The organism is Ectopseudomonas khazarica, assembly GCF_017915135.1.
GTDB classification, from domain to species: Bacteria; Pseudomonadota; Gammaproteobacteria; order Pseudomonadales; family Pseudomonadaceae; genus Aquipseudomonas; species Aquipseudomonas khazarica.
This window is the reverse complement of record NZ_CP068551.1, coordinates 5,127,991-5,183,151: the sequence shown is the minus strand read 5'-3', so window position 1 is coordinate 5,183,151 and position 55,161 is coordinate 5,127,991. Positions and strand designations below refer to the sequence as shown.

Annotated in this window: 54 protein-coding genes, 2 tRNA genes and 3 rRNA genes (2 of these 59 cut by a window edge); 35 read left to right on the top strand and 24 right to left on the bottom strand. The window is 64.1% G+C overall.

The window, feature by feature from the left end:
- The 4 genes from JLK41_RS24360 to JLK41_RS24345 all read right to left on the bottom strand — a co-directional run.
- Window positions 1-48, bottom strand: partial view of an NAD(P)(+) transhydrogenase (Re/Si-specific) subunit beta gene (locus tag JLK41_RS24360; protein WP_037054625.1) — the beginning only. Its footprint begins 1,389 nt before the window's first position; only the first 48 of its 1,437 coding nucleotides appear in the window; its start codon is at window positions 46-48; the stop codon falls past the left edge of the window.
- 2 nt (window positions 49-50) lie between these two features.
- Window positions 51-365: an NAD(P) transhydrogenase subunit alpha part 2 gene (locus JLK41_RS24355; RefSeq protein ID WP_037054628.1), complete on the bottom strand. Its 315-nt coding sequence runs from the start codon at window positions 363-365 to the stop codon at window positions 51-53.
- A gap of 11 nt (window positions 366-376) precedes the next feature.
- Window positions 377-1,498, bottom strand: coding sequence for a Re/Si-specific NAD(P)(+) transhydrogenase subunit alpha (locus tag JLK41_RS24350; protein WP_037054631.1), 1,122 nt, complete (start codon window positions 1,496-1,498; stop codon window positions 377-379).
- A 462-nt stretch (window positions 1,499-1,960) separates the two neighbouring features.
- Entirely contained in the window at window positions 1,961-2,857 is an 897-nt protein-coding gene (locus JLK41_RS24345; protein WP_134678264.1) for a LysR substrate-binding domain-containing protein, read from the bottom strand.
- A 180-nt stretch (window positions 2,858-3,037) separates the two neighbouring features.
- Here JLK41_RS24345 and JLK41_RS24340 point away from each other — a divergent pair, with 180 nt between their 5' ends.
- From JLK41_RS24340 to JLK41_RS24305, 8 genes are all read left to right on the top strand, one after another.
- Window positions 3,038-4,216 carry an acyl-CoA dehydrogenase gene (locus JLK41_RS24340; RefSeq protein ID WP_037054635.1) on the top strand — a complete coding sequence of 393 codons (1,179 nt, stop codon included), beginning with the start codon at window positions 3,038-3,040 and terminating at the stop codon, window positions 4,214-4,216.
- A gap of 57 nt (window positions 4,217-4,273) precedes the next feature.
- Window positions 4,274-5,497, top strand: coding sequence for a CaiB/BaiF CoA transferase family protein (locus JLK41_RS24335; RefSeq protein ID WP_047585174.1), 1,224 nt, complete (start codon window positions 4,274-4,276; stop codon window positions 5,495-5,497).
- Between the two features lie 606 nt (window positions 5,498-6,103).
- Window positions 6,104-7,640 (top strand): 16S ribosomal RNA (locus JLK41_RS24330).
- An 88-nt stretch (window positions 7,641-7,728) separates the two neighbouring features.
- Window positions 7,729-7,805, top strand: a tRNA-Ile gene (locus JLK41_RS24325).
- Between the two features lie 20 nt (window positions 7,806-7,825).
- Window positions 7,826-7,901: transfer RNA gene (locus JLK41_RS24320), tRNA-Ala, on the top strand.
- Between the two features lie 244 nt (window positions 7,902-8,145).
- Window positions 8,146-11,038, top strand: a 23S ribosomal RNA gene (locus JLK41_RS24315).
- A 138-nt stretch (window positions 11,039-11,176) separates the two neighbouring features.
- Window positions 11,177-11,292: ribosomal RNA gene (gene rrf, locus JLK41_RS24310) — 5S ribosomal RNA — on the top strand.
- The 16S, 23S and 5S rRNA genes sit together here with 2 tRNA genes alongside, the layout of an rRNA operon.
- 362 nt (window positions 11,293-11,654) lie before the next feature.
- A complete protein-coding gene (locus JLK41_RS24305; RefSeq protein ID WP_210390022.1) occupies window positions 11,655-11,996 on the top strand; it encodes a PilZ domain-containing protein in 342 nt (113 codons plus the stop codon).
- 68 nt (window positions 11,997-12,064) lie between these two features.
- Here the strand turns inward: JLK41_RS24305 and flhA are convergent, their stop codons facing one another.
- The 7 genes from flhA to JLK41_RS24270 are packed head-to-tail and all read right to left on the bottom strand — an operon-like array spanning window position 12,065 to window position 18,341.
- Window positions 12,065-14,161 (bottom strand): flagellar biosynthesis protein FlhA, encoded by a 2,097-nt coding sequence (gene flhA / locus JLK41_RS24300; RefSeq protein ID WP_047587263.1) that lies wholly within the window; start codon window positions 14,159-14,161, stop codon window positions 12,065-12,067.
- Between the two features lie 3 nt (window positions 14,162-14,164).
- On the bottom strand, window positions 14,165-15,298 hold the full coding sequence (flhB, locus tag JLK41_RS24295; RefSeq protein ID WP_047587261.1) for a flagellar biosynthesis protein FlhB: 1,134 nt from the start codon (window positions 15,296-15,298) through the stop codon (window positions 14,165-14,167).
- Window positions 15,291-16,085, bottom strand: coding sequence for a flagellar biosynthetic protein FliR (gene fliR / locus JLK41_RS24290; protein WP_047587258.1), 795 nt, complete (start codon window positions 16,083-16,085; stop codon window positions 15,291-15,293). The genes flhB and fliR overlap by 8 nt, the downstream gene beginning before the upstream one ends.
- A gap of 10 nt (window positions 16,086-16,095) precedes the next feature.
- On the bottom strand, window positions 16,096-16,368 hold the full coding sequence (locus tag JLK41_RS24285; protein ID WP_037051071.1) for a flagellar biosynthetic protein FliQ: 273 nt from the start codon (window positions 16,366-16,368) through the stop codon (window positions 16,096-16,098).
- Window positions 16,369-16,381: 13 nt separating this feature from the next.
- Entirely contained in the window at window positions 16,382-17,134 is a 753-nt protein-coding gene (gene fliP, locus JLK41_RS24280) for a flagellar type III secretion system pore protein FliP (protein WP_037051400.1), read from the bottom strand.
- A complete protein-coding gene (fliN, locus tag JLK41_RS24275; RefSeq protein ID WP_047587253.1) occupies window positions 17,134-17,505 on the bottom strand; it encodes a flagellar motor switch protein FliN in 372 nt (123 codons plus the stop codon). The genes fliP and fliN overlap by 1 nt, the downstream gene beginning before the upstream one ends.
- The gene (locus tag JLK41_RS24270; protein ID WP_210390021.1) at window positions 17,502-18,341 is read right to left on the bottom strand and encodes a FliM/FliN family flagellar motor switch protein; all 840 of its coding nucleotides are present in this window, start codon (window positions 18,339-18,341) and stop codon (window positions 17,502-17,504) included. The genes fliN and JLK41_RS24270 overlap by 4 nt, the downstream gene beginning before the upstream one ends.
- A gap of 477 nt (window positions 18,342-18,818) precedes the next feature.
- Here JLK41_RS24270 and JLK41_RS24265 point away from each other — a divergent pair, with 477 nt between their 5' ends.
- The 14 genes from JLK41_RS24265 to JLK41_RS24200 all read left to right on the top strand — a co-directional run bounded on the left by JLK41_RS24265 (window position 18,819) and on the right by JLK41_RS24200 (window position 32,083).
- A complete protein-coding gene (locus JLK41_RS24265) occupies window positions 18,819-20,228 on the top strand; it encodes a sigma-54 interaction domain-containing protein (RefSeq protein ID WP_134677617.1) in 1,410 nt (469 codons plus the stop codon).
- A 12-nt stretch (window positions 20,229-20,240) separates the two neighbouring features.
- On the top strand, window positions 20,241-20,576 hold the full coding sequence (fliE, locus tag JLK41_RS24260; protein ID WP_037051080.1) for a flagellar hook-basal body complex protein FliE: 336 nt from the start codon (window positions 20,241-20,243) through the stop codon (window positions 20,574-20,576).
- 20 nt (window positions 20,577-20,596) lie between these two features.
- Entirely contained in the window at window positions 20,597-22,276 is a 1,680-nt protein-coding gene (gene fliF / locus JLK41_RS24255) for a flagellar basal-body MS-ring/collar protein FliF (RefSeq protein WP_210390020.1), read from the top strand.
- Window positions 22,251-23,315 carry a FliG C-terminal domain-containing protein gene (locus JLK41_RS24250; protein WP_037051085.1) on the top strand — a complete coding sequence of 355 codons (1,065 nt, stop codon included), beginning with the start codon at window positions 22,251-22,253 and terminating at the stop codon, window positions 23,313-23,315. The genes fliF and JLK41_RS24250 overlap by 26 nt, the downstream gene beginning before the upstream one ends.
- Window position 23,316: 1 nt before the next feature.
- Window positions 23,317-24,009 (top strand): flagellar assembly protein FliH, encoded by a 693-nt coding sequence (fliH, locus tag JLK41_RS24245; RefSeq protein ID WP_037051086.1) that lies wholly within the window; start codon window positions 23,317-23,319, stop codon window positions 24,007-24,009.
- Between the two features lie 18 nt (window positions 24,010-24,027).
- On the top strand, window positions 24,028-25,344 hold the full coding sequence (gene fliI / locus JLK41_RS24240; RefSeq protein ID WP_037051087.1) for a flagellar protein export ATPase FliI: 1,317 nt from the start codon (window positions 24,028-24,030) through the stop codon (window positions 25,342-25,344).
- Window positions 25,341-25,766 carry a flagellar FliJ family protein gene (locus JLK41_RS24235; protein WP_037051089.1) on the top strand — a complete coding sequence of 142 codons (426 nt, stop codon included), beginning with the start codon at window positions 25,341-25,343 and terminating at the stop codon, window positions 25,764-25,766. Before fliI ends, JLK41_RS24235 begins: the two co-directional genes overlap by 4 nt.
- A 97-nt stretch (window positions 25,767-25,863) precedes the next feature.
- Window positions 25,864-26,142, top strand: coding sequence for a flagellar biosynthesis anti-sigma factor FlgM (gene flgM / locus JLK41_RS24230; RefSeq protein ID WP_210390019.1), 279 nt, complete (start codon window positions 25,864-25,866; stop codon window positions 26,140-26,142).
- Window positions 26,139-26,585: a flagellar export chaperone FlgN gene (gene flgN / locus JLK41_RS24225; protein ID WP_037051093.1), complete on the top strand. Its 447-nt coding sequence runs from the start codon at window positions 26,139-26,141 to the stop codon at window positions 26,583-26,585. The genes flgM and flgN overlap by 4 nt, the downstream gene beginning before the upstream one ends.
- A gap of 59 nt (window positions 26,586-26,644) precedes the next feature.
- Window positions 26,645-27,196, top strand: coding sequence for a chorismate--pyruvate lyase family protein (locus JLK41_RS24220; protein ID WP_037051402.1), 552 nt, complete (start codon window positions 26,645-26,647; stop codon window positions 27,194-27,196).
- A 162-nt stretch (window positions 27,197-27,358) separates the two neighbouring features.
- The gene (gene ubiA / locus JLK41_RS24215) at window positions 27,359-28,249 is read left to right on the top strand and encodes a 4-hydroxybenzoate octaprenyltransferase (RefSeq protein ID WP_210390018.1); all 891 of its coding nucleotides are present in this window, start codon (window positions 27,359-27,361) and stop codon (window positions 28,247-28,249) included.
- A 179-nt stretch (window positions 28,250-28,428) separates the two neighbouring features.
- Window positions 28,429-29,118: a phosphate regulon transcriptional regulator PhoB gene (phoB, locus tag JLK41_RS24210; protein WP_003242584.1), complete on the top strand. Its 690-nt coding sequence runs from the start codon at window positions 28,429-28,431 to the stop codon at window positions 29,116-29,118.
- A gap of 242 nt (window positions 29,119-29,360) precedes the next feature.
- Window positions 29,361-30,680 (top strand): phosphate regulon sensor histidine kinase PhoR, encoded by a 1,320-nt coding sequence (gene phoR, locus JLK41_RS24205; RefSeq protein ID WP_037051097.1) that lies wholly within the window; start codon window positions 29,361-29,363, stop codon window positions 30,678-30,680.
- Between the two features lie 62 nt (window positions 30,681-30,742).
- The gene (locus JLK41_RS24200; protein WP_037051098.1) at window positions 30,743-32,083 is read left to right on the top strand and encodes a hemolysin family protein; all 1,341 of its coding nucleotides are present in this window, start codon (window positions 30,743-30,745) and stop codon (window positions 32,081-32,083) included.
- On the opposite strand, the gene JLK41_RS25425 is transcribed toward JLK41_RS24200, so the two are convergent.
- Together JLK41_RS25425 and JLK41_RS25420 are read right to left on the bottom strand one after the other, a co-directional pair.
- Window positions 32,070-32,708 (bottom strand): BCCT family transporter, encoded by a 639-nt coding sequence (locus JLK41_RS25425; RefSeq protein ID WP_244976457.1) that lies wholly within the window; start codon window positions 32,706-32,708, stop codon window positions 32,070-32,072. The genes JLK41_RS24200 and JLK41_RS25425 overlap by 14 nt on opposite strands.
- Before the next feature lie 15 nt (window positions 32,709-32,723).
- Window positions 32,724-33,224 (bottom strand): BCCT family transporter, encoded by a 501-nt coding sequence (locus JLK41_RS25420; RefSeq protein WP_244976456.1) that lies wholly within the window; start codon window positions 33,222-33,224, stop codon window positions 32,724-32,726.
- A gap of 279 nt (window positions 33,225-33,503) precedes the next feature.
- Between JLK41_RS25420 and JLK41_RS24190 the strand changes: the two genes are divergently transcribed.
- The 6 genes from JLK41_RS24190 to JLK41_RS24165 all read left to right on the top strand — a co-directional run bounded on the left by JLK41_RS24190 (window position 33,504) and on the right by JLK41_RS24165 (window position 38,419).
- On the top strand, window positions 33,504-34,997 hold the full coding sequence (locus JLK41_RS24190; RefSeq protein ID WP_047587232.1) for a succinyl-CoA:acetate CoA-transferase ScpC: 1,494 nt from the start codon (window positions 33,504-33,506) through the stop codon (window positions 34,995-34,997).
- Window positions 34,998-35,117: 120 nt separating this feature from the next.
- Window positions 35,118-35,285 carry a rubredoxin gene (locus JLK41_RS24185; protein ID WP_037051106.1) on the top strand — a complete coding sequence of 56 codons (168 nt, stop codon included), beginning with the start codon at window positions 35,118-35,120 and terminating at the stop codon, window positions 35,283-35,285.
- Between the two features lie 140 nt (window positions 35,286-35,425).
- The gene (locus JLK41_RS24180) at window positions 35,426-36,574 is read left to right on the top strand and encodes an NAD(P)/FAD-dependent oxidoreductase (protein WP_210390017.1); all 1,149 of its coding nucleotides are present in this window, start codon (window positions 35,426-35,428) and stop codon (window positions 36,572-36,574) included.
- A gap of 188 nt (window positions 36,575-36,762) precedes the next feature.
- Window positions 36,763-37,035 carry an HU family DNA-binding protein gene (locus JLK41_RS24175; RefSeq protein WP_003242571.1) on the top strand — a complete coding sequence of 91 codons (273 nt, stop codon included), beginning with the start codon at window positions 36,763-36,765 and terminating at the stop codon, window positions 37,033-37,035.
- A 149-nt stretch (window positions 37,036-37,184) separates the two neighbouring features.
- Window positions 37,185-37,580, top strand: coding sequence for a helicase (locus tag JLK41_RS24170; protein WP_134677625.1), 396 nt, complete (start codon window positions 37,185-37,187; stop codon window positions 37,578-37,580).
- Between the two features lie 83 nt (window positions 37,581-37,663).
- On the top strand, window positions 37,664-38,419 hold the full coding sequence (locus JLK41_RS24165; RefSeq protein WP_175253732.1) for a hypothetical protein: 756 nt from the start codon (window positions 37,664-37,666) through the stop codon (window positions 38,417-38,419).
- Between the two features lie 10 nt (window positions 38,420-38,429).
- Here the strand turns inward: JLK41_RS24165 and JLK41_RS24160 are convergent, their stop codons facing one another.
- From JLK41_RS24160 to JLK41_RS24150, 3 genes are all read right to left on the bottom strand, one after another.
- A complete protein-coding gene (locus JLK41_RS24160; RefSeq protein ID WP_037051115.1) occupies window positions 38,430-39,836 on the bottom strand; it encodes an aminoacyl-tRNA deacylase and HDOD domain-containing protein in 1,407 nt (468 codons plus the stop codon).
- 91 nt (window positions 39,837-39,927) lie between these two features.
- Window positions 39,928-42,003, bottom strand: a complete 2,076-nt coding sequence (gene recG / locus JLK41_RS24155; protein WP_037051124.1) for an ATP-dependent DNA helicase RecG — start codon at window positions 42,001-42,003, stop codon at window positions 39,928-39,930.
- A gap of 8 nt (window positions 42,004-42,011) precedes the next feature.
- On the bottom strand, window positions 42,012-42,941 hold the full coding sequence (locus JLK41_RS24150; protein ID WP_210390016.1) for a hydrogen peroxide-inducible genes activator: 930 nt from the start codon (window positions 42,939-42,941) through the stop codon (window positions 42,012-42,014).
- A 242-nt stretch (window positions 42,942-43,183) separates the two neighbouring features.
- On the opposite strand from JLK41_RS24150, the gene JLK41_RS24145 reads away from it, so the two are divergent.
- From JLK41_RS24145 to JLK41_RS24135, 3 genes are all read left to right on the top strand, one after another.
- Window positions 43,184-44,041: an NAD-dependent epimerase/dehydratase family protein gene (locus tag JLK41_RS24145; RefSeq protein WP_210390015.1), complete on the top strand. Its 858-nt coding sequence runs from the start codon at window positions 43,184-43,186 to the stop codon at window positions 44,039-44,041.
- A gap of 2 nt (window positions 44,042-44,043) precedes the next feature.
- Entirely contained in the window at window positions 44,044-44,844 is an 801-nt protein-coding gene (locus JLK41_RS24140; RefSeq protein ID WP_134677627.1) for a helix-turn-helix transcriptional regulator, read from the top strand.
- A gap of 68 nt (window positions 44,845-44,912) precedes the next feature.
- Window positions 44,913-45,536, top strand: a complete 624-nt coding sequence (locus tag JLK41_RS24135) for a LysE family translocator (protein ID WP_210390014.1) — start codon at window positions 44,913-44,915, stop codon at window positions 45,534-45,536.
- A gap of 13 nt (window positions 45,537-45,549) precedes the next feature.
- Here the strand turns inward: JLK41_RS24135 and JLK41_RS24130 are convergent, their stop codons facing one another.
- From JLK41_RS24130 to JLK41_RS24105, 6 genes are all read right to left on the bottom strand, one after another.
- Window positions 45,550-46,287: a hypothetical protein gene (locus JLK41_RS24130; RefSeq protein WP_179555199.1), complete on the bottom strand. Its 738-nt coding sequence runs from the start codon at window positions 46,285-46,287 to the stop codon at window positions 45,550-45,552.
- Window positions 46,288-46,341: 54 nt separating this feature from the next.
- Window positions 46,342-46,722, bottom strand: a complete 381-nt coding sequence (locus JLK41_RS24125; protein ID WP_037051135.1) for a RidA family protein — start codon at window positions 46,720-46,722, stop codon at window positions 46,342-46,344.
- Between the two features lie 68 nt (window positions 46,723-46,790).
- Entirely contained in the window at window positions 46,791-48,902 is a 2,112-nt protein-coding gene (gene spoT / locus JLK41_RS24120; protein ID WP_037051137.1) for a bifunctional GTP diphosphokinase/guanosine-3',5'-bis pyrophosphate 3'-pyrophosphohydrolase, read from the bottom strand.
- Between the two features lie 60 nt (window positions 48,903-48,962).
- On the bottom strand, window positions 48,963-49,226 hold the full coding sequence (gene rpoZ / locus JLK41_RS24115; RefSeq protein ID WP_037051139.1) for a DNA-directed RNA polymerase subunit omega: 264 nt from the start codon (window positions 49,224-49,226) through the stop codon (window positions 48,963-48,965).
- 150 nt (window positions 49,227-49,376) lie between these two features.
- Entirely contained in the window at window positions 49,377-49,994 is a 618-nt protein-coding gene (gmk, locus tag JLK41_RS24110; RefSeq protein WP_037051141.1) for a guanylate kinase, read from the bottom strand.
- Window positions 49,995-50,048: 54 nt separating this feature from the next.
- Window positions 50,049-50,912 carry a YicC/YloC family endoribonuclease gene (locus JLK41_RS24105; RefSeq protein WP_134677630.1) on the bottom strand — a complete coding sequence of 288 codons (864 nt, stop codon included), beginning with the start codon at window positions 50,910-50,912 and terminating at the stop codon, window positions 50,049-50,051.
- A gap of 185 nt (window positions 50,913-51,097) precedes the next feature.
- Here JLK41_RS24105 and rph point away from each other — a divergent pair, with 185 nt between their 5' ends.
- A complete protein-coding gene (gene rph, locus JLK41_RS24100) occupies window positions 51,098-51,817 on the top strand; it encodes a ribonuclease PH (protein ID WP_037051147.1) in 720 nt (239 codons plus the stop codon).
- A 24-nt stretch (window positions 51,818-51,841) separates the two neighbouring features.
- Entirely contained in the window at window positions 51,842-52,213 is a 372-nt protein-coding gene (locus JLK41_RS24095; protein ID WP_037051149.1) for a DUF4870 domain-containing protein, read from the top strand.
- Between the two features lie 52 nt (window positions 52,214-52,265).
- On the opposite strand, the gene JLK41_RS24090 is transcribed toward JLK41_RS24095, so the two are convergent.
- Window positions 52,266-53,045 carry an exodeoxyribonuclease III gene (locus JLK41_RS24090; RefSeq protein ID WP_037051151.1) on the bottom strand — a complete coding sequence of 260 codons (780 nt, stop codon included), beginning with the start codon at window positions 53,043-53,045 and terminating at the stop codon, window positions 52,266-52,268.
- 80 nt (window positions 53,046-53,125) lie between these two features.
- On the opposite strand from JLK41_RS24090, the gene pyrE reads away from it, so the two are divergent.
- Window positions 53,126-53,767 (top strand): orotate phosphoribosyltransferase, encoded by a 642-nt coding sequence (gene pyrE / locus JLK41_RS24085; protein WP_037051153.1) that lies wholly within the window; start codon window positions 53,126-53,128, stop codon window positions 53,765-53,767.
- Between the two features lie 20 nt (window positions 53,768-53,787).
- Window positions 53,788-54,390: a DUF4124 domain-containing protein gene (locus JLK41_RS24080; protein WP_210390013.1), complete on the top strand. Its 603-nt coding sequence runs from the start codon at window positions 53,788-53,790 to the stop codon at window positions 54,388-54,390.
- A gap of 162 nt (window positions 54,391-54,552) precedes the next feature.
- On the opposite strand, the gene argB is transcribed toward JLK41_RS24080, so the two are convergent.
- Window positions 54,553-55,161, bottom strand: partial view of an acetylglutamate kinase gene (gene argB, locus JLK41_RS24075; protein ID WP_037051158.1) — the 3' portion only. The gene runs 297 nt beyond the window's last position; the window shows 609 of its 906 coding nt (coding positions 298-906); the start codon falls outside the window, past its right edge; the stop codon is at window positions 54,553-54,555.

Here is a 55,161-nt window from a genome sequence, read left to right as displayed (position 1 = left end):
GCACACCGAGGCGACGAGGTAGAGAACAGTGATCAGGTTCATGCTCATGGTCAGTGTTTCTCCACAGGTGCTTTCGGCGCTTTCTTCTTGAACATTTCCAGCATGCGTCGGGTGACCAGGAAGCCGCCGAAGACGTTGACGGCGGCCAGGGCCACGGCCAGGGTGCCCATGGCCTTGCCCAGCGGCGTGACGGTCAGTGCGGCCGCCAGCATGGCGCCGACGATGACGATCGCCGAGATGGCATTGGTGACCGCCATCAGCGGGGTGTGCAGGGCCGGGGTGACGTTCCAGACCACGTGGTAGCCGACATAGATAGCCAGCACGAAGATGATCAGGTTGTAGATGCCGTCGGAAATCAGATCCATGTCCCTACTCCTTAGCCGTTCTTGCGCACGACTTCACCGTCCTTGCACATCAGGCAGGCGGCGACGATGTCGTCTTCGAGGTTGAGCTGGAACTGGCCTTCCTGGTCGATCACGAGCTTGAGGAAGTCCAGCAGGTTGCGTGCATACAGCGCCGAGGCATCCGCCGGCACCAGCGCGGCCAGGTTGGTGTGGCCGACGAAGGTGACGCCGTGCTTGACCACGACCTGGTCGGCCTCGGTCAGCGGGCAGTTGCCGCCTTGAGCGGCCGCCAGGTCGATGACCACGGAGCCCGGCTTCATCTCGGCCACCGTGCTTTCGTGCAGAAGCGTCGGCGCCTTGCGGCCCGGAATCAGCGCGGTGGTGATGACGATGTCGGCCTGCTTGGCGCGCTCGTGCACGGCCTTGGCCTGACGTTCCATCCAGGATTGCGGCATCGGCCGGGCATAGCCGCCCACGCCTTGCGCGCACTCGCGCTCCTCGTCGGTCTCGAAGGGGACGTCGACGAACTTGGCGCCGAGCGACTCGATCTGCTCTTTCACTGCCGGACGCACATCCGATGCCTCGATCACGGCACCCAGGCGCTTGGCGGTGGCGATGGCCTGCAGGCCGGCGACACCTGCACCGAGGATCAGCACGCGGGCCGCCTTAACGGTACCGGCGGCGGTCATCAGCATGGGCATGAAGCGCGGGTAGTGGTTGGCCGCCAGCATCACCGCCTTGTAGCCGGCGATGTTGGCCTGGGACGACAGCACGTCCAGGCTCTGTGCGCGGGAGGTACGCGGCGCGGCCTCCAGGGCGAAGGCGGTAATGCCGCGGGCATTCATGCGCGCAATGGTCTCATTGCAGAACGGGTTGAGCATGCCAACCAGCACGGCGCCGGACTTCATGTGAGTCAGTTCGGCGTCGGTGGGTGCGACCACCTTGAGCACCAGGTCGGCGCCGAAGGCGGCCGAATCGTTGCCAATGGTTGCGCCAGCGGCCTCATACGCGCTGTCCGGAATGCTGGCGCTGACGCCGGCACCGGCTTGCACGGTCACCTGATGACCTTGGCCGACCAGCTTCTTGATGGTCTCGGGGGTCGCGGCAACCCGCGTCTCCCCTGCATGGGTTTCGAGAGGAACACCAATGTGCACTTCTAATCTCCTGCGTGATCTTTTTTGTGAACCGGTGCACTGCGCTGGCGCGCCGGCGATTGGGGATCAGCACATAACCCGATAGTGAATGGCGGGCGCGGCGATTGTGCAGTCGAACGCAAACCCTTACAAGAAGTTATGGAGTAAAAAAAATGCATTACTACAAGTAATGGGTCTATGAGGGATTTTTATACTGCGCGCAGCCCGCGTGGCGCCCGGTCGGCAGCAGGTTTCATGCAGGTTTGGCGGCCATGCCGGTATTCATGAGCGGAATGACCGTTGGTCGAATCGGCTGGGGTGTGAAAAGTAATGAGCGAGGCGTTCAAAATCAAGCAACACCCCGGAGGCAGGGGCTTTTGTGAATGAATCGGGCAGAATGCCGTGTAGTGTGACCGATAGCGCCCTACGTGTTCAATCCGGCTTCTGTTTCGTTGCGCGTGGTCGAAAAAAGTCGATGCAGGGCTACTCGGCTCGGTAGGCGCGTGCCTCGCCTTGCAGCCAGTCGCGGAAGGCCTTGAGCGCCGCCGACTCGGCCTTGCGCTCCGGTACCATCAGGTAGTACGCGCGGTCGTTGTCCGGCACGGCCGCGTCCATGGCGATCACCAGACTGCCTTCTTCGAGTTCCCGCTGGATCAGGAAGGGGGGAATCAGGGCGACGCCCATTTCATGGCGGGCCGCCTGGGCCAGCATGGAAAACAACTCCAGGCGAGGTCCGGTCATGTCGCGGGCGACGCTCATGCCCTGCGCCGCGAACCACTGGCGCCAGGCATAGGGGCGGGTGGTCTGCTGCAGCAGTGGCAGGGTGGCGATACGCTGCGCATCGATCTCGCCCTGTTCCAGCAGCGCCGGGCTGCACACCGGCAGCAGGTGCTCGGGCATCAGGAAGTGTGCCTCGGTGCCTGACCATTCGGCATCGCCATAGTAAATGGCGGCATCGAAGTGGGTGTCGGCGAACAGGAAGGGGCGAGTGCGGTTGGTCAGGTGCACCGTGACCTCGGGGTGCAGCCGCTGGAAGGCGCGCAGGCGTGGCAACAGCCACTGGGTGCCGAATGTCGGCACCACCGCCAGCTCGATGCTGGTGGTGCCCTGGTTGCCCATCAGCGCCAGGGTGTCACGTTCCACGGCATCGAGCTGGGCGGCCACCTTGCGGCTGTAGGCGATGCCGGCCTCGGTCAGCACCACGCCTCGGCGCGAGCGGCGGAACAGTTCGACGTTGAGGAAGCTTTCCAGCCCGCCGATCTGCCGGCAGATGGCGCTCTGCGTCAGGTTCAACTCATCGGCCGCCTTGGTGAAACTCTGGTGACGTGCTGCGGACTCGAAGGCGACCAGGGCGGCGGTACTGGGGATCTTGCGGCGCATTTATGCGAAAGCCTCACACGGAAGTGGCGTTAGTTGCTGGTTAAGCTATCTCGAAGTGAGGAAAAAGCACAGATCTGTGCGAATTCTGCGTTTGTCCTGCCTGCCAGGTCGTCCTAGGATCATCCTTATACGGGGTCGGTTGCGCCGGCCGCTCACTTCATCGTTTCGAGGTTTCTCGCAATGGCCAAGGCAAGCTTCAACTGGATCGACCCGCTGCTGCTCGATCAGCAACTGACCGAAGAAGAGCGCATGGTGCGCGACAGCGCCCAACAATTCGCCGATGACAAGCTGGCTCCTCGTGTGCTGGAGGCCTTCCGTCATGAGCAGACCGACCCGAAGATCTTCCGCGAGATGGGTGAGACCGGGCTGCTCGGCGCGACCATTCCCGAGGCCTACGGTGGCAGTGGCCTGAACTATGTCTGCTACGGGTTGATCGCCCGGGAAGTGGAGCGCATCGACTCGGGCTATCGCTCGATGATGAGCGTGCAATCCTCCCTGGTGATGGTGCCGATCAACGAGTTCGGCAATGAAGCGACCAAGCAGAAGTACCTGCCCAAGCTGGCCAGCGGCGAATACATCGGTTGCTTCGGCCTGACCGAGCCGAACCACGGTTCCGATCCGGGTTCGATGGTCACGCGTGCGAAGAAGGTCGAGGGCGGTTACCGCCTGAGCGGCAGCAAGATGTGGATCACCAACAGCCCGATTGCCGACGTCTTCGTGGTCTGGGCCAAGGACGATGCCGGCGAGATTCGTGGCTTCGTGCTGGAGAAGGGTTGGGAGGGGCTTTCCGCTCCGGCGATTCACGGCAAGGTCGGGCTGCGCGCCTCGATCACCGGCGAGATCGTGATGGACAACGTGTTCTGTCCCGAAGAGAACGCCTTCCCGGACGTGCGTGGCCTGCGTGGCCCGTTCACCTGCCTGAACTCTGCGCGTTACGGCATCAGCTGGGGTGCTCTGGGCGCCGCCGAGTTCTGCTGGCACACCGCGCGGCAGTACGTGCTGGATCGCAACCAGTTTGGCCGTCCACTGGCGGCCAACCAGCTGATCCAGAAGAAGCTGGCGGACATGCAGACCGAAATCACCCTGGCCCTGCAAGGCTGCCTGCGCTTGGGAAGGATGAAGGACGAAGGCACCGCCGCGGTGGAAATCACCTCGATCATGAAGCGCAACAGCTGCGGGAAGGCGCTCGACATCGCGCGCCTGGCCCGTGACATGCTGGGCGGCAACGGCATCAGCGACGAGTTCGGCATCGCCCGTCATCTGGTCAACCTCGAGGTGGTCAACACCTATGAAGGCACGCATGACGTGCACGCGCTGATTCTCGGTCGTGCGCAAACCGGCATCCAGGCGTTCTTCTAAAGGCTCGCGCCTCTCACTGATCCATGGCGCGCTTGGCGCGCCATGCGGAGGATCTCCATGTCCGGTGCTCTTTCCCATATTCGCGTGCTCGACCTGTCCCGGGTACTTGCCGGGCCCTGGTGCGGGCAGATCCTGGGTGACCTCGGGGCCGAGGTGATCAAGGTCGAAAAACCGGGGGCGGGGGACGACACCCGGCATTGGGGGCCTCCCTATATAAAGGATGCCGAGGGTAACGACTCGCGCGAGGCCGCCTATTTCCAGAGCGCGAATCGCAACAAGCAGTCCCTGACCCTGGATTTCACCCAGCCGGAGGGCCAGCGCCTGGTTCGCGAGCTGGTGGCGCAGTGCGATGTCCTGCTGGAGAACTTCAAGGTGGGCGGCCTGGCGGCCTATGGCCTGGATTACGCGTCGCTCAAGGCGATCAATCCGAAGCTGATCTACTGCTCCATCACCGGTTTCGGTCAGACCGGGCCTTACGCCAAGCGTGCAGGCTACGACTTCATGATCCAGGGGCTTGGCGGGCTGATGAGCCTGACGGGGCGCCCTGAGGGTGAGGAAGGGGCGGGGCCGATGAAGGTCGGCGTGGCGCTCACCGATATCCTCACCGGGCTGTATGCGACGGTGGGCGTATTGGCGGCGCTCAATCAGCGCGAGCAGTCCGGTATCGGTCAGCACATCGACGTGGCGCTGCTCGACGTGCAGGTGGCCTGTCTGGCGAACCAGGCCATGAACTACCTGACGACGGGCGTATCCCCCAAGCGCCTGGGTAATGCCCATCCCAATATCGTCCCTTACCAGGACTTCCCCAGCGCCGATGGCAACTTCATCCTGGCCGTGGGCAACGACGGGCAGTTCCGCAAGTTCTGCGAGGTAGCGGGTATCGCCGGTCTTGCCGATGATCCGCGCTATGCCACCAACAAGGCACGGGTGGCCAACCGGGCCGAGCTGATCCCGCAGCTGCGCCAGGCCACCGTGTTCAAGACCACGGCGCAATGGATTGCTCTGCTGGAAGCGGCGGGTGTGCCCTGTGGGCCGATCAACGATCTGCAGCAGGTGTTCGCCGATCCGCAGGTCCAGTCGCGTGGGTTGAGCTTCGACCTGCCCAATGCGCTTGGCGGTCGTACGCCTCAGGTCGCCAGTCCCCTGCGCCTGTCGGACACGCCAGTGGCCTACCATTCGGCGCCGCCACTGCTCGGGCAGCACACCGATGCGCTGTTGCAGAGGGTGCTGGGCATGAGCGAAGGGCAGATCGCTGCACTGCGTGAGGCGGGGGTGATCTGAGTTTCGCGCTCTCTATATAGAAGAGGCGCAGGCCGTTGGAACAGTCTGCGCAACTTTTTGCATATCAGGGCTTTACAGCGCGTTCTGGTGCTGTAGAATGCGCGCCACTTCAGCGATGAAGCTCTTCGAAAACTTCTTGTTAATCAATAAGTTAAGTTTAAAAGAGGGGTTGCAAAGCTGGATCGGGCGTGTAGAATGCGCGCCGGTCGACGGGGTGGTGGTTGAGCCCTGTTGGTGATTCGGTCAAGTGGGTCGAAAGCGGTAGAAAAGAGGTGGTTGACAGCGGTTTTGAACGCTGTAGAATGCGCCTCCCGCTGGAGAGAAGAAGCTCTGATCGAAAGCGCAAGTGGTTGAGTAGAAAGAAAAAATTCTTCGAAAAACAGCTTGACAGAAACAAAGGCTGCTGTATAATGCGCGGCCTCGGTTGAGGCGAAAGACTTAACCAACTGTTCTTTAACAACTGAATCAAGCAATTCGTGTGGGTGCTTGTGAGGTAAGACTGGTAGTCAACTGATTATCAGCATCACAAGTAACACTCGTGAATTCGAGAGTTTATTTGCGATTGCTGAGCCAAGTTTAGGGTTTTATCAAAACCCAAGCAGTATTGAACTGAAGAGTTTGATCATGGCTCAGATTGAACGCTGGCGGCAGGCCTAACACATGCAAGTCGAGCGGATGAAGGGAGCTTGCTCCTGGATTCAGCGGCGGACGGGTGAGTAATGCCTAGGAATCTGCCTGGTAGTGGGGGATAACGTTCCGAAAGGAACGCTAATACCGCGTACGTCCTACGGGAGAAAGCAGGGGACCTTCGGGCCTTGCGCTATCAGATGAGCCTAGGTCGGATTAGCTAGTTGGTGAGGTAATGGCTCACCAAGGCGACGATCCGTAACTGGTCTGAGAGGATGATCAGTCACACTGGAACTGAGACACGGTCCAGACTCCTACGGGAGGCAGCAGTGGGGAATATTGGACAATGGGCGAAAGCCTGATCCAGCCATGCCGCGTGTGTGAAGAAGGTCTTCGGATTGTAAAGCACTTTAAGTTGGGAGGAAGGGCTGTAGGCTAATATCCTGCGGTTTTGACGTTACCAACAGAATAAGCACCGGCTAACTTCGTGCCAGCAGCCGCGGTAATACGAAGGGTGCAAGCGTTAATCGGAATTACTGGGCGTAAAGCGCGCGTAGGTGGTTCGTTAAGTTGGATGTGAAAGCCCCGGGCTCAACCTGGGAACTGCATCCAAAACTGGCGAGCTAGAGTACGGTAGAGGGTAGTGGAATTTCCTGTGTAGCGGTGAAATGCGTAGATATAGGAAGGAACACCAGTGGCGAAGGCGACTACCTGGACTGATACTGACACTGAGGTGCGAAAGCGTGGGGAGCAAACAGGATTAGATACCCTGGTAGTCCACGCCGTAAACGATGTCAACTAGCCGTTGGAATCCTTGAGATTTTAGTGGCGCAGCTAACGCATTAAGTTGACCGCCTGGGGAGTACGGCCGCAAGGTTAAAACTCAAATGAATTGACGGGGGCCCGCACAAGCGGTGGAGCATGTGGTTTAATTCGAAGCAACGCGAAGAACCTTACCTGGCCTTGACATGCTGAGAACTTTCCAGAGATGGATTGGTGCCTTCGGGAACTCAGACACAGGTGCTGCATGGCTGTCGTCAGCTCGTGTCGTGAGATGTTGGGTTAAGTCCCGTAACGAGCGCAACCCTTGTCCTTAGTTACCAGCACGTTATGGTGGGCACTCTAAGGAGACTGCCGGTGACAAACCGGAGGAAGGTGGGGATGACGTCAAGTCATCATGGCCCTTACGGCCAGGGCTACACACGTGCTACAATGGTCGGTACAAAGGGTTGCCAAGCCGCGAGGTGGAGCTAATCCCATAAAACCGATCGTAGTCCGGATCGCAGTCTGCAACTCGACTGCGTGAAGTCGGAATCGCTAGTAATCGTGAATCAGAATGTCACGGTGAATACGTTCCCGGGCCTTGTACACACCGCCCGTCACACCATGGGAGTGGGTTGCTCCAGAAGTAGCTAGTCTAACCTTCGGGGGGACGGTTACCACGGAGTGATTCATGACTGGGGTGAAGTCGTAACAAGGTAGCCGTAGGGGAACCTGCGGCTGGATCACCTCCTTAATCGAAGACTTCAGCTTTCTCATAAGCTCCCACACGAATTGCTTGATTCACTGTAGAAGACGATGCTGTAACGCGGCGACCCTGTGATAGGTCTGTAGCTCAGTTGGTTAGAGCGCACCCCTGATAAGGGTGAGGTCGGCAGTTCAAATCTGCCCAGACCTACCAATTCAGGTGCAGATGCTTACGGGGCCATAGCTCAGCTGGGAGAGCGCCTGCTTTGCACGCAGGAGGTCAGCGGTTCGATCCCGCTTGGCTCCACCATTACAGCATGATCGTAGAGAGTTCAGAAATGAGCGCTTCAGGTGATGACCTGTTGAGTGCTGATTTCTGGTCTTTTGACCGGTACAAATCGTTCTTTAAAAATTTGGATATGTGATAGAAGTGACTAACGATGTGTTTCACTGCACATTGTTAATCAAGGCAAAATTTGTAGTTCTCAAGACGCAAATTTTCGGCGATGTCGTCTTCACGATTGAGACAGTAACCAGATTGCTTGGGGTTATATGGTCAAGTGAAGAAGCGCATACGGTGGATGCCTTGGCAGTCAGAGGCGATGAAAGACGTGGTAGCCTGCGAAAAGCTTTGGGGAGTCGGCAAACAGACTGTGATCCAGAGATCTCTGAATGGGGGAACCCACCCGGCATAAGCCGGGTATCTTGTACTGAATCCATAGGTGCAAGAGGCGAACCAGGGGAACTGAAACATCTAAGTACCCTGAGGAAAAGAAATCAACCGAGATTCCCTAAGTAGTGGCGAGCGAACGGGGACTAGCCCTTAAGTTGATTTGAGTGTAGTGGAAGGCTCTGGAAAGTGCCGCCGTAGTGGGTGATAGCCCCGTACACGAAACGCTCTTATCAATGAAATCGAGTAGGACGGGGCACGAGAAACCTTGTCTGAACATGGGGGGACCATCCTCCAAGGCTAAATACTACTGACTGACCGATAGTGAACCAGTACCGTGAGGGAAAGGCGAAAAGAACCCCGGAGAGGGGAGTGAAATAGAACCTGAAACCGTATGCGTACAAGCAGTGGGAGCCTACTTTGTTGGGTGACTGCGTACCTTTTGTATAATGGGTCAGCGACTTATATTCAGTGGCGAGCTTAACCGAATAGGGGAGGCGTAGCGAAAGCGAGTCTTAATAGGGCGCTTTAGTCGCTGGGTATAGACCCGAAACCGGGCGATCTATCCATGGGCAGGTTGAAGGTTAGGTAACACTGACTGGAGGACCGAACCGACTACCGTTGAAAAGTTAGCGGATGACCTGTGGATCGGAGTGAAAGGCTAATCAAGCTCGGAGATAGCTGGTTCTCCTCGAAAGCTATTTAGGTAGCGCCTCGTGTATCACTGCTGGGGGTAGAGCACTGTTTCGGCTAGGGGGTCATCCCGACTTACCAAACCGATGCAAACTCCGAATACCAGCAAGTGTCAGCACGGGAGACACACGGCGGGTGCTAACGTCCGTCGTGAAAAGGGAAACAACCCAGACCGTCAGCTAAGGTCCCAAAGTTATGGTTAAGTGGGAAACGATGTGGGAAGGCTTAGACAGCTAGGAGGTTGGCTTAGAAGCAGCCATCCTTTAAAGAAAGCGTAATAGCTCACTAGTCGAGTCGGCCTGCGCGGAAGATGTAACGGGGCTCAAACCATACACCGAAGCTACGGGTTCATCCTTTGGATGAGCGGTAGAGGAGCGTTCTGTAAGCCTGTGAAGGTGAGTTGAGAAGCTTGCTGGAGGTATCAGAAGTGCGAATGCTGACATGAGTAACGACAATGCGAGTGAAAAACTCGCACGCCGAAAGACCAAGGTTTCCTGCGCAACGTTAATCGACGCAGGGTTAGTCGGCCCCTAAGGCGAGGCAGAAATGCGTAGTCGATGGGAAACGGGTTAATATTCCCGTACTTCTAGTTACTGCGATGGAGGGACGGAGAAGGCTAGGCCAGCACGGCGTTGGTTGTCCGTGTTTAAGGTTGTAGGCTGGTTTCTTAGGTAAATCCGGGAGATCAAGGCCGAGAACTGATGACGAGCGTTCTTTTAGAATGCGAAGTGGTTGATGCCATGCTTCCAGGAAAAGCTTCTAAGCTTCAGGTAACTAGGAACCGTACCCCAAACCGACACAGGTGGTTAGGTAGAGAATACCAAGGCGCTTGAGAGAACTCGGGTGAAGGAACTAGGCAAAATGGCACCGTAACTTCGGGAGAAGGTGCGCCGGTGAGGGTGAAGTATTTACTACGTAAGCCCATGCCGGTCGAAGATACCAGGCCGCTGCGACTGTTTATTAAAAACACAGCACTCTGCAAACACGAAAGTGGACGTATAGGGTGTGACGCCTGCCCGGTGCCGGAAGGTTAATTGATGGGGTTAGCGCAAGCGAAGCTCTTGATCGAAGCCCCGGTAAACGGCGGCCGTAACTATAACGGTCCTAAGGTAGCGAAATTCCTTGTCGGGTAAGTTCCGACCTGCACGAATGGCGTAACGATGGCGGCGCTGTCTCCACCCGAGACTCAGTGAAATTGAAATCGCTGTGAAGATGCAGTGTATCCGCGGCTAGACGGAAAGACCCCGTGAACCTTTACTATAGCTTTGCACTGGACTTTGAGCTTGCTTGTGTAGGATAGGTGGGAGGCTTTGAAGTGGGGACGCCAGTTCTCATGGAGCCATCCTTGAAATACCACCCTGGCAACCTTGAGGTTCTAACTCTGGTCCGTTATCCGGATCGAGGACAGTGTATGGTGGGTAGTTTGACTGGGGCGGTCTCCTCCCAAAGAGTAACGGAGGAGTACGAAGGTGCGCTCAGACCGGTCGGAAATCGGTCGTAGAGTATAAAGGCAAAAGCGCGCTTGACTGCGAGACAGACACGTCGAGCAGGTACGAAAGTAGGTCTTAGTGATCCGGTGGTTCTGTATGGAAGGGCCATCGCTCAACGGATAAAAGGTACTCCGGGGATAACAGGCTGATACCGCCCAAGAGTTCATATCGACGGCGGTGTTTGGCACCTCGATGTCGGCTCATCACATCCTGGGGCTGAAGCCGGTCCCAAGGGTATGGCTGTTCGCCATTTAAAGTGGTACGCGAGCTGGGTTTAGAACGTCGTGAGACAGTTCGGTCCCTATCTGCCGTGGACGTTTGAGATTTGAGAGGGGCTGACCTTAGTACGAGAGGACCGGGTTGGACGAACCTCTGGTGTTCCGGTTGTCACGCCAGTGGCATTGCCGGGTAGCTATGTTCGGAAAAGATAACCGCTGAAAGCATCTAAGCGGGAAACTTGCCTCAAGATGAGATCTCACTGGGAACTTGATTCCCCTAAAGGGCCGTCGAAGACTACGACGTTGATAGGCAGGGTGTGTAAGCGCTGTGAGGCGTTGAGCTAACCTGTACTAATTGCCCGTGAGGCTTGACCATATAACACCCAAACAATCTGCTCTGACAGCAGAGGGTGTCGATGGTGAAGTCGACAGAAAGCCGAAAATTTGCGAGAGCTACAAGCCTCTATCACGTATCCAAGGGATCGCGCCTTACCGCGAGATCCCAACCGAATTGCTTGACGACCATAGAGCGTTGGAACCACCTGATCCCATCCCGAACTCAGTAGTGAAACGACGCATCGCCGATGGTAGTGTGGTGCTTCACCATGTGAGAGTAGGTCATCGTCAAGCTCCTATACGAAACCCCAGATCTCTAACGAGGTCTGGGGTTTCTTCTTTGCGCGGCAGAAAGTCGGGCGCGGACAGCGCCGGGCATACGGGCGAAGGCTGATCGCCGACAAGCCGGCTCCTACGCGGCGGCGCCTAGGCCTGAGTGCCACGAACCCCTGTAGGAGCCCGCTTGCGGGCGATGCGGCGATCGCCGCATCTGGGGTAGTCACTCTGCAAGCGGGCTTAAGTAATCCCTCCTGCCGGTCGCCTTGCGTTGATGAATCACAGGTTATCAACGCGTACGTCCTCTTCGCATGACGTCGATCGATAGCACCTGATCCTCGCGATCCAGCCAGACGTGGCGAGCACTAAGGCAATCTCCTATGCGTCAATCGAGTCGAATCACCTTCCGTTCCACCTTTCGCATCAAGATCAGTGATCGAGAGCGCGACGCGCTGATCGGTTATGCCGGCGACGTTTCCGAGTGTGGGATGAAGCTGCTGAGCGATGCGCTCGTAGAGCCGGGCAGCACGCTCAAGCTGAGAGTGCGCATGCGCGATCGGGAGGGGAACCTGCGTCAGGTGGACGTGGACATGGTCTGCCAGTGGTCGCAGGAGAACAGCCGCACCGGCTTCTTCGAAGCGGGCATGGCCCTGCAGGGCGATTCGGCCGAGTACGTCCGTCTGATCGAGGGAATGCGCAAGCTGCGCAAGGAGAAGGCGTGAGCCTCGGATGGCAGGGCTGATGGGGCGGATGCCGAGTGCGGCATCCACCCTGTCGGGAGGCTTCTCGACTAGCCCAGGGTGCCGAGGATGTTGACGCCTACCCTGTCCGGGATCTCGTTCTGCGACAGCACATGCAGGCCGGGGCTGAAGACGCGGGCATAGCGCGCCAGCAGGGGGCGCAGCTGTGGCATGACGGTGAGGATCGGCGGATGGCCGTCCTTGCGCAGTTTCTCCTTCACCACCGGCATGGTGTTCTGCAGCTGGTTGAGCAGGCTGGGTTCGACCGGGATGTTGTCCAGGCTCACCGGGCCGGCCTGCTGGGCGATGGCCAGGGCGTTGAGCAGGGTGTTCTCCAGCGCATTTTCCAGGATGAATACCGACAGTTCCTGACGCTCCCCGGCGATCATGCCGACGATGCTGCGGCGCAGGGCATAGCGCACATCGGAGGCGAGCAGTACCGGGTCCTTGGTCGACTCGCTGGCCTCCAGCAGGGTGGTGGCGATGGTGACGATATCCTTGAGCGGCACCTGCTCCTGCAGCAGCTGGCGGTAGACGCGATGCTGCTGGGTGTAGCTCAGCTGGGTCTTCAGGCTGTCGGCCAGCTTCGGTGCCTGCACCTGCAGGCGCTGCATCAGATGGTCGACGTCATCGTGCTTGAACACATCCGGCAGGTGTTCACGGATCACCTTGTTCAGGTGGGTGGCGATCACGCTGGCACAGTCGATCACCTGGTAGCCGAGGTTGAGCGCGCGGGCCTTGTCTTCCGGCTGAATCCACACCACCTGCATGCGGTAGGCCGGGTCGACGCCGAGTATGCCGTCGATCTCGCCGTACAGCTCCGGTGAAGGGATGGCCATCATGCGGTCGGCATGCAGTTCGGCGCCGTCGATCTTCTCGCCGTTGATCTGGATGCTGTACTGCGAGGCCTTCAGACGCAGGCTGTCGCGGATATGCACTTCCGGCAGGAGGAAACCCAGGCTTTCCGAGAGCGTCTGGCGTACACCGCGTACACGTTGGGTCAGCGGTGCCCCGGCGGCCTCGTTGACCAGCCCTACCAGCTTGTAGCCCAGCGATACCGACAGGCGCTCGACCAGGGGGATGTCTTCCCAGGCCAGGTTCTGCGCGCGTTCCTGTTCCATCGCCTTGCCCAGGGCCTCCACCTGCTCCAGGCTGGCAGCCTCTCGGGGAGGGCCGTTGCGCGCCACCATCCAGCCGACGAAGGCCACCAGGGCGGCGAAGCTGATGAACGCCAGGTGCGGCATGCCCGGCACCAGGGCCAGAGTGAAGAGGATGCCGGCCACGGTGTAGAGCAGCGCCGGCTGCGCCAGCAACTGACGGTGCACCTGGTCGGTGATTTCCGAGGATTCGTTGATCCGCGTGACGATGATCGCCGCGGCGGTGGACAGCAGCAGCGCCGGAATCTGCGCGACCAGGCCGTCGCCGATGGTCAGCAGGGCGTACTGCTGGAATGCCTGCCCGGCGCTCAGGTCGTAGACGAACAGGCCGATGGCGAAGCCGCCGAACAGGTTGATCAGGAGAATCAGGATGCCGGCGATGGCGTCGCCCCGGACGAACTTCGAGGCGCCGTCCATGGCCCCGTAGAAGTCGGCTTCCTTGGCCACTTCCGAACGGCGACGCTTGGCCTCGTTCTGCTCGATCAGGCCGGCGTTGAGGTCGGCGTCGATAGCCATCTGCTTGCCGGGCAGCGCGTCCAGGGTGAAGCGCGCGGTGACTTCGGAGATGCGCTCGCCGCCCTTGGTGATGACGATGAAGTTGATGATCATGAGGATCACGAACACCACCAGGCCGACGATGAAGTTGCCGCCGATCACCACTTCGCCGAAGGATTCGATGACCTTGCCCGCCGCGCCGGTGCCGGTATGACCTTCGAGCAGCACCACGCGGGTGGAGGCGACGTTCAGGCACAGGCGCAGCAGGGTGGTGATGAGGATCACCGTGGGGAACAGGGAGAAGTCCAGCGGGCTTTTCGACGACACGCTGACCAGCAGCACCAGGATCGCCATGGCGATGTTGAAGGTGAACAGGGCATCGAGCAGCACGGGCGGCAGTGGCAGGATGACCATGGCCAGGATCGACAGGATCAGCACCGGGATGCCGATGCGGCCGCTGCGGAAGGTGGGCGCGAGTTGCTGCAGTAGGTTCATGGATCAGCCCCTGTTGGCCAAGCTGTCGGGAATCGGAAGGTTGCTCGCCAGTTGCGGCTTGCTTCTGCGGCCCTGGCGCCAGGCCTTGAGCTGCAGGATATAGGTCAGTACATGGGCGACCGCGGTGTAGAGCGGTGCGGGAATCTGCTGGTTGACCTGGGTGGTGAAGTAGATGGCGCGCGCCAGCGGCGGCACTTCGACGACCTCGAGTTCGTGCTTGGCGGCCATCTGGCGCATGTACAGCGCGGTTTCATCGACCCCCTTGGCCAGCACGAAGGGGGCCTGGGCCTTTTTCGTGTCGTACTTGAGGGCGACCGCGTAGTGCGTCGGGTTGGTGATGACCACGTCGGCGTTCTTGATCACCTTGCTGATCTGCCGTTGCAGCATCTGCCGCTGCAACTGCTTGATGCGCGCCTTGACCTCCGGGCGACCCTCCTGGTTCTTGTGCTCTTCCTTGCGCTCCTGCTTGGTCATGCGCATTTTCTTGAGGAAGAAGTAGCGCTGCAGCGGGATGTCGATGAAGGAGAACACCACGAAGATCAGCATCAGGCAGAGGGTCAGGTTGAACGTCAGGTCCAGCGCCGCCGAGATCGCTTCCAGCACACTGCTGCGCTGCAGGGCGATCAGCTGGGGCAAGGCGGCACGCACCAGCACGTAGCCGACGGCGAGCAGCACCAGCACCTTGAGGATCGACTTGAGCAGCTCGCTCCAGTTCTGCGCGGAGACGATCCGTCCCAGGCCGGTGATGGGATTGAGCTTGCTCAGCTTGGGCGCGAAGTTCTTCGCCGAGAACACCCAGCCTCCCGGCACCAATGACAACGCCACCACCAGCAGCGAGGTGAGCAGCAGCGGCGACAGCAGCTTGATGAACACCAGCAGGTTGTAGCCGAGCAGGGTGTCGAGGTCGTCCAGGCCGATCTCGCTGTGGCCGAACTGAATGTAGGAAAGGCGGAAGCTGTCGCTGAGCCCCTCCATGAACAGCCCCGCACTGAACTTGAGAATGAACAGGGTGGCGATCAGCGAGATGGTGGTCGACAGGTCCTTGGAGCGCGCGACCTGGCCGTCTTCCTTGCTCTTCTTGAGTTTGTGCGCGGAGGCTTCTTCGGTTTTCTCCTGGCCGCTGTTCTGCTCAGACATCGCCGCCCTCGCGCAGGATCACGCCGATGCCGTTGAGCAGCTCGCGGGTCAGGTGCAGGTAGCTGTCCGGCAGGTTCGGCAGGGTCAGGTAGATGCACAGCAGGCCCATCAGGATGCTGATGGGGAAGCCCAGGGAGAACAGGTTCATCGCCGGCGAAATGCGGTTGAGCAGGCCGAAGCAGAACTGCACCAGGGTCAGGCAGAACACGATCGGCAGCGTCACCAGCACGGCGGCCGCCAGTACCCAGGCGAAGGCCTGGATGAAGTGCTCGGCGCCCAGGTAATGCAGGCCGCTGCCCACCGGCCAGAACAGGAAGCTCTGGTACAGCACGCTGACGGTGACCAGGTGACCGTCGATGGCGAAGAACAGCAGCACCAGCAGGATGAAGTACAGCTGATAGACGATCGAGGACGACGACACGCCGTTCACCGGGTCGTTGTAGCGCGCCATGCTCATGCCCATCTGGGTCGATACCACCTCGCCGACCAGCATGAAGATGGTGAACACCAGCTGCAGGGTCAGGCCCAGCAGGATGCCGAAGGCGGCCTGTTCCAGGGCGGTCAGCACGCCGCGCAACGACAGCGGGTCGATCTGCGGCATGTCCGGCAGGGCCGCACCGAGCGCCACGGTCAGGGCCAGGGCGAGGAGGATGCGTACGCGCACCGATACCGTCTTGTGGTTGAACAGCGGCGCCATGCTGAGCAGCGCGGCGATGCGGCAGAAGGGCCACCAGTAGGCCTGCAGGCTGCTCAGGTAGGTGCTGGCATGCAGCAAGGGCTCGTGCATGGGCATGGCGTCAGCCGACCAGATGGCCGGCCTGCTTGAAGGTTTCGATGAACAGGTCGCCCAGCGTGCGCAGGATCCAGTGGCCGGCGAACACCAGCATGGCGAGGGTGATCAGCAGGCGCGGGAGGAAGCTGAGCATCTGCTCGTTGATCTGCGTGGCCGCCTGGAAGATGCTCACCAGCAGGCCGCCAAGCAGGCTCGGCACCACCAGCACGCAGACGATCAGGCCGGTGATGTAGACGGCGTGGGCCACCAGTTCGGCGGCGTGTTCGGGCGTGAGCATCGCGCGGGCCTCGCTAGTAGGGCTGAATGCTGGTGGTGAGGGTGCCGACCAGCAGGGTCCAGCCATCCACCAGCACGAACACCATGAGTTTGAACGGCAGCGAAATCATCATCGGCGAGAGCATCATCATGCCCATCGCCATGAGTACGCTGGCCACCACCAGGTCGATCACCAGGAACGGCACGAAGATCATGAAGCCGAGCTGGAAGGCGGTCTTCAGCTCGCTGAGGACGAACGCCGGCAGCAGCAGGGAAAAGTCCAGCTGGGCCAGGTCCTCGGGCATCTCCTCGCCGGCCAGGGCGACCAGGGTTTCCAGCGAGTTCTTGCTGGTCTGCGCCAGCATGAACCGACTGATGATGCGCTTGCCTTCACCGAGGCCCTGTTCGAGGCTGATCTGGTCGGCTTCGAATGGCACGTAGGCTTCGCTGTACATCTCCTGCCAGACCGGGCGCATCACCAGCAGCGTCAGGCACAGGGCGATGCCGACCAGCACCGGGTTGGGCGGGCTCTGCTGCAGGCCGATGGCCTGGCGCAGGATGGCCAGGACGATGATGAAGCGGGTGAAGCAGGTCATCATCATCAACATGGCCGGAAGGAAGCCCAGCAGCGTCATCATCAGCAGGATCTGCAGCTTGACGCTCAGGGTCTGGCCATCTTCGCTGTCGTTGAAGTTGAACAGGGTGATGTCGCCACCGGCGGCCTGGGCCAGCAACGGGCAGCACAGGGCTGTCAGCAGCAGACCGGATTGCAGCAGGCGGCGCCGCATCACACGCCCAGCCCGCTGAGGCCGCTACCGGACAGCTCGACGATGCGCAGGCCGTAGTTGCCGTTCATCACCACCACTTCGGCCTTGGCGAACAGGGCGCCGTTGACCTTCACATCCAGCGGCTCGCCGGCCAGCTTGTCGAGGGCGATCACGCTGCCGGCGTCGACGTCCATCAGCTCCTTGAGGGTGATCTCGGTGGAGGCCACCTCCAGGGTGACGTTGACCGGGATCTTGCCGAAGAAGCTCAGGTCCTGCTGTGGCAGGCTGGCCGGCGCTTCTGCGGGCGTCGATTCGCTGACCAGCTCGTCGGTGCCGAGGCCGGCATCGTTGATCAGGCTGTCGAAATCGTTGTCGGAAATGGGGCTGCTCATGGGGTCTTCACACTCTCGAGAGAAGTCAGGAACAAGGCGCCTTCGTCTTCGAAGATGGCGCCGCGAAACAGCTTCTGCTGGTTGATCTTTACATCGCAGTGCTCGAGCAGTCGCATCGGCAGGACGTCGCCGGGACGCAGGGCAAGCGCCTGCGCCAGCGGCATCTGCAGGCTGGCGACCACGCAATCCAGGCGCACCGGCAACTGGCGGATCTGGTTGAGCGAGCTGCCGCTCTGCGCGGGGGGCGCCGGCGGGGTCAGGCGGCTGGTCATCTCGTCGACCAGTTGCGTATCCAGGTAGATGAAGATCGACGACTGGCTGCCGGTGATATGGCTGCTGAACTGCAGCTCCGCCACGTACTCCCAGGCCGCTTCTTCGTAGGCGTTCTCGTAGGACTCGAGCTTGCCGAAGGTCTGGCCGGCGAGAATCGAGCGGGCGAACAGCTGGGCGACATCCAGACCCAGGCGTGTGCGCATGCGCTGTTCCGAGGTGCTGACCGGCGGCGCCTCGTGATTGGGCAGGCAGGTGCCGCCGTAGTAGCACTCCAGCGCTTCGGTCAGCAGCGCCCGATCCATCGCGAAACCGACCTTGCCCAGGGCCGAGCGATACCGGCACTCGGCTTCCCTGTTCACGTGCTCATGCACGTCGACCCGCAGCAGTTCGAGATTGATTCGATAGGCGCGCAGAAAGTAGTCGCTGATGATGCGCGGGTATTTGGCGGAGAGCTCGCGAATATAGTGAGGAATCTTGTGGTAATGCCGGCCAAGTTTCTGCGGTTTCAACCGGGGCAGACTGTCGGCGGGCACGCCATGAAGGACTTTTTTAATCCCGGTCATGTTGTGAGCTGTATTCCTGGTTGTAACTGCGCGAGCGCTGTTCGGCAGTCGAACAGGCAGTGCAGAGGACGTTTTGATTTACCGGCAGGCCATGGCGGGAAGCCGTGGTCGTGGCGTCGAATTCATCCAGGCACAGCGCTGCAAGCCAGTGATGACGAGGGCGAGTCTAGGGGGAGGGAGGGCGGGAAATTAAATCAATAGATATCAAATGCTGTTTTTGATAGCGGCTGGCCAGCATTGATAGGAAATAACAGCAAGTAATTCGGCGATTTTTTGTGCGCTTGTTAACGTTCGCGCCGTGAACCGTCGCACCCAGGGAAGGTGCATCGGCAAGTTCCGCCGAGTTGACCAACAAGAGCGACGGGAAGTTTCGAAAGATTAAGGGACCGCGTGAAAAAAAACTGTCATCGAGTTGGCAGTTTTGCACACGGGGTCGAAGGCAGCCGCCGAACGCACACAGACAACGGGTGATTTACCTTGCAGCACTCAACTCAAACGGTAAGTTACGCCTGCGACGAGCTGTTCGATGAACAGCTGGGGCAGCAACATATAGTCGTGGTCGGCCAGGCCGACGCGGCCAGCGAGCGTCTGTTGACGGGCGGTCTGCTGCGCCAGGGCTTCCGTGTCCGGCGTTTCGCCAACTGCCTTGAACTCGACCCGCATGCGCTGCAAGGCGCCAGCCTGGTGCTGGTGTTCGTCAGCAGCCTGGCCGGCAGCACCCTTTATGCACAGGTGGGCGCGATCCTGCGCCAGGTCGGTCGCGTCGGCGTGGTGCCGGTGGTGGAGTATGCCGATCAGGAGAAGGCCGCGACGCTGCTCGAACTGGGCTGCGTCGACTACCTCCTGGCACCCTTCAGCGAGGCTCAGCTCAGCGCACTGTTGCGTCGCCAGGAATCGGCCAGCGCCGGCGAGGAAGGTTTCGTCTCCTGCTCGCAGGCCGGGCGTCGTCTGCTGGCCATGGCGCAACGCGTGGCGATGACCCGTGCGCCGATTCTCATCACCGGGGAGACCGGCACCGGCAAGGAGCTGATGGCGCGCTACATTCATCGCTTCTCAGCCCAGGACGACGCGCCCTTCATCGCGGTCAACTGTGCGGCGATTCCCGAGCAGATGCTCGAGTCCATCCTCTTCGGCCACGAGAAAGGCGCCTTCACCGGCGCGGTGAACGCCCAGCCCGGCAAGTTCGAACTGGCCAACGGCGGCACGCTGCTGCTCGACGAGATCGGCGAGTTGCCGCTGGGCCTGCAGGCCAAGCTGCTGCGCGTGCTGCAGGAGCAGCGCGTCGAACGCCTCGGTGGACGTCGCGAGATCGCCCTGGATGTGCGCATCATCGCCGCCACCAACCGCGACCTGCAGCAGGAGGTGGCGCAAGGGCGTTTCCGTGCCGACCTGATGTTCCGCCTCGATGTGCTGCCACTGCACATCAGCCCGCTGCGCGAGCGCAAGGAGGATGTACTGGCGCTGGCGCGACGTTTCATCCGCCAGTACGCGCCGCAGGATGCGCGCCACGAACTGCTGACCGAGGACGCCTGCCGCGCCCTGCTGGCCCACGACTGGCCGGGCAACGTGCGCGAACTGGAGAACTGTCTGCAGCGCGCGCTGATCCTGCGCAACGGCCTGTACATCCAGGCGCAGGACCTGGGCCTGAGCCTGCCGCCCAGCAGCGCCCCGGAGCCGGCGCCACGCCTGCAGCCACAGGCGCTCGAAGGCGGCAAGGCGGCGCTGCGCGCAAGCGGCAAGTGGGCCGAGTACCAGCATGTGATCGACACCATCCGCCGTTTCGGCGGGCACAAGACCAAGGCCGCCGAAAGCCTTGGCATGACCCCACGCGCACTGCGCTATCGCCTCAATGCCATGCGTGAGCAGGGCGTGCAGATTCCCGTTTAGGAGAAGCAAAGGATGAACTCGATCAGTCAGGTGCAGCAGGATCTGCTGGGCCGTATGGAACAGCTCAGAAGCCTCAGCGAGGCGACCCCGGTCCAGCCGGCGCAAGCCTTCGCCGTGCAGCCCGGCGAGGCGGGTTTCGCCGCCGCCTTCGACGATGCGGTGCGCGCCGTGGACGCTCAGCAGCATCGCTCCGGCGAACTGATGGCGGCCGTGGACAGCGGGCAGAGCGATGACCTGGTGGGGGCGATGATCGAGAGCCAGAAGGCCAGCGTCTCGTTCAGTGCGCTGATGCAGGTGCGCAACAAGCTGGCCAGCGCCTTCGACGACATCATGAAGATGCCGTTGTAAGCGGAGCGGAGACCTGACGCGTGCTGCAGACCCTGAGAAGCAAACTGCCCGAAGGCGGGCTGAAACTCGACCCGCGCATGACCCTGGCCGGGCTGGCGCTGTTGGCCGCGCTGCTGGCGGTCGGCGTGGTGTTCTATCTCTGGCGCGACCAGGGTTCGTTCCGGCCGCTGTACGGCAGCGGCGAGGCCTACCCGGCGGCCGAAGTGATGCAGGTGCTCGATGGCGATGCGATCAGCTACCGCCTGCACCCGCAGAGCGGCCAGGTGCTGGTGCGCGAGGACCAGCTGAGCCAGGCGCGCATGCTGTTGGCGGCCAAGGGCGTACAGGTCAAGGTGCCGGCCGGCTACGAGCTGTTCGACAAGGATGAACCGCTGGGCACCAGTCAGTTCGTCCAGGACGTGCGCCTCAAGCGCAGCCTGGAGGGCGAGCTGGCGCGCACGGTTATGGCGCTGAAGGGCGTCGAGGGCGCGCGCGTGCACCTGGCGCTGCAGGAAAGCAGCTCCTTCGTGGTCGGCAAGCGCGAGCCGGGCAAGGCCTCGGTGATGCTGCAGCTGGCACCGGGCTACAAGCTGACGCCGGAGCAGATCAGCGCCATCGTCAATCTGGTCGCCGGCAGCGTGCCGCAGCTGGAGGCGGGCAACGTGCAGGTGGTCGATCAGTACGGTGCGCTGCTGTCCCGCGGGATCGATAGCCACGGCGGCCCGGTGCAGAACTGGCAGGTGGTCGACGACTACCAGAGCAAGGCAGTGGCCAATGCCGAGGCGGTGCTGGCGCCGGTGCTGGGTGGCGGCAACTACCGCATCAGCGTGTCCGCCGACATCGACTTCAGCCAGAAGGAAGAGACCTTCCAGTCCTACGGCGATACGCCGCGCCTGCGCAACGAAGTGCTGCGCGACGAGAGCGTGCTCGACCAGTTGGCGCTGGGGGTGCCGGGGTCGCTGGCCAACCGCCCGCCGCAACCGGCGCCCGAGCCGGCCCCGGGGCAGGCCGCAAATGAGCAGGACAGCGCGAACAAGGCGGCCACCTCGCTGCGCAAGGAGTCCAACCGCCAGCTGGATTACGACCAGAGCGTCACGCACGTCAAGCATGCGCCGTTCAGCCTGCGCCAGCAGAGCATCGCCGTGGTGCTCAATGCCGCCGTGGCCCCGGAAGGTGGCTGGACGCCCGAGGCGCGCGAGGAACTCGCGGCGATGGTCAAGAGTGCGGTGGGCTTCAATCAGGCGCGTGGCGACCTGCTGACCCTGAGCGTGTTCCCCTTCACCGACGCCGGCCTGGCGACTGCGGCGGGCGAGGCTCTGCCCTGGTGGCAGGACGCCAAGGTGCATGACCTGGCCAAGCTCGGCGTGTTCGCCCTGATCAGCCTGTTGCTCCTGCTGCTGGTGGTGCGTCCGGCCGTGCGCAGCCTGAGCCAGCGCAGCCAGCCTGGGCTGCCTGCGGCGAGCGAGGGCGACGAGCAGCTCGCCCTGCATGCCGAACGCGCCGCCGAGCGCCTGCTGGCGCGTGTGGGTGACGACGCGCCTGGGGCCACCGTGCTCGGTGAACTCAGCCCGTTGTCGGAAATCCGTCTGCCGGCGCCCGGTTCGGGCCTGGAGCTACAGATCGAACACCTGCAGATGCTGGCCAAGAACGATCCCGAGCGCGTCTCGGAAGTCATCAAACAGTGGATAGGGCGCAATGAACGAGACCTCAACCCAGCCTGACGGCCGCGGCGGTTCCACCGCCAAGGAAATGCGCCTGCGCGTGCAGAAGCGTTCGTTGAGCTCCTCCGAGCAGGCCGCCATTCTCATGCTGAGCATGGGCGACGAGATTTCCGCCGGGGTGCTCAGGCACTTCTCCCGCGAGGAAATCGTCGCCATCAGCCAGGCCATGGCGCGCCTGTCCAACGTCAAGCAGCCGATGGTCTCCGACGTCATCGGCCGCTTCTTCGAGGACTACAAGGAGCAGAGCAGCATCAAGGGCGCCTCGCGTGGCTACCTCGACGGCATGCTCAGCAAGGCGCTGGGCAGCGAGATCACCCGTTCGCTGCTGGACAGCATCTATGGCGAGGAGATCCGCGCCAAGATGGCCAAGATGGAGTGGCTCGACCCGAAGCAGTTCGCCGCGCTGATCGCCAAGGAACACGCGCAGATGCAGGCGGTGTTCCTCGCCTTCCTGCCGCCCGGCATGGCCAGCGACGTGCTCGAGTGCATGCCGCGCGAGCGGCAGGACGAGCTGCTGTACCGCATCGCCAACCTCAGCGAGGTCAACAGCGACGTGATCGCCGAGCTGGAGCTTCTGATCGAGCGCAGCCTGGCCGTGCTCAGCACCCAGGGTTCGCAGGTGCGCGGCATCAAGCAGGCAGCGGACATCATGAACCGCTTCAAGGGTGACCGCGGGCAGATGTTCGAGCTGTTGCGCGCGCATGACGATCAGCTGGTCGAGCGCATCGAGGATGAAATGTACGACTTCTTCATCCTTTCGCGGCAGAACCAGGACGTATTGCAGGCGCTGCTCGAAGCCGTGCCGCTGGAGGAGTGGGTGGTCGCGCTCAAGGGCGCCGAGCCGGAGCTGGTGCGCGCCATCGCTGGCGCCATGCCCAAGCGTCAGGCGCAGCAGATGGAGTCGATCAACCGCCGCCAGGGCCCGGTGCCGCTGAGCCGGGTCGAGCAGGTGCGCAAGGACATCATGGCGGTGGTGCGCGAGATGTCGGCCAATGGTGAGCTGCAGGTGCAGCTGTTCCGCGAACAGACGGTGGAATGAGATGACGCTCAAGGTGATCAACGGCGACGCCCGGCAGTGGCGCGCCTACCGCTTCCCGCCGCGCAGCAGCCAACCGAGCGAGGACTGGAGCGGCGATCCGGCCGGGCTGCAGCGGGCCATGGCCGATGGCTTCCAGCAGGGCATCGAGAAGGGCTATCAGGACGGTCTGCAGCAGGGCGAGGAGGCCGGGCGCCAGGCCGGTTTCGAGCAGGGCCGCGAGGACGGCATGAAGCTCGGCCGTGACGAAGGGCGCAGCGAGGGGCGCCGCGCCTTCGAGCTGGCGGCGCAGCCGCTGCAGGCCATCAGCGAGCAGGTCGAGCACTACCTCGGCGAACTGGAGCACAAGCGTCGCCAGGAGCTGCTGGAGCTGGTCAGGAAGGTCTCGCAGCAGGTCATTCGCTGCGAGCTGACCCTGCATCCGACGCAGCTGCTGGCGCTGGTCGAGGAGGCCCTGAGCGGCATGCCGGGCGAGCCGGAAGATGTTCAGGTGCTGCTGAGCCCCGAGGAGTACGCGCGGATCAGGTCGGTGGCGCCGGAACGTGCCGCGGGCTGGAAGCTGGTGGCCGACGAGCGCCTGGCGCTCGGCGAATGCCGGGTGGTCACGCCACAGGCCGAGGCCGACGTCGGCTGCCAGCAACGCCTGGATGCCTGCATCGACACCCTGGCCGAACACCTGCACCTGACCGAAGCCTGACCGGGAGCCGTCGCCAGCATGCTCGACTACAAACTCGACGAAGCGCTGCGCTCGCTCGATGGCGTGCAACTGGCCAAGGTGGCCGGGCGCCTGGTGCGGGTCTCCGGGATGTTGCTGGAAAGCCTCGGCTGCCAGCGCAGCACCGGCCAGCGCTGCCGTGTGGAGCAGGCCGACGGCAGCCTGCTGGACGCCCAGGTGGTCGGCTTCAACCGCGATATCACCTACCTGATGCCGTTCAAGAAACCGGTCGGCCTGGCGGCTGGCTCGCGGGTCTTCCCGGCCAAGGACGAGGCGGTGCTGCACATCGACGAGTCCTGGCTGGGGCGGGTGGTCAATGGCCTCGGCGAGCCGCTCGACGAGCGCGGCAAGCTCAGTGGTCGCGATCCGTTGCCGGTCGAGCTGCCCAGCGTCAACCCGCTCAAGCGCCGACCGGTGGAGGCGGCGCTGGATGTCGGCGTGCGCGCCATCAATGGCCTGCTGACCCTGGGCAAGGGGCAGCGCGTCGGCCTGTTCGCCGGTTCCGGGGTGGGCAAGAGCGTGCTGCTGGGCATGATCACCCGGCAGACCAAGGCCGACGTGGTGGTGGTCGGGCTGATCGGCGAGCGTGGCCGCGAGGTGCAGGAGTTCATTCTCCACTCGCTTGGCGAAGAGGGCCTGCGCAAGGCCGTGGTGGTGGTGGCGCCGGCCAACGAATCACCCTTGATGCGGCTGAAGGCCACCGAGCTGTGCCACAGCATCGCCGCCTACTTCCGCGACCAGGGCCAGGATGTGCTGCTGCTGGTCGACTCGCTGACCCGCTATGCCATGGCCCAGCGCGAGATCGCCCTGGCGCTGGGCGAGCCGCCGGCGACCAAGGGTTATCCACCGTCGGTGTTCGGCATGCTGCCGGAGCTGGTGGAGAGTGCCGGCAACGGCGAGAGCGGCAGCGGCAGCCTCAGCGCCATCTACACCGTGCTGGCCGAGGGCGATGACCACCAGGACCCGATCGTCGACTGCGCACGGGCGATCCTCGATGGCCATATCGTGCTATCGCGGCGCCTAGCCGATGTCGGGCATTACCCGGCCATCGACATCTCCGCCTCGGTCAGCCGCTGCATGAGCCAGGTCGGCGAGGCCGCGCACCTGGCCGCAGGCCGCCAGTTCAAGGAGTTCTACAGCACCTTCGAGAAGATCAAGGAGCTGATCCCGCTCGGCGGCTACACGCCGGGCATGGATGCCCGGACCGACCGCGCCGTGCAGCTGGCGCCGAGCCTCGAACGCTTCCTGCGCCAGGAGGTCGGCGTCGCCGCCGAGCTCGGCGCCAGCATCGCCACCTTGCAGAGCATCATCAAATGAAAGAGCAGCTAGAAGTGCTGGGGCGGCTGGCCAGCCTGCGTGGCAACCGGGTGCAGCAGATGCTCGGTCGGGTCAGTTATCAACAGAACCTGTGCCAGCGCTATCGCAACAACATCACCGGGCTCAGCCGCCTGTGCGGTTTCAGCGTGCCGATGACCACGCCGCTGCAGCGCGACAACCAGCAGCGCTACAAGGCCACGCTGTACAAGATGGTGGAGTTGCAGCGCCGCGAGCTGGCGCTGGCCGAGGAGAACCTGGCGCGTATCCAGCGCGAGTTGCTGACGGCCATGCGCAGCGAGAAGGTGATCAACCAGTTTCTCGAAAGCAAGCTGGGCCAGTGGCATGAGCTGCTTGCCCGCCAGGAACAGAAGATCCAGGATGGCCTGGCGGCGCAGGCCTGGTGGCGCGCCCAGGTCAGCTGACGGGCGGCGCCGCGAGATTATTTTTTTCGCCTGGGGTTTAAGTGCTGGCCGTATCGGGTCGCTCTTAGGCCATAACACCACGAGTTGGATTCGAATCATGGAAATCAGCAGGCACCTCAAGCCCGGTCTCAACCTGCCCAGCGACGTCCCCGCCAAGGTGCAGGGCGCGCGGCCGCAGCAGGAGACCCCCGCGCGCGCCAGTGCAGGCGCCGAGCCGCGTCTCGAACAGGTGCAGGCGGCGCTGCAGAGCCTGCCGGACGTCGATCTGGACAAGGTCGCCCAGCTCAAGGCGGCGCTGGCCAATGGCGAGCTGAGCAGCGACCCGGCGGCGCTGGCCAGCAGCATGCTGACCTATCACAGCGGTAGCGATGCGTGACCACAGCGCGTGAGCAACAACTGCTCCAGGTCGTCGAGCAGGACCTGCATCAGGACTGCGCCGACTACCTCGCCCTGCGCGGGCTGATGCAGGAGCTGTATCAGCAGTTGCTCAAGCGCGACAGCCGGCAGATCGACCTGCTCAACGAGCAGATCCTGCCACTGGTGGACCAGGCCAGGGCGCGGGCCGAGCGTCGCAGCAAGGTCCTGGCCGCCTTCCAGCTGGGTACCGGCCACAGCGCCATGCACAAGCTGCTGGCGCGCTATCCGCAGGCCCAGCGCAATCACCTTTCCCACACCTGGGAGCAGCTTGGCCTGCTGGCCGGGCAGTGCAAGCGCCTCAACGAGCGCAACGGCAAGCTGCTGGCCATGCACCACGAAATTCTCGAGCAGTTGCTCGGCGAGCCAGGAGCGGCTCAGCTGTACGCGCCGCCACCCTACTGAGGCAGCCCGGACGCAGCGTGGTAGACTCGCGCGCTTCCGATCCGTGGTGATTGTTCTCCGTGTCTCACGCCGCCCTCGCTCATCCTCCGCGCTGGTTGACCCAGGCCCAGTTGCATCCGCAACCGACTGCCGCTGTCCGCGACTGGCTGTTCAACGGTGACTCGCTGACACGGCGCCTGACGGCCCTGTCGCACGACGGCTTCTCCGTGACCCCGTTGCAGGAAGGCTGGCAGCGCCTGCGCAACGACGAATGCGCCCTGCTCGGCGTGGCCGATGGCAGCCAGGGCTGGGTGCGCGAGGTCTACCTGCGTGGCCACGGGCAGCCCTGGGTCTTCGCCCGCAGCGTGGCGGCGCGCAGCGTGCTCGAAGGCTCCGGACTGAACCTGGCTGAACTGGGCAGCCGCTCGCTGGGCGAACTGCTGTTCAGCGACCGCGCCTTCGACCGCGGCGAGCTGCAGGCCTGTCGCTATCCGGCCGCCTGGTTGCCGCAGGCGGTGCGTGAAGAGCGCCTGTGGGCGCGGCGCTCCTGCTTCAGCCGCGCAGCGCTCGGCGTGCTGGTGGCCGAAGTCTTCCTGCCGGCGTTCTGGCAGGCGGCGGGTCTCGAAGCGTAGGCCGCAAGCCCGTGCCGCGTCTGCCAGCAAGCGCCTGCGCGGCGCGCCAGTGCCCGAAGGCATGGGCGTACCTGGCGCCTGCAACGGTGGATGAGGACCGCGTCATCCACCCTGCGCCGCCAACCCCTTTATAATCCGCGCAACCTGCACGGAGACGCCACGATGTACACCCGCCTGCTGCAATCGACCACCCGCCTGCACCCGCGTGCCTGGGACTTCATCCAGCTGATGCGCCTGGACAAGCCCATCGGCATCTACCTCCTGCTATGGCCGACGCTGTGGGCGCTGTGGGTGGCGGGGGAGGGCGTGCCGAGCGTGAAGAACCTGTTCATCTTCGTCGTCGGCGTGATGCTGATGCGCGCCGCAGGCTGCGTGATCAACGACTACGCCGACCGCAACTTCGACGGCCATGTCAGCCGCACCAAGGCACGCCCGCTGGCCAGCGGCAAGGTCACGCCACGCGAAGCGCTGGCGCTGTTCGCCGTGCTGGTGGCGCTGAGTTTCGTGCTGGTGCTGTTCACCAATGCCACCACCATCTGGCTGTCCTTCGGCGGCCTGGCCCTGGCCGCCTGCTACCCCTTCATGAAGCGCTACACCTTCTACCCCCAGGTGGTGCTCGGCGCAGCGTTCTCCTGGGGCATGCCGATGGCCTTCACCGCCGAGACCGGCAGCCTGCCGCCCGAGGCCTGGCTGCTGTACATCGCCAACCTGCTGTGGACGGTGGCCTACGACACCTACTACGCGATGGCCGACCGCGAGGACGACCTGAAGATCGGGGTGAAGTCCACCGCCATCCTCTTCGGCGACGCCGACCGCCTGATCATCGCGACCCTGCAGGGCCTGGCGCTGCTCTGCCTGCTGCTGGCCGGTGCGCGCTTCGAACTGGGCCTGTACTTCCATCTTGGCCTGCTGGTGGCCGCTGCCTGCTTCGCCTGGGAGTTTCACGTGACCCGCCGCCGCGAGCCGCTGGTGTGCTTCAACGCCTTCCTGCACAACCACTGGGCGGGGTTGGCGATCTTCATCGGCATCGTGCTGGACTACGCCCTGCGCTGAGTGAGCGATAAGCATGCTGCGCTGGCGCTCAGCCTCGACGGTCGCTCCCGTTGGCGGCGTGCGTCAGCGGGCGAAATCGCGACCCTGCTCCCGGCACTGCCGCGCGCTTGTCATATCGCTGCAATAATTCCGTTATCTAATGCGGCGCAGACAGATGAACGAACAGAGGCTAAGGCCCCATGGTTGGCAAGAACATCCTGATCGTCGATGACGAAGCACCGATCCGCGAAATGATCGCGGTGGCCCTGGAAATGGCCGGTTACGAGTGCCTGGAAGCGGAGAATACCCAGCAGGCCCATGCCGTCATCGTCGACCGCAAACCCGATCTGATCCTGCTCGACTGGATGCTGCCGGGTACCAGTGGCATCGAGCTGGCGCGCCGCCTGAAGCGCGACGAGCTGACCAGCGATATCCCGATCATCATGCTCACCGCCAAGGGTGAAGAGGACAACAAGATCCAGGGCCTGGAAGTCGGCGCCGACGACTACATCACCAAGCCCTTCTCGCCGCGCGAGCTGGTGGCGCGCCTCAAGGCCGTGCTGCGTCGGGCCGGCCCGAGCGACAGCGAGGCGCCGATCGAGGTCGGTGGCCTGCTGCTCGACCCGATCAGCCATCGCGTCACCATCGACGGCAAACCGGCCGAAATGGGGCCGACCGAATACCGCCTGCTGCAATTCTTCATGACCCATCAGGAGCGCGCCTATACCCGTGGCCAGCTGCTCGATCAGGTCTGGGGTGGCAACGTCTACGTCGAGGAACGTACCGTCGACGTGCATATCCGTCGCCTGCGCAAGGCGCTCGGCGATGCCTACGAAAACCTGGTACAAACCGTGCGCGGGACTGGCTATCGTTTCTCCACCAAAGGCTGAGCCGCTGGTGCTGCGCGTCGGCCCTGCCGCGTCGAGAACAGGTCCGGCAGGCCGCGAGCGGCCAACGTAGTTTGGTGAGGCCCCTAAGGGCGAACGTGGTGAGTAATGCGCATGTACAGACGTACAATCGCCCGCGACGCCGAGCGTTCCTCAGTTGCCTGCGCGGGGGCGTCATCGGTATTGCATGGCTCCAGCTCGCAAGCTCGTGAAGCCGCTGCTGCGAGCTCGCTCTTCAGACAAGGATGCGTTCCATCGTGAATCAAGACTGGCGTGGTGCCGTGGTGCGCCGGCTGTTGCTGCTGATCGGCGCCTGCCTGCTGCTGGGTTTCGTCACCGGCGAATATGCCTGGGTGCTGGCGTGTGGCCTGGCCATTCACCTGGGCTGGACCCTCAGCCAGCTGTTGCGCCTGCACAAATGGCTGCGCGAGCACAAACCCGACGAACCGCCACCGGACGGCTACGGCCTGTGGGGTGAGGTGTTCGACAGCATCTACCACCTGCAACGGCGCAACCAGAAGGCGCGTGGCCGCCTGCAGGCGGTGATCGACCGCGTGCAGGAGTCCACCGCTGCGCTCAAGGATGCGGTGGTGATGCTCGACAGCCAGGGCAACCTGGAATGGTGGAACCGTGCCGCCGAGACCCTGCTGGGCCTGAAAACCCCCCAGGACAGTGGCCAGCAGCTGGCCAACCTGGTGCGCGACCCGCGCTTCAAGGAGTACTTCGAGCGCGGCAACTATGCCGATGCCCTGGAGATTCCCTCGCCGGTCAATGACCGTCGGCGCCTGCAGTTCCATATCACCCGCTACGGTAACCGCGAGCATCTGCTGCTGGTGCGTGATGTCACCCGTCTCCATCAGCTGGAACAGATGCGCAAGGACTTCGTCGCCAACGTCTCCCACGAACTGCGCACGCCGCTGACGGTGATCGCCGGCTATCTGGAGACCCTGCTGGACAACGTCGAAGCGGTCAATCCGCGCTGGCTGCGTGCCCTGCAGCAGATGCAGCAGCAAGGCGCGCGCATGCAGACGCTGCTCAACGACCTGCTGCTGCTGGCCAAGCTGGAGGCCACGGACTATCCCTCGGACAATCAGCCGGTCGCGGTCGACCTGATGCTGCTGTCGATCCGCAACGACGCCCAGGCGCTGTCAGCCGATCAGTTGCATCGCATCAGCCTGGAGGCCGATCCGCACCTCAAGCTCAAGGGCAGCGAGGCCGAACTGCGCAGCGCGTTTTCCAACCTGGTGTTCAACGCGGTCAAGTACACGCCGGCCGGCGGCGAGATCCGCATCCGCTGGTGGGGTGACGAGAAGGGCGCGCACCTGGCCGTCAGCGACACGGGCATGGGCATCGACGCCAAGCACCTGCCGCGCCTGACCGAGCGTTTCTACCGCGTCGACTCCAGCCGTGCCAGCAACACGGGCGGCACCGGGCTGGGCCTGGCGATCGTCAAGCATGTGCTGCTGCGCCATCGCGGCAACCTGGAGATCGGCAGCGAGCTGGGCCGCGGCAGTACCTTCACCTGTCACTTCGCCCCGGCCCAGGTGGTGCAGCGCGCCCGCTGAATGCTTGCATTCGGCGCGGCGAGGCTCCACCCTCTAGCGATCATTGGCCAACCCGAACCTTCATGGACCCCTCCACGAGCCTCTCCGTTTCCACCTATCTCGCCGACTTCGGCCTCATGCTGTTCGCCCTGTTTCTGGTCCTGCTCAACGGCTTCTTCGTTGCCGCCGAGTTCGCCATCGTGCGCCTGCGTGCCACCAAGGTCGACGCGCTGGCCGAGGCGCATGGCTGGCGCGGGCACATCCTGCGCACCGTGCACAACCAGATGGACGCCTACCTCTCGGCCTGCCAGCTGGGCATCACCCTGGCTTCGCTGGGCCTGGGCTGGGTCGGTGAGCCGGCCTTCGCCGAGCTGCTGACTCCGCTGCTGGCGGCACTGGGTATCGATTCGCCGGCGCTGATCCACGGCATCGCCTTCTTCACTGCGTTCGCCATCATCTCCTACCTGCACATCGTCATCGGCGAGCTGGCGCCCAAGTCCTGGGCGATTCGCAAGCCGGAGCTGCTGTCGCTGTGGACGGCGGCGCCGCTGTACGCCTTCTACTGGCTGATGTACCCGGCGATCTTCGTCCTCAACGCCAGCGCCAACGCCATCCTGCGCATCGCCGGGCAGGGCGAGCCCGGCCCGCATCATGAACACCACTACAGCCGCGAAGAGCTGAAGCTGATCCTGCACTCCAGCCGCGCCAGCGCCGACAGCGACCAGGACCTGCGCGTGCTGGCCTCGGCCGTCGAACTGGGCGAGCTGGAAGTGGTGGACTGGGCCAACTCGCGCGAGGATCTGGTCTACCTGGAACTCAACGCCAGCCTGGACCAGGTGTTCACCACCTTCCGCCGGCACAAGTACAGCCGCTATCCGATCTACGACGAGAGCAAGGAAGAGTTCGTCGGCGTGCTGCACATCAAGGACCTGCTGCTGCAGCTGTCGCTGCTGGAAATGCTGCCCTCGGCGCTCAAGCTCGGCGACATGATGCATCCCCTGGAGCGGGTCAGCCGGCACATGCCGCTGTCGCAGCTGCTCGAGCAGTTCCGCCAGGGCGGTGCGCACTTCGCGCTGGTCGAGGAAGCCGACGGCAAGGTCATCGGCTACCTGACCATGGAGGATGTGCTGGAGGCATTGGTCGGCGACATCCAGGACGAGCACCGCAAGGCCGAGCGCGGCATCCTGGCATACCAGCCGGGCAAGCTGCTGGTACGCGGTGACACGCCGCTGGCCAAGGTCGAGCGCCTGCTCGGTGTCGACCTCGACCACATCGAGGCCGAGACCCTGGCCGGCCTGATCTACGAGACCCTCAAGCGCATGCCCGAGGAGGAGGAAGTGCTGGAGACCGACGGCCTGCGCATCATCGTCAAGAAGATGAAAGGCCCCAAGGTGGTGCTGGCCAAGGTCCTCAAGCTCGACTGACCGAGCGGCCGCCGATGCTCTGCAGGGCAGGGCGGCAGCGTAGCGCGAGCAGCCCCAGGGTGGCGGCATACAGGCCGATGACCGTCAGCCCGACCCATTGAATCTCGAACGGCGTGAAGCGGAACGTCAGCACCAGCGCGCCGAGCAGGACGAAGTGGCAGGCGATGAAGCGCGCACGCCCCAGCCGCTGCACGCTGAGCCCCAGGTTGTCGCTGTACAGGCGCACCAGGGAGTCCACCGAGTTGATCACGAAGATCACCCCGACCGCGAGCATCGCCAGCTTCCACAGTGGCGCGATGGCGATGCCATCGGTGAAGTAGTGGTAGAGCACGGCAAACCAGATCGCCAGGGGAATCGACGGGATGATCAGCAGCGCCAGCAGCAGCTGGTAGGTCTTCAGCCCGCCGACGAAGCGCGAGACGAACTGGCCGATCATGATGCTCCAGGCGAACCACCAGAACAGGTAGAAGGCGTGATAGTCGCTGAGCGGCACGACGAAGTGCGGCAGCTTGGCGAAGTAGCCGCTGCCGATGTCGCCGGCCGCCCGGGCGAAGCTGTCCGGGCCGACCCCGCCGACGATGGCCATCGCCAGGATCAGGCCGAAGAACAGCCAGGTGGAGGCCACGCTGAGTACCTTCAGCTAGCGGATGTCGGTGCTGGAATAGATCGCGGCGAGCAGGATGGCGACCACCGTCAGGTACTGCCAGGTTTCGCTGATCTCCGGCGCGTACCAGGCGATGTTGACCAGGAACAGGTACGCGGTGAAGGCGCAGGTGGAGACGATCACCAGGTTGTTCACCAGCTTCACCGGGCGCAGTTCGAACAGGCGCACCCTGGGCTCGATCACGCAGAAGTAGAAGGTGGTGACGAAGTACATGGCCCAGATCAGGAAGCCCCAGAAGCCGAAGGCGACCGCCAGCGGGTTGGAGAACTGGTAGGGCTGCTCGCTGGCGTAGATCGGGAATTCGGTCATCGGGAAGATGATCAGCCCCATGTCGAGCCCGGAGGTGAAGAGGATCGCCAGGAAGGTGAACAGGCCGACCGGCTCGCTGCCGGTGCAGCGCAGGCGACCCCAGCGCAACAGCACCCAGAGGGTCAGGCCGAGCAGCGCCAGGGACGCCGCACAAAGGACGAGGTTCATCGGTGCAAGCCTCTTGTTGTTATGGGTGAGCACGGCTTATCCGCTGCCGAGGCCTGGCGATACTGCCGAAGTCGGACCGCGTGGACATACGTGTGGGCGTCGGCCAGTGCTCCGATTGCGTCAGGCCGGAGATGGCACTTTGCTTCTGTCCGGTTGCCTCGAAATCCGACGAAAGGCCCGTTCTAGAGGGTTCAATCCTACTTTCGTGGTAGAGGCGCGAGGCAGTGCGGCCACTAGACTGCTCGCCCTCCGTGCTATCCCCGCCTGTCGAGGTTCCCGATGTATGCAGATCGTGTGCGCCAGCCTTCGCTGCTGGACAAGGTGATGACTGCGGCCGAGGCGGCCGCCCTGATCGAGGACGGCATGACCGTCGGCATGAGCGGTTTCACCCGTGCCGGCGAGGCCAAGGCGGTGCCGCTGGCGCTGGCCGAGCGTGCGCGCCAGGCCCCGCTGAGCATCAGCCTGATGACCGGCGCCAGCCTCGGCAACGACCTCGACAAGCAGCTGACCGAAGCCGGCGTGCTGGCCCGGCGCATGCCGTTCCAGGTCGATGCCACGCTGCGCAAGGCGATCAACGACGGCCGCGTGATGTTCATCGACCAGCACCTCTCCGAGACCGTCGAACAGCTGCGCAACCACCAGCTGAAGAAGCCCGACATCGCGGTGATCGAAGCGGTGGCCATCACCGAGCAGGGGCACATCGTGCCGACCACCTCGGTGGGCAACTCGGCCAGCTTCGCCATCTTCGCCGAGCGGGTGATCGTCGAGATCAATCTGGCGCACAACCCGAACCTGCAGGGCCTGCACGACATCTACATCCCCACCTACCGGCCGACGCGCACGCCAATCCCGCTGACCCGCGTCGACGACCGTATCGGCAGCACGGCGATCCCGATCCCGGCGGAGAAGATCGTCGCCATCGTGGTCAACGACCAGCCCGACTCGCCGTCCACCGTGCTGCCACCGGACGTCGAGACGCAGGCCATCGCCGACCACCTGATCGCCTTCTTCCAGCGCGAGGTCGATGCCGGGCGCATGAGCAACAGCCTCGGCCCGCTGCAGGCCGGTATCGGCTCGATCGCCAATGCGGTGATGTGCGGGCTGATCCATTCGCCATTCGAGAACCTGAGCATGTACTCGGAGGTGCTGCAGGACTCCACCTTCGACCTGTTCGATGCCGGCAAGCTGGCCTTCGCCTCAGGCAGCTCGATCACCCTCTCGGCGCGCCGCAATGCCGATGTGTTCGGCAATCTCGAGCGCTACAAGGAGCGCCTGGTGCTGCGCCCGCAGGAAATCTCCAACCACCCCGAGGTGGTGCGCCGTCTGGGCATCATCGGCATCAACACGGCGCTGGAGTTCGACCTGTACGGCAACGTCAACTCCACCCACGTCGGCGGCACCAGGATGATGAACGGCATCGGTGGCAGCGGCGATTTCGCCCGCAACGCCCACCTGGCGATCTTCGTCACCAAGTCGATCGCCAAGGGTGGGGCGGTGTCCAGCGTGGTGCCGATGGTCAGCCACGTCGATCACAGCGAGCACGATGTCGACATCCTGGTCACCGAGCAGGGCCTGGCCGACCTGCGTGGCTTGGCGCCGCGCGAACGCGCCCGGGCGGTGATCGACAACTGCGTGCATCCGGACTTCCGGGGGCCGCTCGGCGACTACTTCGAGCGCGCCTGTGCCCGTGGCGGGCACACCCCGCACATCCTCCGCGAAGCGCTGCAGTGGCACATCAACCTGGAGGAAACCGGGCGCATGCTGGCCGGCTGAGACGTGGCGCGCACGCCGTGTCGATGGCCTATGCTCTGGCGTGCCCAACCTCCGACTGGCTAGCCAGTCGCGGTACGATCCAGTAGGGTGTGTCCGCCATCTCTCGAGGAGGCCTGTACCATGCGCAAGTGGCAATGCATCGTCTGCGGTTTCATCTACGACGAGGCTCTGGGGCTGCCCGAGGAGGGCATTGCACCCGGTACGCCCTGGGAAGACGTGCCGGCCGACTGGGTCTGCCCGGACTGTGGCGTGGGCAAGGTCGACTTCGAGATGATCGAGATCGTCTGAGGGGGCGCTGACAAATTGCTGCGTCTTGCCTGACCTTTGTCAGCACCTTCCGAGTCTGGCCGCCGTTTCCAGCGGCTTCTCATTGATTCACGACGACGGCCGCCTGGCCGTCGTGTCGTTTTCGCAGCGAGGATTCATGCATGAGCGCACCCCTAGTGATCGTCGGTACCGGCCTGGCCGGCTACAACCTGGCCAAGGAGTGGCGCAAGCTCGACAGCGAGACGCCCCTGTTGCTGATCACCGCTGACGACGGGCGTTCCTACTCCAAGCCGATGCTGTCCACCGGCTTCGGCAAGAACAAGGACGCCGATGGCCTGGCCATGGCCGAGGTCGGCGCCATGGCCGAGCAGCTCAAGGCGGAAATCCGCACCCACACCCGCATCACCGGTATCGACCCGGGCCACAAGCGCCTGTGGATCGGCGAGGAGGCGGTGCCCTACCGTGACCTGGTGCTGGCCTGGGGCGCCGAGCCGATTCGCGTGCCGGTGGAGGGCGATGCCCAGGATGCGATCTTCCCGATCAATGATCTCGAAGACTACGCCCGTTTCCGTGATGCCGTAGTCGGCAAGCGCCGGGTGCTGATTCTCGGGGCCGGCCTGATCGGCTGCGAATTCGCCAATGACCTCAGCGCGGGCGGCTATCAGGTGGAACTGCTGGCGCCCTGTGAGCAGGTGATGCCCGGCCTGTTGCACCCGGCGGCGGCCGCTGCGGTGCAGGCCGGCCTGGAGGGGCTGGGGGTGCGCTTCCACCTGGGTCCGGTGCTGGCCAGCCTGCACCACCAGGGCAATGCGTTGCAGGCCGTGCTGGCCGATGGCACGCAGATCGAGTGCGATGCGGTGGTCTCCGCCGTCGGCCTGCGTCCGCGTATCGCGTTGGCCGCTGCTGCCGGTCTCGACGTCAATCGCGGGGTGATGGTCGACCGTCAGCTGCGGACCTCGCACGCCAACATCCACGCGCTGGGTGACTGCGCCGAGGTCGATGGCCTCAACCTGCTCTACGTCATGCCGCTGATGGCCTGTGCCCGTGCCTTGGCCAAGACCCTGGCCGGCGAGCCGACCGCCGTCAGCTATGGGCCGATGCCGGTGACGGTGAAGACGCCGGTGTGCCCGCTGGTCGTCTCGCCGCCGCCGCGCGACAGCCAGGGCGAGTGGACGGTCGAGGGTTCGGGGAGCGACATCAAGGCGCTCTGCCGCGATGCTTCCGGGGCGCTGCTGGGCTACGCGCTGACCGGTGCGGCGGTGCAGGAGAAACTGGCCCTGAACAAGGAACTGCCCGCGCTGCTGGCATGATTGCCTGCCGTTCTGTCGGATACGCCACGAAATTGCCTGACTAAACTGTCCTATGAGACTGGCGCAGTGCGATGCGGCATGCCATTCTCCCAAGGGTCTGCCGCAGCGCAGAGCTGTTGCGGCGCCTTGGGCGCTGTTCTGGAAGGACAGCACGGACACAACAACAAAAAACCGTCAAAGAGGCATCTATGCGTAAACCGGAACTCGCCGCCGCCATCGCCGAAAAGGCTGATCTGACCAAGGATCAGGCCAATCGTGTACTCAACGCCGTACTGGAAGAAATCACCGGCGCACTGAACCGCAAGGACAGTGTGACCCTGGTTGGCTTCGGTACTTTCGTCCAGCGTCATCGTGGCGCACGTACGGGCAAGAACCCGCAAACCGGCCAGCCGGTGAAGATCAAGGCCAGCAATACCGTCGCCTTCAAACCGGGCAAGTCCCTGAAAGACGCGGTCAACTGAGCCCATCGCCCGGAGCCGCTCGGCTCCGGGCTCCCCCTCCGCAGCCCGGCTGCGTCCTCGCCATTGCAGCCATGCTTTCGACAGGCTGTAGTCTTGCGAGAAAACCACTACAATGCGCGCCCATCATCTTCGATCACGAGGGCCTGTGCATGAAATTCCGTTTTCTTCTGTGGATGCTGGGCCGCCTGATGGCCAAGGCCAGTCGTGACAACCCGGCGTTCCGCCAGCAACTCGAAGGCCGCGACATGGTCTTCCAGCTGCACACGCTGGACGGCAAGGTCGCCCGTCACTTCATCGTCTCCGGCCAGCGCGTCAGCAGCAAGCGTGGCAGCACTGCCGAGCCGGCGTTCGCCATCGGCTTCAAGGACGCCGTCTACGGTTTCGAAACCATGACCGCGAAGAACAAGCAGCTGGCCTTCATGCAGGGTATCCAGAACAAGGACATCCAGATCCAGGGCAACCCGGCGCTGGTGATGTGGTTCCAGGGCCTGACCAAGTACCTGACGCCGAAGAAAAAGGCCGAGGCGCCGAAAAAGGCGGCCTGATCGGCAACCGGGCGGCTCGCGGCTGGCCGCCACGCCGCGCTTTGGTTAGGCTTGCCAGGCAAGTCATCGTGGAACGCCCGACCATGCGCCTTTTCCTGTTGCCCCTGCTGTTGCTGGCCGCGACCGCCGTGCGGGCCGAGCCAAGCTCAAGCAAGACCCTGCTGCCGCTGTTCGAGTTGGCCGGCATCCACCTGCTGTGCGAGCAGAGCCTGCCATTGCTGCAGCGCGGCCAGGGTGAGAGCGAACAGAAGCGCCTTGCCCAGCTGTTCGCGGGTGAGGCGTTCTGCCTGGACCTGGCCGAGCGGGTCGGGCAGCGACTCGACGAAGACCAGGCCGAACAGGCCCGTGCGCGTCTCGACGGCCCCCTCGCGCAGCGTTTCACCGCCGCCGAGCGGGCGGTCGGCGAACAGCCGGAAGTGCTCGGCGAATATCGCCAGCGCCTGCAGCAGCGGCCGCCGCGTGGCGCGCGGGTGGAGCTGATCAGGCGTCTGGATGCGGCGGCGCGCACCACCGAGCTGGCCAGCCTGCTGCGCTACGAAGTCGGCAAGACCCAGGCGTTGCTGGCGCTCAGGGCGCGTGGCGAGAACCTCGACGAGGCTGAGCTGCAGCGCCAGACGCAGACCCAGGCGGATGCGATTCGCCAGTCCAGCCAGCAGGCCGTGGAATCCTTCATGCTCTATGCCTACCGGCAGATGCCCAGTGACCAGCTGGCCGAGTACGCCAGCCTGTACGAGCAGGCCAGCGTCAGCCAGTTGCTGGCCGTCAGTCTGGAGGTGGTGCCGCAGCTGTTCGCCGAGCGCCGCGAACAGCTGCGCAAGGGGGCTGCGCCCGCGCAGTGACCCCGCGCCCTCAGTGGCTGGGGTTGAACTGCGCTGCCAGCTCGCGCAGGGCGACTTCGGCGCTGAGTACCTTGCTCACCGCGTCTTCCGCCTTGTCGCGGGTCAGGCCGAGTGCCTCGAACAGTTCATCGGGAATTTCGCTCTGTGGCCCGGCACCGATGCCGCGGTTGCGCAGCAGGCTGACCGCCAGGCACACCAGGTTGGCGAAGGCGGCGCCGTCGCCGGCATAGTCGGGGTCGTGCTGGAAGCGCAGGGCGTTCGCCAGCTCTTCCGGCATGTCCCAGTGGCGCATCAGCCAGGCGCCGATCTGCTCGCGGGTGATCCCCAGCAGGTGCTGCTCGATATAGCTGTGCGGCAGATGCGGGTTGACCTCCAGGTGGCGGCAGATCAGCGAGAAGTGCGGCGGGAAGACGTGCGCCAGCACCAGGTAGCCGAAGTTGTGCAGCAGCCCGGCCAGGTAGGTCAGGCCCGCCTCGGGGCGTTGCGCGCGCGGCATGGCGCGGGTCAGGCCCTCGATCACCGCTGCGGTGTAGATCGCCTGTTGCCAGTAGGGCGTGGCGTGTTGCGGCTGGTCCTTGGGCAGGCTGAGGGTCTTGCCCAGGGCCAGGCCCAGCGCCAGGTTGATCACCAGATCGAAGCCCAGCACGCGGACGATGGCGTCCTCCACCGAGCGGATCTTGCCGGGCGCGGCGTAGTAGGGCGAGGCCGCCCAGCTGACCACCTGGGCGGCCAGTGCCGGGTCGGTCTCGACCACGCCGGTGATGTCGTCCACCGTGGCGTTGGGGTCGACACGCAGCTTGATGATCTTCTGCGCGGTTTCCGGCAGTGGCGGAATCTCGATGGTCTCTTCCAGGCGCTGCTGGATGCGCCGTGCGGTGAAGGCCTGCACGGCCTGGGTGATTTCCGCGCGGTCGTCGTGCGGACGGTCGAGGTTGGGTTTGATCGCGCTCACCGGCTCGCCAAAGCGTGCCGCGCTGGCCTTGCTCAGCAGGCTCTTGTAGGCCTCGGTGGGGATCTCCAGCAGCACGCCGGGCTGGCCGGACTCGATCAGCAGGCTGGGCGCCTGCAGCAGGCGCTCCTCGTACAGGCAGGGCGAGCTGGTCAGCGGCGGCAGGCCCGGCAGCGCCGCGAGGTTGTGCTTGCCGAGCATGCGCTCCAGGCGTTCCGGCTTGACCGCGGTCAGCTGGCGCCCGGTGAGTTCGGCCAGGCGACCGAGGTCGAGCAGCTGGCTGCGCGGATAGAGCACCAGCAGGGCGCCCACGGCGTCGTCCAGCAGCACCGCCTGCAGGCGTGCGGCGGCGGGCAGGCCGGGCCTCTCGGCGCGTACCTGGTAGGGCACGGCGAGTTTTTCCAGCAGCTGCAGGATGACGCTGGGCGGCTGCGGCGTGGCGTTGGGGGCGAGGGCGGCTTCAGTCATATCGGTATCCGGCAGTGACGCGTCTACCCCGGAGTATAACCAGCGGGGACTTGCGCAAAGGTTCGTGGCGACGGTTGTCCTGTGAACGGGCTCACACTTGACCGTATTGCTGGCCGTGACGCAACCAGCGTTCCAACAATGGAGCCACATGTTGCGGCCAATGTTCCAAAAGAGCGTGTGCCGCGTCGCGAACGGCGGGCAACAGGTCGGCGTCGCGCATCAGATCGGCGACCTTGAACTGCAGCAGGCCGGTCTGCCGCGTACCGAGCATTTCGCCGGGGCCGCGCAGCTCCAGGTCCTTCTCGGCGATGACGAAACCGTCGGTGGTTTCACGCATGATGGCCAGGCGTTCACGACCCAGCTGTGACAAGGGTGCATGATAGAGCAGCACGCAATGGCTGGCTGCACTGCCCCGGCCGACCCGGCCGCGCAGCTGGTGCAGTTGCGCCAGGCCGAGGCGTTCCGGATTTTCGATGATCATCAGGCTGGCGTTGGGCACGTCGACGCCTACCTCGATCACCGTGGTGGCGACCAGCAGCTGCAGCTTGCCCTGCTTGAACTCGTCCATCACGGCGGCTTTCTCGGCCGGCTTCATGCGCCCGTGAATCAGGCCCACGCGCAGTTCGCCGAGGGCGGCGGAAAGCTCTTCGAAACTGGTCTCGGCTGCCTGGCAGGTGAGTTCTTCGGATTCCTCGATCAGGGTGCACACCCAGTAGGCCTGGCGCCCCTGCTGGCAGGCATTGCGCACCCGCTCGATCACCTCGATGCGGCGGCTGTCGGCGATCACCAGGGTGTTCACCGGCGTGCGTCCAGGCGGCAACTCGTCGAGGATCGAGGTGTCCAGGTCGGCGTAGGCGCTCATCGCCAGGGTCCGTGGGATGGGGGTGGCCGTCATGATCAGCTGGTGCGGGCTCAGGCGCCCGTCGATGCCCTTCTGGCGCAGGGCCAGGCGTTGCTGGACGCCGAAACGGTGCTGTTCGTCGATGATCACCAGGGCCAGGCGCTTGAACTTCACCTCGTCCTGGAACAGCGCATGGGTGCCCACCACCATGGGGCAGCCGGCAGCGATCTGCTCCAGCGCACTGGCGCGCGCCTTGCCCTTGAGCTTGCCGGCCAGCCAGGCGACCTCCAGCCCGAGTGGCGCCAGCCACTTGCTGAAGTTGAGGAAGTGCTGCTCGGCGAGAATCTCCGTGGGGGCCATCAGTGCCACCTGGTAGCCGGCCTCCAGCGCCTGCAGCGCAGCCAGGGCGGCGACCACCGTCTTGCCGGCACCAACGTCGCCCTGCACCAGGCGCAGCATGGGTTCGCCTTGCGCCAGGTCGTAGGCGATCTCGGCGCCGACCCGTTGCTGTGCGCCGGTCGGGGCGAAGCCCAGGTTCTTCAGATACTGCGCCGGCAGTTTCTGTGCCGGCGGCAGGGCTGGCGCCTGCTGGGCGCGCACCTGTTCTCGCAGGCGTTGCAGCGACAGCTGGTGGGTCAGCAGTTCCTCGAAGGCCAGACGGTGCTGGGCCCAGTGGCGGCCTTCGGCGAGCTCTTCGACATCGGCGTCGGGCGGCGGGCGGTGCAAATAGCGGATGGCTTCGTCCAGCGGCGCCAGGCGGTAGTCGCGGGCCAGCTCATCGGGCAGCCAGTCCGGCAGGCTGCGTGGCCCGAGGCGTGCCAGCGCCTGCTGGCTGAGCTGGCGCAGGCGCTGCTGGGTCAGGCCCTCGGTGGTCGGGTAGATGGGGGTCAGGCTCTGTTCCACCGGCGCCGGTTCGTCGCCGCTCTGCGCGCGGTACTCCGGGTGGTAGATCTCCAGGCCGGTGGCCCCTGGACGCACCTCACCGTAGCAGCGCAGCGCGGTACCGCGCTTGAGGCCTTCCTTCTGCGCCTGGCTGAAATGGAAGAAGCGCAGGCTCAGGGTGCCGCTGCCGTCCTGCAGGCGCACCAGCAGGCTGCGGCGACGCCCCATGACCACGTCGGCACCGGCGACGATGCCCTCGACCACCGCGTCCTGGCCGGGGCGCAGCGCGCCGATGGGGGTGATGCGTGTGCGGTCCTGGTAGCGCAGCGGAAGGTGGAACAGCACGTCCTGCAGGTTTTCCAGGCCGACCTTGGCGAGTTTTTCCGCCAGCGCGGCACCCACGCCTTTCAGCGCGGTCACGGAAACCGCTGACAGCTCCGTCACTCTGGACCTCAGGCGCTCTTGGTCTGCGGGCTGCGAGCGACCGAGCACAGGCGAATGGAGTCGGCCAGGACTTCGATGGCATTGGGCCGCGGGAAGCTGGCGCGCCAGGCGATGGCCACGGTGCGGAAGGGCACCGGCGCGCTGAGCGGACGCACCTCGATCACGCCAGGGGCGTAGTGGTGGCTGTCGACCGCCGAGAACGGCAGGATCGACACACCCAGGCCGGAGGCGACCATGTGGCGGATGGTCTCCAGCGAGCTGGATTCCACCGTGGTGTGCTTGCCGTGGTCGTCGCCACCCTTGCGCAGCGTCGGGCAGGCTTCCAGCACCTGGTCGCGGAAGCAGTGGCCCTCGCCGAGCAGCAGCAGGCTCTTGTCGTTGAGCAGCTTGGTGTCGATGGTTTCCATCTCCGCCCAGGGGTGGCCGGCCGGCAGCAGCGCGTAGAACGGCTCGTCGTACAGCGGCTTGGTCAGTACATCGGCCTCCTGGAAGGGCAGGGCGATGATGATCGCGTCCAGCTCCCCGGTGCGCAGCTTGTCGCGCAGGATATGGGTGAAGTTTTCCTCGATGTACAGCGGCATGTCCGGGGCGACCCGGTGCAGCTGCGGAATCAGGTGCGGGAACAGGTAGGGACCGACGGTGTAGATGGCGCCGATCTTCAACGGCGCCGCCAGCTGGTTCTTGCCGGCCTGGGCCAGCTCGCGGATGCCTTGCGCCTGCTCCAGTACCTTCTGCGCCTGGATCACGATGCCCTCACCGACCGGCGTCAGGCGCACGGCGCTCTTGCTGCGCTCGAAGATCAGCACGCCGAGCTCGTCCTCCAGCTTCTTCACGCCCACCGACAGGGTCGGCTGGCTGACATGGCAGCGCTCGGCGGCACGCCCGAAGTGCTGTTCCTGAGCGAGGGTGACGATGTAACGCAGTTCGGTGAGGGTCATAGTGTTTATCCATTAAGTTGCCGCTAAGCATAGCCTTTGCATTGCGATGAACCAACCGGGCTGACCGACTGTTTGAGAACAATATGTGTTGCCGTGGCAGGCGCGTGCGCGAGTCCGATCAACAGGCTGGCTGCCGGCGCGAGCCTGCCTTCCAGCTGTTGCGGCCGGGCGCTGACGTCCTCGCCGAGGTGTCTGAGCGGCCTGTTACACTGCGCCTTCGCCTAAACGTCATGGAGAAGAGCATGTCCGCACCTAACAGTCTGCTGATCGTCGGTTGTGGCGATGTCGGTAGCCGCCTTGGGCAGCGCATGGCCGACGCTGGCTGGCGCGTACTGGGGCTGCGCCGCAACGTCGCGGCCCTGCCGGCCGGCATCGAGCCGGTGGCCGGTGATCTGCACGCGGACCCGTGCCCGGCGGACTGGCCACGGCAGCCCCTGGACTACCTGGTCTACTGCGCCGCCGCCACCCAGCACGACGAGGCCGGCTATCGCGCTGCCTACGTCGACGGGCTGCGTCGCACCCTGGGCTGGCTGGCGCTGCACGGGCAGCGCCCACGGCGCATCCTGTTCGCCTCCAGCAGTGGCGTCTATGGCCAGCAGGAGGGCGAGTGGATCGACGAGGATTCCCCGGCCGAGGCGCAGAGCTATTCGGCGCTGATCATGCGCGAGGCCGAGCGCGTCGCCCTCGACAGCGGCCTGCCGGCGACCGCCGTGCGCCTGACCGGTCTCTACGGGCCGGGCCGGCAGTGGCTGCTGAGCCAGGTGCGTGATGGTTATCGCGTCAGCGAGACGCCGCCGCTGTATGGCAACCGTATCCATGTCGACGATGCCGCCGGGCTGCTCGCGACCTTGTTGCAGGCGGACGCCGCCGGCACGCCGCTGGCCGATCTCTATCTGGGCGTCGACGATGAGCCCGCCGCGCTGCATGAGGTGGTGGCCTGGCTGCGTGAGCGCCTGGGTGTCAGCCACTGGAGCGACGAGCAGCGTGTCCGGCGTGCCGGCAGCAAGCGTTGCAGCAACGCCCGCGCCCGGGCCCTGGGCTGGGCGCCGCAATACCCCAGTTACCGCGAGGGCTACGCGGCGATGTTGCAGGACGCCTGAGGTTGGCCGGTAACCGCTTGCTGGCCAGGCCCTGGTTGCCGGGCGTGGAGCTGTTCCACGCCGACTTCTCCGGGCAGGCGTTCGGCCGCCACAGCCACGATGCCTTTGCCGTCGGCGCCATCGTGCAGGGCGTCGGCGGGTATCAGTGCCGGGGGCAGCGCTATGCCCTGCCGGCCGGCACCCTGTCGCTGATGAACCCCGAGGAGCCGCACACCGGGCATGCCGAGTCGGCACGGGTGGTCTATCGCATGCTCTATGTCGAAGAGGCGCGCCTGCCCGCGCTGCTCGGGCGTAAGCGCCTGCCCGAGGGGTTTCGCGAGCTCAACCCGGCCGATGATGGCCAGGTGGCGGCCGGGCTCGCGCGGCTGGCGAGTGCCTTCGAGCACAGCGACGCGCTGACCCTGGAAAGCGAGTTGCTGGCGCTGCTCGAGCAGGTGTTCGTCCGCCATGGCGGCCTGCGCGCGGTGCGTGCCGCGCCACGCGACGGTGGCATGACGGCCTGGGTGCGAGACTATCTGGAGGCGCATCACGCACAGGCGGTCAGCCTGGATGAACTGGCCCGTCTGGTGCAGCGCCATCCGCGGCACCTGATCGAGGCCTTTCGTCGTGCCTACGGCGTACCGCCGCACACCTACCTGCTGCAGCGCCGGGTGCGTGAAGCCAAGCGCCTGCTGTTGAGCGAGCAGACGCCCGTGGAGGTGGCGCTGGGCCTCGGCTTCTGCGATCAGGCGCATTTCTCCGCGACCTTCAAGCGCTTCACCGGCGTCACGCCGGGCCAGTTCCGGCGTCTTGCCGCGACCTGAGTTTTCTTCAAGACCGCAGCGCCGGGCTCCCCGGAAACTGACCTCCATTGCCAAGGAGGTCGTCTCTCATGCTCGCGCTGTTCGCCCTGGTCGCCAGTACCCACTTTGCCGCCTTGCTGTCGCCGGGGCCGGACTTCTTCCTGCTGATTCGCACCGCGCTGAGCCAGGGGCGTCGCCAGGCGGACGGGTGCGCCGCCGGCATCGCCCTGGCCAACCTGCTGAGCATGCTGCTGGTGCTGCTGGCCCTGCAGGCACTGCCCGGGCAGGGTGGGCCGTTCTGGAGGGTGCTGCAGCTGGTCGGTGGGGTCTACTTCGCCTGGATCGGCGTGCAGGCACTGCTGTCACGGCGCGACCTGCACCTGCCGGACGCTGCGCAGGTGGCGCTGGGCGGCTGGACGAGGGGGCTGCGCCAGGGGCTGCTGGCCAGCAGCCTGAATCCCAAGCTGCCGCTGTTCTACGCGGGGCTGTTCGGTGTCCTGCGCGAAGCCGCCATGCCGAGCTGGGGCCTGCTCCTGGCCATGCTGTGGATGACCCTGGTGGTCTGGGGCTGGGACCTGGCCCTGGTACGCCTGCTGGCCTATCCGCGCTGGCGCGGCTGGCTGCAGCAGCGGGTGCGCTGGCTGGACCGCGGGTGCGGGGCGCTGCTGTCGCTGCTGGGGGTGTCGCTGGTGCTGGGCGGGCTGCTCGACTAGCCCGCCGCCCGGCTCATGGTTGCCGGCGCTTGAGCAGCCAGCGCTGCGGGCCTGGCTGGTACTCGGGCATTTCGTCGAACTGGGCACGGTTCTGTGCTTCGAAGATACGCAACTGGTTGCCTTCATGGACGAACAGCCAGGGGCTGCCCTGGTCGCCCGCCTGGAGCCAGAGGCTGTCGTTCTCACCGCTCATGGCCGCGCAATCACCGGCCAGGCACAGGGCGAAACGCTCGGCACCGGGCAGTCCTTCGACCTGGCCGTCGACCTGGAAGCGCACCAGGCCACCCTGGCCGATGCCTTCCTCGATCAGCCAGTCGCCACCCAGGTAGTCACGGTACAGGGCCTGCTCGAAGCGGCTGCCCAGTGGTGCCGGGCCTTCCTTGCTGTCGACGCGGGTGAACTGCTGTTCGGGCCAGTACTCGCTGGCCACCTGCACCAGTTGGCCATCCTCGACGCTGAGCCGCTCCTGGTAGTCGCCGTAGAAGGTGACCTGCCAGCGGCCTTCGCCGGCGGCCTGCAGCCTGCCTTCTGCCAGCTCGAAACCGTTGCTGTAGCTGGCTTGTCGCTGCGCCGGGTCGATCTGCCATTCCAGGTTCGGGCCATAGGCGAGCAGGGCTTCGCGCAGGCGCCCGCTGGCGCTGGCGGCATCGATGGCTGCCTGGTTGATCCAGGTTCCGCTGGGGTCGTTGTTCGGTGTGCTGGCGCAGCCGGCCAGCAGGGCGCTGGCTAACAACAGAGCTGTCAGACGCATGGTGATCTCCATGCAGGGGGGAGAAGGGCGGGGCCGTGCGCCCCGCCTCGGGACTTATTCCAGAACCAGAATAGCGTCCATTTCCACCTGCGAGCCACGCGGCAGGGCGGCAACGCCGATGGCGGCGCGTGCCGGGTAGGGCTGCTCGAAGTAGCGACCCATGATCTCGTTGACCTTGGCGAAGTGCGAGAGGTCGGTGAGGAAGATGTTCAGCTTGACGATGTCCTTGAACGAACCACCGGCGGCTTCAGCCACGGCCTTGAGGTTCTCGAACACCTGCACGGTCTGGGCCTCGAAGCCTTCGACCAGCTCCATGCTCACCGGGTCCAGCGGGATCTGCCCGGACATGTAGACGGTGTTGCCGGCCTTGATGGCCTGGGAGTAGGTGCCGATGGCGGCGGGGGCCTTGTCGCTGCTGATGACGGTCTTGCTCATGAATCGCTCCTTGTGAGAACTGGCTGGGTCGAGCACCCAGCCTACAGGCTGGAAATGGGTGGATTGTGTCAGGCGCGCACCCGAGTGATACGCATCACGCCCTTGAGCGCACGCAACTTCTTGATCACCCGGGCCAGGTGCACGCGGTCATGCACGCTGATCACCAGTTGCACGACGCTGATGCGCCCGTCGCGTTCGTCCATGCCGATCTTCTCGATGTTGCCATCGGCGGCATTGACGCTGCTGGCCAGCAGGGCGATCAGGCCACGCTGGTGCTCCAGTTCGACGCGCAGTTCGACATTGAATTCGCCGGTGACATCCTTGGCCCAGTTGAGCTGGATGCATTTTTCCGGGTTGTGGCGGATGTCGGCGATGTTCCGGCAGCTTTCCATGTGCACCACCATGCCCTTGCCGGCGGACAGGTAGCCGACGATGGGGTCGCCCGGAATCGGCGTGCAGCACTTGGCGTAGCTCATCACCAGGCCTTCGGTGCCGCGAATCGCCAGCGGCCCTTCGCTGCTGGGCAGGGCGTCGTCGCTGCTCTCGGCGAGCAGGCGGCGGGCGACCACGTAGGCCATGCGGTTGCCCAGGCCGATGTCTTCGAGCAGGTCCTCGATGACCTCCTGGCGGTATTCGCCCAGCACGGTCTGGATGCGCTCGGCGCTGATCTTCTCCAGGTGCGTGTCGAAGCTGGCCAGCACCTTGTTCAGCAGGCGTTCGCCGAGGCTGATGGACTCGGAGCGGCGCTGCTGCTTGAGCGCATGGCGGATGTGCGTGCGCGCCTTGCCGGTGACCACGAAATTGAGCCAGGCCGGGTTCGGCCGGGCGCCCGGGGCGGTGACGATTTCCACCGTCGAGCCGCTTTCCAGGGCTTGCGACAGCGGCGCCAGGCGGCGGTTGATGCGGCAGGCGATGCAGGTATTGCCGACGTCGGTGTGCACCGCGTAGGCGAAGTCGACCGCCGTGGAGCCTTTCGGCAGCTCCATGATGCGGCCCTTGGGCGTGAACACGTAGACCTCGTCCGGGAACAGGTCGATCTTCACGCTCTCGATGAACTCCAGCGAGTTGCCGGCGCGTTGCTGCAACTCCAGCACGCCCTTGACCCACTGCCGCGCACGGGCGTGGTTGCCCTTGGGCGCTTCGTCCTCGCTGGACTTGTACAGCCAGTGTGCGGCGATGCCGTTGTTGGCCATCTCTTCCATCTCGCGGGTGCGGATCTGGATCTCGATGGGCACGCCGTGCATACCGAACAGCGTGGTGTGCAGCGACTGGTAGCCGTTGGCCTTGGGAATCGCGATGTAGTCCTTGAAGCGGCCGGGCAGCGGCTTGTACAGGTTGTGCACGGCGCCGAGCACGCGGTAGCAGGTGTCGACCTTGTCGACGATGATGCGGAAGGCATAGACGTCCATGATCTCGTTGAACGCCTTACGCTTGCCGCGCATCTTCTGGTAGATGCTGTAGAGGTGCTTCTCGCGGCCGATGACTTCGCCTTCCATGCCCTCGTGCTGCAGGCAGAGCTGGATCGACTCCTCGATCTTGGCGACGATTTCCTTGCGGTTGCCCCGGGCGCGGCGCACGGCGGCGCGGATGCGCTCGGAGCGCATCGGGTGCATGGCCTTGAAACCGAGGTCCTCGAACTCCACGCGCATGGCGTGCATGCCCAGGCGGTTGGCGATGGGCGCGTAGATTTCCAGGGTTTCCTTGGCGATGCGCCGGCTCTTCTCGTGCGGCATGGCATCGAGGGTGCGCATGTTGTGCAGGCGGTCGGCGAGCTTGACCAGGATCACGCGAATGTCGCGGGCCATGGCCATGGCCATCTTCTGGAAGTTCTCGGCCTGGGCCTCGGCCTTGGTCTCGAAGTTCATCTGGGTCAGCTTGCTGACCCCGTCGACCAGTTCGGCCACGGTTTCGCCGAACTGCGCGTTGAGCGCTTCCTTGGCGATGCCGGTGTCTTCGATGACGTCGTGTAGCATGGCGGCCATCAGGCTCTGATGGTCCATGTGCATGTCGGCGAGGATGCTGGCCACGGCCAGCGGATGGGTCACGTAGGCTTCGCCACTGCGGCGGCGTTGGCCATCGTGCGCCTGTTCGGCGTAGAAATAGGCTCGGCGGACCAGGTTGACCTGGTCATGGCCGAGGTAGGTCGAAAGCCGATCGGCGAGAGCGTCTATGCCAGCCATGGGATGCTCCCCGAATGACTGGCCTCGTGCTGCGAGCGACTTCGACCCGGCATCATCGACTTACAGAGGCTCGTTGGCCTCTTCCTCGAAAGCAGCGAACAGCGGCTCTTCTTCAACGATGTCTTCCTGGGCGACGATCTCGGCATCGACCAGGCCGGCAGCGATTTCGCGCAGGGCGACGACGGTCGGCTTGTCGTTTTCCCAAGCGACCTTCGGCTCCTTGCCGCCGGTGGCCAGTTGGCGCGAACGCTTGGTCGCGAGCATGACCAGTTCGAAGCGGTTATCAACGTTGTCCAGGCAATCTTCGACGGTAACGCGAGCCATGGTGTTCCTCGTAACGTGTGCGGATAAGCTTGGCCCGAGCGGGCGAGCGGACTGAATATTGTAAAGCAGCTTCAAGCTTCAAGCTAGAAGAAGGCGTCAATCCGGTCTTGCTTTTACTTGCGGCTTGTGGCTTGACGCCGGTGGCTGCCGTTATGCCAGCAGCTCGCTGAGCAGGCCGGCATGGCGTTGTTGCTGCTGCGATTGCGCCAGCTGGTTGCAACGGAAGATCGCCTTGAGGTCGCTCAGGGCATGGTTGAAATCGTCGTTGATCACCAGATAGTCGTACTCGACGTAGTGGCTCATCTCGCTGACGGCCTCGCGCATGCGCCGCTCGATGGTCTCGCCGCTGTCCTGGCCGCGGTTGGTCAGGCGATGGCGCAAGGCTTCCTGGGTCGGCGGCAGGATGAAGATGGACTTGGCCTGCGGCATCAGCTTGCGCACCTGCTGGGCGCCCTGCCAGTCGATTTCCAGAATCAGGTCGAAGCCCTCGGCCAGGGTCTGCTCGACCCACTTCTGCGAGGTGCCGTAGAAGTTGTCGAAGACCTGGGCGTGTTCGAGAAACTCGCTGCGCTCGATCATGGCAGTGAACTGGGCATGCTCGACGAAGTGATAGTTCACCCCGTCCTGCTCGCCTGGGCGCATGGCGCGGGTGGTGTGCGAAACCGAGACGCGAATCTGCACCTCGCTGTCGATCAGGGCCTTGACCAGGCTGGTCTTGCCGGCGCCGGAGGGTGCGGAAACGATGTAGAGGGTGCCGGTGGTGGCCATGAAAGCGATCCTGGGAAAAGCGTTGAACGAAAGATAGCAGCCGTGTGGCTGACGTTACTCGATATTCTGTACCTGCTCGCGCATCTGCTCGATGAGCACCTTCAGGTTCACTGCAGCCTGCGTGCTGCGCGGGTCGAAGGCCTTGGAGCCGAGAGTGTTGGCTTCGCGGTTGAGTTCCTGCATGAGGAAGTCCAGGCGGCGCCCGGCAGCGCCGCCGGCCTTGAGTACGCGGCGCACTTCGCTGACGTGGGTGCTGAGGCGGTCGAGTTCTTCGGCGACGTCGCTCTTCTGCGCCAGCAGCACCAGCTCCTGCTCCAGACGCTGCGGGTCGAGCTCGGCCTGCATCTCGGCGAAGCGCGTCTCGATCTTGGCGCGCTGGCCGGCCAGCATCTGCGGGACCAGTTCGCGCAGGGCGGCGACCTCGTCGAGAATGGCGTCGAGGCGATCAGCCAGCAGCTTGGCCAGTTCGGCGCCCTCGCGGGCACGGCCGGCCTTGAGTTCGCCGAGGGCTTCGGCGAACAGGCTGAGGGCGGCGGCGTTGAGGGCCTGCGGGTCGGCCGAGTCGGCGACCAGCACGCCGGGCCAGGCCAGCACTTCCAGCGGGTTGAGCGGGGCGGGCTGCTGGATCAGCGCGGCGACCTGCTCCGCGGCGGCGATCAGCTGGCGTGCGCGCTCGCTGTCGACCTGCAGCTGCTTGTCGGTCGCCTCTTCGGCGAAGCGCAGGGTGCATTCCACCTTGCCGCGCGACAGCCCCTGGCGCAGCGCCTCGCGCACGGCGCCTTCGAGGTCGCGGAAGGCTTCCGGCAGGCGCAGGTGCGGCTCCAGGTAGCGATGATTGACCGAGCGCAGTTCCCAGCTCAGGGTGCCGTGGGCGGTCGCCTGCTCGTTGCGGGCAAAGGCCGTCATGCTGTGAACCATGGGAGTACCTCGCGGGATTCGGCTCGAAAAACGCAGGATTGTAGCCCAGGGGGCGTGCCCATTTCATGCCCGGCTGATCCGCCGGGGCGCGCCTGCCGTCTGCCGCTGCCAATTCGGCATGTCGTCCTGCTCTGCGGCCCCCTATAATGCGTGCTGTTTTCACTTAATGAAGTAGGTATCGCTCGATGAAACGTCCCAGTGGCCGCGCCGCCGATCAGTTGCGCTCGATTCGCATCACCCGCAACTACACCAAGCACGCCGAAGGCTCGGTCCTGGTCGAGTTCGGCGATACCAAGGTGATCTGCACCGTCAGCGTCGAGTCGGGCGTGCCGCGCTTCCTCAAAGGTCAGGGCCAGGGCTGGCTGACCGCCGAGTACGGCATGCTGCCGCGCGCCACCGGCGACCGTAACCAGCGCGAGGCCAGCCGTGGCAAGCAGGGCGGCCGTACCCTGGAGATCCAGCGCCTGATCGGCCGCTCGCTGCGCGCCGCGCTGGACATGAGCAAGCTGGGTGAGAACACCCTGTACGTCGATTGCGACGTGATCCAGGCCGACGGTGGTACCCGTACCGCCTCGATCACCGGTTCCATGGTGGCGCTGATCGATGCGCTGAAGGTGCTGAAGAAGCGTGGCTCGCTGAAGGGCGAGCCGCTCAAGCAGATGATCGCCGCGGTGTCGGTCGGCATCTACCAGGGCGAGCCGGTGCTGGACCTGGACTACCTGGAAGACTCGGCCGCCGAGACCGACCTCAACGTGGTGATGACCGACGCGGGCGGCTTCATCGAGGTGCAGGGCACCGCCGAAGGCGCGCCTTTCCAGCCGGACGAGTTCAATGCCATGCTGGCCCTGGCGCAGAAGGGCATGAACGAAATCTTCGAGCTGCAGAAAGCCGCGCTGGCCGACTGATCTTCCCGAGCAAGGAGCACCCAGATGAACGATGAACTGCAGAATCCGCTTCCGACCCCCAGTCAGGAGGCCCGTCAGTGGGCGATGTTCTGTCACTTCGCCGCATTTCTCGGGCTGGTGTTCCCCTTCGGCAATCTGCTCGGCCCGCTGATCCTCTGGCAGGTGAAGAAGGACCTGGACCCGTTCGTCGATGAGCAGGGCAAGGAGGCGCTGAACTTCCAGATCAGCGTCGCCCTGGCCGCCGTGGTGTGCTTCATCCTGATGGTGGTGGTGATCGGCTTCCCGCTGCTCATGCTGCTGGGGCTGGCCGCCCTGGTGCTGACCATCATCGCCGGGATCAAGGCCAACGAGGGGCAGTCCTACCGCTATCCCTTCAGCTGGCGCCTGGTGAAGTAGGCGAGCACGCAGTAAAAAGCCGGCGAAATGCCGGCTTTTTCATGCCTTGCGCTCAGACGCTGAGAATCCAGTCGTAGTCGACGATCAGCGGCGCATGCTGGGAGAAGCGCGGCTGGCGCGGCAGGCGCGCGCTGCGCACGCTGCGACGCATGCCCGGGGTCAGCAGCTGGTAGTCGAAGCGATAGCCCAGGTTGAGCATCTCCGCCTGTTCGTTGTCCGGCCACCAGCTGAACTGATCGCCTTCGCGGCTGACTTCACGCAGGGCGTCGACGTAGCCCATGGTGCCGATCACCTCGTCCATCCAGGCGCGCTCGGGCGCAAGGAATCCGGGAGTCTGCTGGCAGTCGCGCCAGTTCTTCACGTCCAGCTTCTGGTGAGCGACATGCAGCGAACCGCAGTAGATGTACTCGCGGCGCTTGCGGCGTTGCTTGTCCAGATAATGGGTGAAGTCGTCCATGAACTTGAATTTCTGATTCAAGCTCTCGTCCCCGTCCCGACCCGAAGGCAGGAGCAGGGTGGCAATACTTACCTTGTCGAAATCGGCCTGCAGGTAGCGCCCGTAGCGATCGGCCATTTCAAAGCCGAGGCCGCTGATCACCGCCTTGGGTTGCAACCGCGAATAAAGCGCCACGCCACCTTGGCTGGGCACTTCACCGTCGCATGCATAGAGGAAATAACCATCCAGTTGGAAGGCTTGGTCGTCCAGTTCAAAGGCGGAGGCACGGGTGTCTTGCAGGCAGATCACGTCGGCATTCTGGGCTTGCAGCCAGCTGAGCAATCCACGCTCGGCCGCAGCCTGAATACCATTCACGTTCACACTGATGATCCGCATAAATGGCCCCCAAAAACACGTGCGTGTATGATACCCGAGCTCACCTCATTTAGCTAAATCCGTGCCGTCCGGGACTTTTCATGCAAACGTACCAGCGTGATTTCATTCGCTTTGCCATCGAACGCGGTGTTCTGCGTTTCGGCCAGTTCACTCTCAAATCCGGGCGCACCAGTCCTTATTTCTTCAATGCCGGCCTGTTCGACAGCGGCCTGGCCCTGGCCCAGCTCGGGCGCTTCTATGCGGCGGCCATCGTCGACAGCGGCATCGATTTCGACGTGCTGTTCGGCCCGGCCTACAAGGGTATTCCGCTGGCAGCGACCACGGCGGTCGCGCTGGCCGAGCATCATGGCCGTGATCTGCCCTGGTGCTTCAACCGCAAGGAAGCCAAGGATCATGGCGAGGGTGGCACGCTGGTCGGTGCGCCGCTGGAAGGGCGGGTGCTGATCGTCGACGACGTGATCACCGCCGGCACCGCCATCCGTGAAGTGATGCAGATCATCCAGGGCCAGGGCGCCCAGGCGGCCGGTACGCTGATCGCGCTGAACCGCCAGGAGCGTGGCCAGGGCGAGCTTTCTGCGATCCAGGAGGTCGAACGCGACTTCGCCATGCCGGTAGTGAGCATCGTGTCACTACAACAGGTACTGGAATATCTGGCAGGGGATGCTGAACTGAAGCAATATCTCCCGGCTGTCGAAGCCTATCGCGCCGAGTACGGAATCTAGCCCTAGCACAAGGTCGTTCTATGTCTGCACCGCTCCTGACCCGCTGTACGCTGCTGTTGAGCTTGCTACTGCCGCTGTCCGGAGTGGCTGCCGAGCTTTACCGCTACGTCGACGACAAGGGTGTCACGGTGCTCAGCCGTCAGGGCGTGCCGCCCGAATTCATCGGCAAGGGCTACGAGGTGCTGAACGACCAGGGACGTGTGGTGCGGGTGATTCCGCCGGCGCCGACGGCCGAAGAGTTCGCCCGCATGCAGGCCGAAAAGGTGCGCGCCAGCAATGACGCGAAGCTGCTGCGTCTCTATACCAACCTCAACGATGTCGACCGTGCCCGCGAGCGCAAGCTGGCGGAGCTCGACAGTGTCACCAACGTGGCGCGCGGCAATCTGCAGTCGGTGCGCACGCAGCAGGCCAACCTGCAGAGCCAGGCCGCCGAGCATGAGCGTGCAGGCCGGCAGGTGCCGGAAAACCTGCTGGCGCAGATCAACAACCTCAAGGAAGAGCAGCAGCGGCTGCAGCGCGACATTGCACGCTACAAGGAGGCGCGTGGCCGCGCCGAAGCCGGTTTCGCCGCGGATCGTGCGCGCCTGGCCGAGCTGTTCGGCGAACCGCAGGGCAAGCCGTAGGCGCTGAGGTTTCCCGTGCCCCTGTGGGGTTAATCGGAACCTGTGGCGATGCCGCTTCAGGGCTGCCAGAGCGTGGCGCCTGCCTGACCCTTCCCCGATCCATGGACACCCTCTCCCGCAAGCAGGAGAGGGGCATCAGCAAGCCGCGAGCGCGGCTGGCTTTCAGGGGCGCTTGCGGTTGCTGATCATGGTGCCGTTGCCGATATCGGTGAAGATCTCCAGCAACACGGCATTCGGTACGCGGCCATCGATGATGTGCGAGCTGGTCACGCCACCCTGCACCGCCTCCAGGGCGCACTTGATCTTCGGCAGCATGCCGCCGTAGATGGTGCCGTCGGCAATCAGTTCGTTGACCTGCTCGGTGGTCAGGCCGGTGAGCACGTCGCCCTGCTTGTTCATCAGGCCGGCGATGTTGGTCAGCAGCATCAGTTTCTCGGCTTTCAGCGCCTCGGCCACCTTGCCGGCCACCAGGTCGGCATTGATGTTGTAGGACTCGCCGTCCGGGCCGACGCCGATGGGCGCGATGACCGGGATGAAGTCACCCTTGACCAGCATGTTCAGCAGGTCGGTGTTGACCCCGGTGACCTCGCCGACATGGCCGATATCGATGATCTCCGGCTGGGTCATCTCCGGGGTCTGGCGGCTGACCTTGAGCTTGCGCGCGCGGATCAGGCAGGCGTCCTTGCCGGTCAGGCCGATGGCGCTGCCGCCATGCTGGTTGATCAGGTTGACGATGCTCTTGTTGACCTGGCCGCCCAGGACCATTTCCAC

Bases quoted from the DNA above. Each gene is read 5' to 3' on its own strand.
- JLK41_RS24150 (WP_210390016.1), bottom strand. From the start codon at position 42,941: ATGACCCTCACCGAACTGCGTTACATCGTCACCCTCGCTCAGGAACAG.
- JLK41_RS24165 (WP_175253732.1), top strand. From the start codon at position 37,664: ATGCGCCTTTTCCTGTTGCCCCTGCTGTTGCTGGCCGCGACCGCCGTG.
- JLK41_RS24090 (WP_037051151.1), bottom strand. From the start codon at position 53,045: ATGCGGATCATCAGTGTGAACGTGAATGGTATTCAGGCTGCGGCCGAG.
- JLK41_RS24235 (WP_037051089.1), top strand. From the start codon at position 25,341: ATGAAAGAGCAGCTAGAAGTGCTGGGGCGGCTGGCCAGCCTGCGTGGC.
- JLK41_RS24285 (WP_037051071.1), bottom strand. From the start codon at position 16,368: ATGCTCACGCCCGAACACGCCGCCGAACTGGTGGCCCACGCCGTCTAC.
- JLK41_RS24305 (WP_210390022.1), top strand. From the start codon at position 11,655: ATGCGTCAATCGAGTCGAATCACCTTCCGTTCCACCTTTCGCATCAAG.
- JLK41_RS24355 (WP_037054628.1), bottom strand. From the start codon at position 365: ATGGATCTGATTTCCGACGGCATCTACAACCTGATCATCTTCGTGCTG.
- JLK41_RS24200 (WP_037051098.1), top strand. From the start codon at position 30,743: ATGGACCCCTCCACGAGCCTCTCCGTTTCCACCTATCTCGCCGACTTC.
- JLK41_RS24335 (WP_047585174.1), top strand. From the start codon at position 4,274: ATGTCCGGTGCTCTTTCCCATATTCGCGTGCTCGACCTGTCCCGGGTA.
- JLK41_RS24270 (WP_210390021.1), bottom strand. From the start codon at position 18,341: ATGACCGGGATTAAAAAAGTCCTTCATGGCGTGCCCGCCGACAGTCTG.
- JLK41_RS24250 (WP_037051085.1), top strand. From the start codon at position 22,251: ATGAACGAGACCTCAACCCAGCCTGACGGCCGCGGCGGTTCCACCGCC.
- JLK41_RS25420 (WP_244976456.1), bottom strand. From the start codon at position 33,224: ATGAACCTCGTCCTTTGTGCGGCGTCCCTGGCGCTGCTCGGCCTGACC.
- JLK41_RS24345 (WP_134678264.1), bottom strand. From the start codon at position 2,857: ATGCGCCGCAAGATCCCCAGTACCGCCGCCCTGGTCGCCTTCGAGTCC.
- JLK41_RS24170 (WP_134677625.1), top strand. From the start codon at position 37,185: ATGAAATTCCGTTTTCTTCTGTGGATGCTGGGCCGCCTGATGGCCAAG.
- JLK41_RS24175 (WP_003242571.1), top strand. From the start codon at position 36,763: ATGCGTAAACCGGAACTCGCCGCCGCCATCGCCGAAAAGGCTGATCTG.
- JLK41_RS24080 (WP_210390013.1), top strand. From the start codon at position 53,788: ATGTCTGCACCGCTCCTGACCCGCTGTACGCTGCTGTTGAGCTTGCTA.
- rpoZ (WP_037051139.1), bottom strand. From the start codon at position 49,226: ATGGCTCGCGTTACCGTCGAAGATTGCCTGGACAACGTTGATAACCGC.
- phoR (WP_037051097.1), top strand. From the start codon at position 29,361: ATGCGTTCCATCGTGAATCAAGACTGGCGTGGTGCCGTGGTGCGCCGG.
- fliR (WP_047587258.1), bottom strand. From the start codon at position 16,085: ATGCACGAGCCCTTGCTGCATGCCAGCACCTACCTGAGCAGCCTGCAG.
- JLK41_RS24160 (WP_037051115.1), bottom strand. From the start codon at position 39,836: ATGACTGAAGCCGCCCTCGCCCCCAACGCCACGCCGCAGCCGCCCAGC.
- JLK41_RS24180 (WP_210390017.1), top strand. From the start codon at position 35,426: ATGAGCGCACCCCTAGTGATCGTCGGTACCGGCCTGGCCGGCTACAAC.
- JLK41_RS24130 (WP_179555199.1), bottom strand. From the start codon at position 46,287: ATGCGTCTGACAGCTCTGTTGTTAGCCAGCGCCCTGCTGGCCGGCTGC.
- JLK41_RS24135 (WP_210390014.1), top strand. From the start codon at position 44,913: ATGCTCGCGCTGTTCGCCCTGGTCGCCAGTACCCACTTTGCCGCCTTG.
- flgM (WP_210390019.1), top strand. From the start codon at position 25,864: ATGGAAATCAGCAGGCACCTCAAGCCCGGTCTCAACCTGCCCAGCGAC.
- fliP (WP_037051400.1), bottom strand. From the start codon at position 17,134: ATGCGGCGCCGCCTGCTGCAATCCGGTCTGCTGCTGACAGCCCTGTGC.
- flhA (WP_047587263.1), bottom strand. From the start codon at position 14,161: ATGAACCTACTGCAGCAACTCGCGCCCACCTTCCGCAGCGGCCGCATC.
- fliH (WP_037051086.1), top strand. From the start codon at position 23,317: ATGACGCTCAAGGTGATCAACGGCGACGCCCGGCAGTGGCGCGCCTAC.
- JLK41_RS24145 (WP_210390015.1), top strand. From the start codon at position 43,184: ATGTCCGCACCTAACAGTCTGCTGATCGTCGGTTGTGGCGATGTCGGT.
- JLK41_RS24095 (WP_037051149.1), top strand. From the start codon at position 51,842: ATGAACGATGAACTGCAGAATCCGCTTCCGACCCCCAGTCAGGAGGCC.
- JLK41_RS24125 (WP_037051135.1), bottom strand. From the start codon at position 46,722: ATGAGCAAGACCGTCATCAGCAGCGACAAGGCCCCCGCCGCCATCGGC.
- rph (WP_037051147.1), top strand. From the start codon at position 51,098: ATGAAACGTCCCAGTGGCCGCGCCGCCGATCAGTTGCGCTCGATTCGC.
- JLK41_RS24185 (WP_037051106.1), top strand. From the start codon at position 35,118: ATGCGCAAGTGGCAATGCATCGTCTGCGGTTTCATCTACGACGAGGCT.
- JLK41_RS24190 (WP_047587232.1), top strand. From the start codon at position 33,504: ATGTATGCAGATCGTGTGCGCCAGCCTTCGCTGCTGGACAAGGTGATG.
- JLK41_RS24340 (WP_037054635.1), top strand. From the start codon at position 3,038: ATGGCCAAGGCAAGCTTCAACTGGATCGACCCGCTGCTGCTCGATCAG.
- pyrE (WP_037051153.1), top strand. From the start codon at position 53,126: ATGCAAACGTACCAGCGTGATTTCATTCGCTTTGCCATCGAACGCGGT.
- fliE (WP_037051080.1), top strand. From the start codon at position 20,241: ATGAACTCGATCAGTCAGGTGCAGCAGGATCTGCTGGGCCGTATGGAA.
- gmk (WP_037051141.1), bottom strand. From the start codon at position 49,994: ATGGCCACCACCGGCACCCTCTACATCGTTTCCGCACCCTCCGGCGCC.
- fliI (WP_037051087.1), top strand. From the start codon at position 24,028: ATGCTCGACTACAAACTCGACGAAGCGCTGCGCTCGCTCGATGGCGTG.
- phoB (WP_003242584.1), top strand. From the start codon at position 28,429: ATGGTTGGCAAGAACATCCTGATCGTCGATGACGAAGCACCGATCCGC.
- ubiA (WP_210390018.1), top strand. From the start codon at position 27,359: ATGTACACCCGCCTGCTGCAATCGACCACCCGCCTGCACCCGCGTGCC.
- spoT (WP_037051137.1), bottom strand. From the start codon at position 48,902: ATGGCTGGCATAGACGCTCTCGCCGATCGGCTTTCGACCTACCTCGGC.
- flhB (WP_047587261.1), bottom strand. From the start codon at position 15,298: ATGTCTGAGCAGAACAGCGGCCAGGAGAAAACCGAAGAAGCCTCCGCG.
- fliN (WP_047587253.1), bottom strand. From the start codon at position 17,505: ATGAGCAGCCCCATTTCCGACAACGATTTCGACAGCCTGATCAACGAT.
- JLK41_RS24105 (WP_134677630.1), bottom strand. From the start codon at position 50,912: ATGGTTCACAGCATGACGGCCTTTGCCCGCAACGAGCAGGCGACCGCC.